50 protein-coding genes (1 of these 50 running past the window's edge) are annotated in these 57671 nt (G+C 37.7%); 32 read left to right on the forward strand and 18 right to left on the reverse strand.

The window, feature by feature from the left end; translation table 11 throughout:
* A partial coding sequence (locus tag AC27H3_RS10520; RefSeq protein ID WP_487106004.1) for a hypothetical protein occupies positions 1–244 on the reverse strand: 244 nt, incomplete at its 3' end.
* A 208-nt stretch (positions 245–452) separates the two neighbouring features.
* Between AC27H3_RS10520 and AC27H3_RS10525 the strand changes: the two genes are divergently transcribed.
* The 6 genes from AC27H3_RS10525 (at position 453) to AC27H3_RS10550 (ending at position 5502) form a co-directional block, all read left to right on the forward strand.
* A complete protein-coding gene (locus tag AC27H3_RS10525) occupies positions 453–728 on the forward strand; it encodes a hypothetical protein (RefSeq protein ID WP_487106006.1) in 276 nt (91 codons plus the stop codon).
* A 169-nt stretch (positions 729–897) separates the two neighbouring features.
* Complete coding sequence (locus tag AC27H3_RS10530; protein ID WP_487106008.1) at positions 898–2460, forward strand: transposase; 1563 nt, start codon at positions 898–900, stop codon at positions 2458–2460.
* Positions 2450–3175 carry an ATP-binding protein gene (locus AC27H3_RS10535; protein ID WP_487106010.1) on the forward strand — a complete coding sequence of 242 codons (726 nt, stop codon included), beginning with the start codon at positions 2450–2452 and terminating at the stop codon, positions 3173–3175. The genes AC27H3_RS10530 and AC27H3_RS10535 overlap by 11 nt, the downstream gene beginning before the upstream one ends.
* A 17-nt stretch (positions 3176–3192) precedes the next feature.
* Positions 3193–3714 (forward strand): hypothetical protein, encoded by a 522-nt coding sequence (locus AC27H3_RS10540; RefSeq protein WP_487106012.1) that lies wholly within the window; start codon positions 3193–3195, stop codon positions 3712–3714.
* Complete coding sequence (locus tag AC27H3_RS10545) at positions 3698–4540, forward strand: toprim domain-containing protein (protein WP_487106014.1); 843 nt, start codon at positions 3698–3700, stop codon at positions 4538–4540. The genes AC27H3_RS10540 and AC27H3_RS10545 overlap by 17 nt, the downstream gene beginning before the upstream one ends.
* Entirely contained in the window at positions 4519–5502 is a 984-nt protein-coding gene (locus tag AC27H3_RS10550; protein WP_487106016.1) for a tyrosine-type recombinase/integrase, read from the forward strand. Before AC27H3_RS10545 ends, AC27H3_RS10550 begins: the two co-directional genes overlap by 22 nt.
* 16 nt (positions 5503–5518) lie before the next feature.
* On the opposite strand, the gene AC27H3_RS10555 is transcribed toward AC27H3_RS10550, so the two are convergent.
* Entirely contained in the window at positions 5519–6436 is a 918-nt protein-coding gene (locus tag AC27H3_RS10555; protein ID WP_487106018.1) for a CAAX protease, read from the reverse strand.
* Positions 6437–6812: 376 nt separating this feature from the next.
* On the opposite strand from AC27H3_RS10555, the gene AC27H3_RS10560 reads away from it, so the two are divergent.
* From AC27H3_RS10560 to AC27H3_RS10640, 17 genes are all read left to right on the forward strand, one after another.
* Positions 6813–7574 (forward strand): hypothetical protein, encoded by a 762-nt coding sequence (locus AC27H3_RS10560; RefSeq protein WP_487106020.1) that lies wholly within the window; start codon positions 6813–6815, stop codon positions 7572–7574.
* Positions 7571–7915 (forward strand): hypothetical protein, encoded by a 345-nt coding sequence (locus AC27H3_RS10565; protein ID WP_487106022.1) that lies wholly within the window; start codon positions 7571–7573, stop codon positions 7913–7915. The genes AC27H3_RS10560 and AC27H3_RS10565 overlap by 4 nt, the downstream gene beginning before the upstream one ends.
* Positions 7916–8158: 243 nt before the next feature.
* Positions 8159–9403, forward strand: a complete 1245-nt coding sequence (locus tag AC27H3_RS10570; protein WP_487106024.1) for an RHS repeat-associated core domain-containing protein — start codon at positions 8159–8161, stop codon at positions 9401–9403.
* Positions 9404–9405: 2 nt separating this feature from the next.
* Positions 9406–9942, forward strand: coding sequence for a hypothetical protein (locus AC27H3_RS10575; protein WP_487106025.1), 537 nt, complete (start codon positions 9406–9408; stop codon positions 9940–9942).
* 405 nt (positions 9943–10347) lie between these two features.
* A complete protein-coding gene (locus AC27H3_RS10580) occupies positions 10348–11037 on the forward strand; it encodes a transposase (protein WP_487106027.1) in 690 nt (229 codons plus the stop codon).
* 1164 nt (positions 11038–12201) lie between these two features.
* Positions 12202–14154, forward strand: coding sequence for a class I SAM-dependent methyltransferase (locus tag AC27H3_RS10585; protein ID WP_487106029.1), 1953 nt, complete (start codon positions 12202–12204; stop codon positions 14152–14154).
* A gap of 306 nt (positions 14155–14460) precedes the next feature.
* Positions 14461–15387 (forward strand): nuclease-related domain-containing protein, encoded by a 927-nt coding sequence (locus tag AC27H3_RS10590; protein WP_487106031.1) that lies wholly within the window; start codon positions 14461–14463, stop codon positions 15385–15387.
* A 578-nt stretch (positions 15388–15965) separates the two neighbouring features.
* Positions 15966–19103 (forward strand): UvrD-helicase domain-containing protein, encoded by a 3138-nt coding sequence (locus tag AC27H3_RS10595; RefSeq protein ID WP_487106033.1) that lies wholly within the window; start codon positions 15966–15968, stop codon positions 19101–19103.
* Positions 19104–19477: 374 nt separating this feature from the next.
* Positions 19478–20236 (forward strand): PEP-CTERM sorting domain-containing protein, encoded by a 759-nt coding sequence (locus AC27H3_RS10600; protein WP_487106035.1) that lies wholly within the window; start codon positions 19478–19480, stop codon positions 20234–20236.
* Positions 20237–20562: 326 nt separating this feature from the next.
* Positions 20563–21300 carry a hypothetical protein gene (locus AC27H3_RS10605; protein ID WP_487106036.1) on the forward strand — a complete coding sequence of 246 codons (738 nt, stop codon included), beginning with the start codon at positions 20563–20565 and terminating at the stop codon, positions 21298–21300.
* Positions 21301–21455: 155 nt separating this feature from the next.
* Positions 21456–22460, forward strand: coding sequence for a prolyl aminopeptidase (gene pip / locus AC27H3_RS10610; protein ID WP_487106038.1), 1005 nt, complete (start codon positions 21456–21458; stop codon positions 22458–22460).
* Positions 22461–22723: 263 nt separating this feature from the next.
* A complete protein-coding gene (gene pqqA / locus AC27H3_RS10615; protein WP_081182153.1) occupies positions 22724–22795 on the forward strand; it encodes a pyrroloquinoline quinone precursor peptide PqqA in 72 nt (23 codons plus the stop codon).
* A gap of 111 nt (positions 22796–22906) precedes the next feature.
* Positions 22907–23824 (forward strand): pyrroloquinoline quinone biosynthesis protein PqqB, encoded by a 918-nt coding sequence (gene pqqB / locus AC27H3_RS10620; protein ID WP_487106040.1) that lies wholly within the window; start codon positions 22907–22909, stop codon positions 23822–23824.
* Between the two features lie 18 nt (positions 23825–23842).
* Positions 23843–24616, forward strand: coding sequence for a pyrroloquinoline-quinone synthase PqqC (pqqC, locus tag AC27H3_RS10625; protein WP_487106198.1), 774 nt, complete (start codon positions 23843–23845; stop codon positions 24614–24616).
* Positions 24613–24897, forward strand: coding sequence for a pyrroloquinoline quinone biosynthesis peptide chaperone PqqD (gene pqqD, locus AC27H3_RS10630; RefSeq protein ID WP_487106042.1), 285 nt, complete (start codon positions 24613–24615; stop codon positions 24895–24897). Before pqqC ends, pqqD begins: the two co-directional genes overlap by 4 nt.
* 91 nt (positions 24898–24988) lie before the next feature.
* The gene (gene pqqE, locus AC27H3_RS10635; protein WP_487106200.1) at positions 24989–26143 is read left to right on the forward strand and encodes a pyrroloquinoline quinone biosynthesis protein PqqE; all 1155 of its coding nucleotides are present in this window, start codon (positions 24989–24991) and stop codon (positions 26141–26143) included.
* A complete protein-coding gene (locus AC27H3_RS10640) occupies positions 26140–27810 on the forward strand; it encodes a peptidase M16 family protein (RefSeq protein ID WP_487106044.1) in 1671 nt (556 codons plus the stop codon). Before pqqE ends, AC27H3_RS10640 begins: the two co-directional genes overlap by 4 nt.
* A gap of 99 nt (positions 27811–27909) precedes the next feature.
* On the opposite strand, the gene AC27H3_RS10645 is transcribed toward AC27H3_RS10640, so the two are convergent.
* The 8 genes from AC27H3_RS10645 to pedF form a co-directional block, all read right to left on the reverse strand.
* Positions 27910–28800: a dienelactone hydrolase family protein gene (locus tag AC27H3_RS10645; protein WP_487106046.1), complete on the reverse strand. Its 891-nt coding sequence runs from the start codon at positions 28798–28800 to the stop codon at positions 27910–27912.
* A gap of 238 nt (positions 28801–29038) precedes the next feature.
* Positions 29039–31603, reverse strand: coding sequence for a hybrid sensor histidine kinase/response regulator (locus AC27H3_RS10650; RefSeq protein ID WP_487106048.1), 2565 nt, complete (start codon positions 31601–31603; stop codon positions 29039–29041).
* Positions 31596–32744, reverse strand: coding sequence for a nitric oxide-sensing protein NosP (gene nosP / locus AC27H3_RS10655; RefSeq protein ID WP_487106050.1), 1149 nt, complete (start codon positions 32742–32744; stop codon positions 31596–31598). The genes AC27H3_RS10650 and nosP overlap by 8 nt, the downstream gene beginning before the upstream one ends.
* Positions 32745–32783: 39 nt before the next feature.
* Positions 32784–34922, reverse strand: a complete 2139-nt coding sequence (locus tag AC27H3_RS10660; RefSeq protein ID WP_487106052.1) for a 4Fe-4S binding protein — start codon at positions 34920–34922, stop codon at positions 32784–32786.
* A 102-nt stretch (positions 34923–35024) separates the two neighbouring features.
* Complete coding sequence (gene exaC, locus AC27H3_RS10665; protein ID WP_085305702.1) at positions 35025–36545, reverse strand: acetaldehyde dehydrogenase ExaC; 1521 nt, start codon at positions 36543–36545, stop codon at positions 35025–35027.
* 334 nt (positions 36546–36879) lie between these two features.
* Complete coding sequence (locus tag AC27H3_RS10670; protein ID WP_408607678.1) at positions 36880–38598, reverse strand: PQQ-dependent methanol/ethanol family dehydrogenase; 1719 nt, start codon at positions 38596–38598, stop codon at positions 36880–36882.
* 257 nt (positions 38599–38855) lie between these two features.
* Positions 38856–39758 (reverse strand): substrate-binding periplasmic protein, encoded by a 903-nt coding sequence (locus tag AC27H3_RS10675; RefSeq protein ID WP_487106054.1) that lies wholly within the window; start codon positions 39756–39758, stop codon positions 38856–38858.
* Positions 39745–40185, reverse strand: coding sequence for a cytochrome c-550 PedF (gene pedF, locus AC27H3_RS10680; RefSeq protein WP_487106056.1), 441 nt, complete (start codon positions 40183–40185; stop codon positions 39745–39747). The genes AC27H3_RS10675 and pedF overlap by 14 nt, the downstream gene beginning before the upstream one ends.
* A gap of 281 nt (positions 40186–40466) precedes the next feature.
* On the opposite strand from pedF, the gene AC27H3_RS10685 reads away from it, so the two are divergent.
* Genes AC27H3_RS10685 through AC27H3_RS10700 form a run of 4 tightly spaced genes read left to right on the forward strand, consistent with a single transcriptional unit; the run spans position 40467 to position 44217 of the window.
* Positions 40467–41714 (forward strand): ABC transporter substrate-binding protein, encoded by a 1248-nt coding sequence (locus AC27H3_RS10685; protein ID WP_487106058.1) that lies wholly within the window; start codon positions 40467–40469, stop codon positions 41712–41714.
* A 15-nt stretch (positions 41715–41729) separates the two neighbouring features.
* On the forward strand, positions 41730–42710 hold the full coding sequence (locus tag AC27H3_RS10690; protein WP_487106060.1) for a YVTN family beta-propeller repeat protein: 981 nt from the start codon (positions 41730–41732) through the stop codon (positions 42708–42710).
* Entirely contained in the window at positions 42707–43435 is a 729-nt protein-coding gene (locus tag AC27H3_RS10695) for an ABC transporter ATP-binding protein (protein ID WP_487106202.1), read from the forward strand. Before AC27H3_RS10690 ends, AC27H3_RS10695 begins: the two co-directional genes overlap by 4 nt.
* On the forward strand, positions 43435–44217 hold the full coding sequence (locus AC27H3_RS10700; RefSeq protein ID WP_487106062.1) for an ABC transporter permease: 783 nt from the start codon (positions 43435–43437) through the stop codon (positions 44215–44217). The genes AC27H3_RS10695 and AC27H3_RS10700 overlap by 1 nt, the downstream gene beginning before the upstream one ends.
* Positions 44218–44607: 390 nt before the next feature.
* Here AC27H3_RS10700 and AC27H3_RS10705 read toward each other — a convergent pair whose 3' ends face one another.
* The 6 genes from AC27H3_RS10705 to AC27H3_RS10730 form a co-directional block, all read right to left on the reverse strand.
* Positions 44608–45039 (reverse strand): hypothetical protein, encoded by a 432-nt coding sequence (locus tag AC27H3_RS10705; RefSeq protein WP_487106064.1) that lies wholly within the window; start codon positions 45037–45039, stop codon positions 44608–44610.
* Positions 45040–45150: 111 nt separating this feature from the next.
* On the reverse strand, positions 45151–45588 hold the full coding sequence (locus AC27H3_RS10710) for a GNAT family N-acetyltransferase (RefSeq protein ID WP_487106066.1): 438 nt from the start codon (positions 45586–45588) through the stop codon (positions 45151–45153).
* Positions 45589–45698: 110 nt separating this feature from the next.
* Positions 45699–46004, reverse strand: a complete 306-nt coding sequence (locus tag AC27H3_RS10715; protein WP_487106068.1) for a hypothetical protein — start codon at positions 46002–46004, stop codon at positions 45699–45701.
* 67 nt (positions 46005–46071) lie between these two features.
* A complete protein-coding gene (locus tag AC27H3_RS10720) occupies positions 46072–46593 on the reverse strand; it encodes a hypothetical protein (RefSeq protein ID WP_487106070.1) in 522 nt (173 codons plus the stop codon).
* Positions 46594–46728: 135 nt separating this feature from the next.
* Positions 46729–47448 carry a hypothetical protein gene (locus tag AC27H3_RS10725; protein WP_487106072.1) on the reverse strand — a complete coding sequence of 240 codons (720 nt, stop codon included), beginning with the start codon at positions 47446–47448 and terminating at the stop codon, positions 46729–46731.
* A gap of 96 nt (positions 47449–47544) precedes the next feature.
* Complete coding sequence (locus AC27H3_RS10730; protein ID WP_487106074.1) at positions 47545–48015, reverse strand: GNAT family N-acetyltransferase; 471 nt, start codon at positions 48013–48015, stop codon at positions 47545–47547.
* 547 nt (positions 48016–48562) lie between these two features.
* On the opposite strand from AC27H3_RS10730, the gene AC27H3_RS10735 reads away from it, so the two are divergent.
* The 5 genes from AC27H3_RS10735 to AC27H3_RS10755 all read left to right on the forward strand — a co-directional run bounded on the left by AC27H3_RS10735 (position 48563) and on the right by AC27H3_RS10755 (position 55240).
* On the forward strand, positions 48563–48874 hold the full coding sequence (locus AC27H3_RS10735) for an EthD family reductase (protein WP_487106076.1): 312 nt from the start codon (positions 48563–48565) through the stop codon (positions 48872–48874).
* 235 nt (positions 48875–49109) lie between these two features.
* Entirely contained in the window at positions 49110–51449 is a 2340-nt protein-coding gene (locus tag AC27H3_RS10740) for a TonB-dependent receptor (RefSeq protein ID WP_487106078.1), read from the forward strand.
* A 170-nt stretch (positions 51450–51619) separates the two neighbouring features.
* Positions 51620–52942 (forward strand): DUF3422 family protein, encoded by a 1323-nt coding sequence (locus tag AC27H3_RS10745; protein ID WP_487106079.1) that lies wholly within the window; start codon positions 51620–51622, stop codon positions 52940–52942.
* Between the two features lie 262 nt (positions 52943–53204).
* Complete coding sequence (locus AC27H3_RS10750; protein WP_487106081.1) at positions 53205–54365, forward strand: porin; 1161 nt, start codon at positions 53205–53207, stop codon at positions 54363–54365.
* A gap of 215 nt (positions 54366–54580) precedes the next feature.
* Positions 54581–55240 carry a response regulator transcription factor gene (locus AC27H3_RS10755; protein ID WP_081178085.1) on the forward strand — a complete coding sequence of 220 codons (660 nt, stop codon included), beginning with the start codon at positions 54581–54583 and terminating at the stop codon, positions 55238–55240.
* 68 nt (positions 55241–55308) lie between these two features.
* Here AC27H3_RS10755 and AC27H3_RS10760 read toward each other — a convergent pair whose 3' ends face one another.
* Both AC27H3_RS10760 and AC27H3_RS10765 read right to left on the reverse strand, forming a co-directional pair.
* The gene (locus tag AC27H3_RS10760; protein WP_487106084.1) at positions 55309–57291 is read right to left on the reverse strand and encodes a methyl-accepting chemotaxis protein; all 1983 of its coding nucleotides are present in this window, start codon (positions 57289–57291) and stop codon (positions 55309–55311) included.
* Between the two features lie 332 nt (positions 57292–57623).
* Positions 57624–57671, reverse strand: the final stretch of a protein-coding gene (locus tag AC27H3_RS10765; protein WP_487106086.1) for an HDOD domain-containing protein. The gene runs 1068 nt beyond the window's last position; the window shows 48 of its 1116 coding nt (coding positions 1069–1116); its start codon lies off the right edge, out of view; the stop codon is at positions 57624–57626.

Here is a 57671-nt window from a genome sequence, read left to right on the forward strand (position 1 = left end):
TAAAGCCATTTGATTTGTTTAACACCTCCCCCTTCAATTTTCTTCGCCAAAAATTATATTCCACGCTTTTCAATACGGCATCACTTTCTTTGAATTGATGTTTTATATGTTTTTTCAATTGCTCGTATGTTTTGAGGTTGTGCTTGAACATAAAATCTCGCACAGCCGTTTGAGTTGCCAAAATCTTTATACTTTTTGGCAGTTTTTTGTAATGTAAAAATTCAATGTTTTCAGAAGTTTCCATTTGAAAATATTTTTATCATTTAGGTTGTTTCTAAAAATTCACCTTGAAAAATTTTAAAGCCAAAAATTATCAAGTCGCTATTAATCAATAAATTAGTATAGTTCGGTCATCAAAATACCCCTAATTTTGATGAAAACATACACCCTTTGCTAACTGCATTGTTTGAATCTAGCTTTTAAAGTCACACGAAGTTAAACGGGGAAGTTGGATGAGTGATGAAGAAGAAGCAACCTTGATGGCGCAAATTGATGCTGAATTAAGGGCAACCTATGGTTCGCACATATTAACATTGCATGATATTACCAAGGCATTGAACTATTCCAGCATCAGTGCCGTTAGGCAGGCAATCGCACGTAATAACATGCCAATCCCCTTGTTTAACCTACCAAACAGACGCGGAAAATTTGCGTTAACCGCAGAAATTGCAAGGTTTTTGGCTCGACAAGCAAGTGCAAAAGATGCACACGGTAAACAAGAAAAGTAATGGCGCAAACGTAAGAAAGCCCTGAGTGCTCTAACACTCAAGGCCCACTTTGAATATCGAATTTTCGGCTCGACTATTCAAGCTTAGTTTATGTTAACGAAAAATCAAAAAACTTCTTTGTTTTTTGATGATTTGTCTACGCGCCTTCAATACTGAATTGGAGGATACTATGCCAAACCCAATTACGGGTGAACAAATTGATCTTATTGCGGAACTAAAAGAACGTAATAATCTATCATCTCGTGAAAAAGGCCGAGTGATTGGCGTAACCCATCCTGTTATCCTCAATTATGAACGGCAGATGGAAGAGCTAGGTATTTCTACGGCATATTTGTCGATGTTTAATGACAAAGAAAAACAGCTTCTATTTCACCCTGAACACCCTAAGAGGGAATCTCATTTAGCTGCGATTGACGCGGATTTTTATTTAAAAAAAGTCAGAGCGAGTTATCGAAAAAAATCAAAATATACTCGTAAATCAGCCTTTAAAGAACATAAAAAGAAATATATTGAAAAAGCGGGGAAACCTTCCCGCTTTTATAAGGCGCTGCGAGATGCAGAAAAGGCTGGTAGTAAACAACTTAAGCTGTCACAAACTTATCACCCCGGAGAGGTCTTCTTTGTAGATTTTGCAGGGGTTAAGTTGGCCTATGGTGATAATGATGAATTTGAAGCTAATTTCATCGTTGGCTGTTTTGGACACTCTGGCTTTCAAAAGTATCGAGCGACAGCAACGCAAACAACAGGTGAGTGGCTAGGCTTTATTCAATACAGTCAATATTGGGCAGGTGGTAAAACTATTCGCCTTGTTCATGACAATACAACCTCATTAGTGACAAGTCCGTTACCTGACTTAAAACTAAATAAAACATATCAGGCTTTTAAGCGTCATTTTAATTTTATTGTAAATCCAATTCCAAAAAAGATGCCAAACTTCAATGCACTAGCAGAAGCTTCGGTCAAAATATTTACATCTGAAGTTTTTCCTAACTTAGAGAAAATGAAGTTTAAAACATTGGAAGAAATGAATGAGGTAATAGCTAAATACGAAGACGAGATAAACCGTAGAGTATTGACGGGTGATAACGAATCTCGAAAGGATAAATTTATAAGAGATGAATTGCCAGCTTTGGGCGAACTACCAGAAAAAGGCTTTGTAATGCCAGAGAAGGTGCGAAAAATTAAACCGCCTTCTACATGGAACTTTATTGTCGATGGTGTGCGTTATCCAATCCCTTATGACGAAAAAATTACTTATGTAACCTTGCTCATTCGTAAAAAAGAGATTGAAGTTATGTCTGGTAGCAAATCGTTATGTGTTCACACTCGTCTTAAGCGTGGTGATATTCATGAGATTAACCCGTCTCACTTGCCTAAGAAATATCAAAAATATTTTGTTGAAACGCAAGCTTACTTTGTTAATTGGGCTAAAGACATTGCGCCATCAGTTGTCACGCTAGTTAATGCACAGTTTAACGGAGTTTCTACGCCTGACTATCAAGGTCGTAAAGCTTGTAAAAAAATACAAGCGTTGCATGAGGAGAGTGAACTAACACTATTTATTGGCTGCTGTGACTATCTCATCTCCCATGATGAATTTGATATTGAAGCGCTAGCTGAAGCTATTTCAAGTGACTTAGCTAACCCAATAATTACAGCAGACTGCCTAGCGTTGCTAGATCAGTTTAATGCACCAAATAACCCAACCAACGGAGATAATTATGTCCATTAGTCAGGAAGTTTTAGATCGCTATAGAGCCAATCGTATGACTGCATTTGCGAAAGGAGTATCAACACTTGTAACGCTGGAAGATTATGAATCACTAAGTCTTGAAGGAGTACTGGTATACGCCATTGATTTTGTTGAACAGTACAAAGCTAATGAAAAAGCGGAAAAGATCCGTGAAGAAGCGAATATACCATACCCTTGTGCTGCGTTATCGGATGTTGATTTTGGTGAACAGCCTAAGATTGCTCAGTCAGAAGTTGAAGCCTTGGTTAAGAAATCTTGGACGCGTGTAGGCGACCATCAAGTGGTCACTGGAGTTAATGGTAGCGATAAATTAAAGTTTGCGAGTGCCATTGCTAATGAGTTTGTGGATAAAGCAACATCTACGTTGGCTATATCACTTAATAAGCTACTTATAGACTTACGCGTGTCGTTTAGTACCAAGCAATTCGATACTAAAACTAAAGAACTTAACAAAGTAGATATGTTATTGATTCATGACTGGTTACTTAAAGACAAGCCTATTGAAGATGTGTCACTGCTATCGTTATTTTTAAAAGCGCGTAAAAAGCCGTTGCTTATTGTGATTAATATGACTGCTGAGCATTGGCGTAAAGATACTCAACAATCAAAATTACCTGAAGTTATAAAAAAATCTTTGGTGGATAGGACTCATTACTGGCCTTTTAAAGAGCCTCCTGAGTCAATCATTCATTAATCTAAAAGGATAACGTTATGATAATTTCACAAACTGAGTCATTGCAGCCGCTAAACAGTGTACATGCACCTGCATTCATTGAGTCGATTCAATCAACACCATTAAAGTTCAATGATATGGTGATAACTTCAGTTGCAGAACAAGAGGCTGACCCTGTAGCGCTTCGCTGCGAGGCTCCTCTTGATGCGATTGAATTGGACAATCATGGCTATCACTACGGCTTTTTTGAGCGTGGTAACGATATTTGTTTAGAAACCTTCGCTACGCTAAATCAACTTAGCATTCATACGTTGGCTTACTTCTGCGATGTTAATGGACCACAGTTTGATTTGAGCAAAATGGCTGAGTTCGCTAAGCATCATAATATCAAGTTGTGCAAAGTGTTATTACCGTTTAACCCCTGTGACTTTGCATTATGGGATGAATGGCAGTGGCGTATTTTTGATATGCGTCTTTCTCTCGCCCTAAGTCATACCCATCTAAATTCAAAATCGATGAAGTTTCTAAATGGAGGGCTAAACAATGCAACCATCCACTGATATAGCATGGCAAGGCTTTAGTCCATCTAGCTTAGTCAGCGCAGAGACAGAGCAAGTTTGGTCTGAAAAGCTGTTAGAACATTATCAAAAGTCGCTGCTATCACAGCCGGAAGCACAAAAATATTTAACACTAGGCTTAGGGCTTAATGACTCTGGCGTTTTAGATGAGTTTCGATTGGGTTTTTCAGATAGAACATTGGCTGAAATATTACCATTGCGTGACACGCCAGAAGGTGACATGGTACGAGGTTTTTATCAGCGATTACAGCTAGTAAAAGGTAGTGGTCATGAAACCTATCGCGGTATGATATTTGTGCCTATATTTGATGGAAATGGTGAGTTAATAGCAAGCTTTGGTCAGCGTATTGCTCCTTATCCGTTAGCAGTTCGTGGTGATACCCATTATACGGTACAGCCTGATATCGAAGGACTGTTCTTTAATCATCAAGCGTTAGGTGCATCTAACCATGTTATTTTGTGCGAAACACCTTTTGATGTCATGAGTCTATATATCGCTCAGATTCAAAACGCGATAGCGTTGTTGGACTTTAAATATTTCAACGAGGCGCATGTGAACCAATTGCTGGAAAATGGTATTGAAGCAATCACCATTGCATTTTCACGCACACCTGTTGGTGATAGATACTTTGCGCATGTGCGCAGAGAATTACAGCAAGTAGGCATTAAAGTGAATAAGCTTGATATGTTTACAGGTGAAAGCGTCAATAGCATCTGGGCTAAATCACTTCGCTTTAATTTGTTGGTTAAAGAATTAAACGGCTCTCAACAAAATAACGATATGTCATGTCCACGCATTTACCATTAATCCAAGCAATGGAGCAATACTTAGAGTATTGCCAATTAGAGGAGCAAAGCCAGCGCACAATTGAAGGTAAACGCTGTAACCTTCAATTGTTTGTTCGGTGGTATTTAGTGCATGTTGGTTTTAATGTATCTGACTTAACGCGTGAAGGAATTTTGGCGTTTATTAAGTTCCTTCACGGTTATCGAAATCCGCAAACCAAGCGCCTAATATGCAAAAGAACAAGACGTAATAAAATTACCGCTGTTCGTATATTTTGTCTGTATCTATATGAGAATGAATATTTAAAAGATAATTTGTCTGATAAAGTCAAAACCCCAAAAGCTGACAAAACAATCACCCAAGTCATATTGCAATCAGATGAGGTAGCAGCGATAGCCAATCAAACGGCTTATCATGGTGATAAAGGCTTGCGAGATAATGCGATACTTGCAGCACTATTTGCGTGTGGGTTTAGGCGTGGTGATGTTGCCAAATTAAAGATAAATGGTATCAACAAAGAAGCGTTGTTGCTGTTTGTACCCAATGGCAAAGGTGGTCAGGACAGAATTGTTCCTATCGCTAAAGAAGCACTTGATGCAGTACTGTATTACAAAGACAAGATCCGCCCTAAGTTTGTTAACTTTATGTCGGGCGACTATCTGTTTCTGGATAACCGAGGTTTGCCTTTTAACGGTAGTCAAATCACAGCATTAGTGAATAAATACAAGCGTAGAGCGGGTGTATCAAAGCCCGGTGCTAGCAATCTATATCGTCATACCACAGCGACAACTTTACTCGATAATGGCGCTGACTTATTAACGACTCAAAAGATACTAGGTCATGCTAGTGTTGTAACTACACAAGGCTATACGCATATTGCTGTTAAGAAGATGAGTGAGGATTATCAGAAGTTCCACCCTGCGGTGCAAAATCCTAATTTGTACATATCGCGTAATCATCCTCTTAGGGATAATGAAAGCTAAAATTTACTATTTATTACTAAATGGGCTGAAGAAGAAATTGAGTCTTGCCGTATTTATAAAGAGTAATTTTCTTCGTTGAGTTGTCATCGTTGGCCTGCTTGGATAATTTTGAAAGTTTCGAAATAGACTTAACTTTATGCGTTTCAATATTATGCTGGAACCTACGAAGTTCACTGATTGAACACATTCTTTCAGCATTCGAAAGCAATCCATTTTTTAATATTAACTGCTCTTTTTCTGGCGATATCAAAGACACTAGTTGTTTAATTTTGCCTATTTTTTCGTGAAGGTGAGCAATTGCTTCTGCTTCATCTCTAACACCAAAGCGCTTCCAAACAGGCTCATGATGTGAAACTCTATTTCTAAACTCTCTAACCGTTTTTACCAAATCTTTAGTCGATGAAAGCATGTTTGAAGCTCTTGATGTGGGCCAAGTGCCACGAAAAACAGAACCTAGGTGTGCAGGCCAGATTAAATTTGGCCCCATGAATTCATGATCTAGAATGAATTCCCATGTTGAAAACTCTGTTTTTGCTATTACTTCGTGGTGTGTTGGCCTTGCATTACGAATGCTATAACGATCTCGCTTATCACGCCTAACCTGATTTGCGGCTTTAGAAAAGTTATTTTTAAGTGCTGAAACAGCAAAAGGCTCATTTCCGCCTTGTCCAAATGATCTATAATGTAAGCGGCTACGACTCCACCAAAATCGTCCTAAACTATTTGTTAATGCAGCATCAATTGAATTTCTGAGAGTAACTTCAGCGGCAGTTAGAAGAGGATAAAGTGAAGCGCAAACGTGCATATTCCATAGGTATGCGCCAACAAGCTCTAAGTCATCCGCATGTTTGAATATGGGGGCGTAACTATTTAATCTTTCATTTGTGATAAGCTCGTCAATCAGAGATGGACGGTAATTTATACTTCTTGGCATCCGATGCTTCTTTTCTTTTTAGTAGTTAGATATTGACGAGAGCGTCAAATAGGCATAAACTTTATCACAAGGTTGGCGTAAGGTTCCAATGAACTAATTAGTTTACGACCTTATGCAAAGACCTAAAGAATTCGCCCCAGCCTAGAGCTGGGGTTTTCATTTCTATAGTCAAAATACCACTCTTAAGTAGTAAATACCCCACAATAATTTTGCTCTATATCTATTGATTTAATTTCATAATAATGGGTACTATAGCCTATTACTGGTTCGCAACCAATTGTTCTTTAAAAGCTTATTCCTTCTGTTGAGGTATTAACCTTACAGTCTCCCCGTTCATATGAACGGGCGGGTCTATGATTACAACCTTGGTCGTTTCTTGAGTGTTGATCCCTTTATACAGTTTGTTGGCAATAGCCAAGGGATCAATCCTTACAGCTATATTATGAATAACCCCTTAGCAGGAACTGACCCAACGGGTTATGTTATTGAAACAGTCTGGGATGTAGCTAATGTTATCTATGATGCTGGAAAAGTAGGTTATGGCCTATTCAGTGGCAATGATAATATGGTATCTGAGGGTCTAACGGACATGGCGCTTGATGCCGCTGCTGTCATGATACCTTTTGTGCCAGCGGGAGCCAGTAAAATAGGAAGAGGTATTGGCGAAGGTGCAGAGAAGATAGCGGATGTCAGAAAGGCATCGAAGAAGACTGATACGCCTAATGTTCAAAAATCTGATAGTGCTTCAAAAACTGATGGTGGTTCTAAAGGAAATGGGGCTGAGAATGGCCAATCAGCTAGTGGCTCTAAACCAGAGTCTACGGCTGATATTGGTAATCAAAATAGTATCAATAAAGAAGGTGGAGATGGCTGGACTTCAAAAACAGAAATGGTTGATCCAAACAATTTAGTGCCGACTCAAAGCAAATCAGATATGTCAGGCTCTAAAGTGAAAAAATACGCTAAGGCAATGAAAAAAGATGGATTCAAACCTAAAAAAGGAGATGATCCTGTCTCTGCGGTCAAAAACTCGAAAACAGGTAAGTTAGAATTACAAGATGGTCATCACCGTACAGCAGCAGCCAAAAAAGCTAAAGTAGATAAAATACCTGTTGAAATTTGGGAAAAGAAAAAATGAAAATAAAGAAAAAGTATAAGTCTCTCTTCATAATTCCAATTTCAGCTACGAAAGAACTAACTGATATTGGCTGGGAATTTGATAGTAAAAAACACATGAATAATGATGTTGTACAAAAGCTCAATAATGAGTTTGAGATGGCTTTATCACATGACTCTGATTCGTACAGCGGAGAGGGCTTTAAGGTTGACGTTTTTTACATGTCAGAAGGTGAAATCGAGTCAATATTTATTAGAGATTATTCTGATGAGTTTTATATGTCCGAACTTTTACTTTCGCTATATAAAGGCTCAGATGAGGTAGAAATATTCATTCCTAGTATGAATGATGCTATCAAATAAATTAGCTAAGGGAATACTATGATCAAAAACCTCCTCCTCGCCTTTGTCTTGTTATCAAGCACACAGGCATGGGCAGATATAAAATGCCCAGGGGAATAAAGGGGTCAGAGCCGTTTTAACCTTTTCTCTCCTCTGACTCAGGGTCTTTAAGTCTGTCGAAGCTAAATTAAGCCATTGTATTTTAATGTCATTTAACGATTTATGATAACTTAAAACGGCTCTGACCCTTTTTACTCTGTTAACTTGTACTATGGCGCAGATAATGCTCGCTATAAACAAGTACGAACTAAAAGTGGCATAACCACCACCACCCATTATATTGACAAGCTATATGAAGTTGAAACAACGAATGGAGTTAAAAAGCACACTAGTTATATTAGCGATGTGGCCATTCTATCATCTGATGAAGGCTTAAAATTCACTTTTAAAGATCGATTAGGTAGTACAACAACCATCAGTGATCAGTATGGTAATAACTTGACGTATCGAAACTTTGACCCTTTCGGCAAACCAAGACAAAGCAATGGTAATTTGTCGAGCACAAGTAGTTACGGTGCAGTGTTAGGTCAATATAATGATAATACGACTAGGCGTGGGTTCACTGATCATGAGCATCTCGATGAAGTTGAGTTTATTCATATGAACGGGCGGGTGTATGATTATAACCTTGGGCGTTTCTTGAGTGTCGATCCGTTTATCATGTCTCCTGGTAATAGTCAGGCACTTAATCCATATAGCTATGGTATGAATAACCCCTTAAGTGGGACTGATCCAACAGGTTACATTTGGGAAACAGTGTGGGATGTTGGTAATGTAATCTATGATGCTGGTAAGGTAGTATATGGTGCGGTGACGGGCAATGATGCAATGGTATCAGAAGGATTAACTGATATGGCTCTTGACGCTGCCGCAGCGGCTATTCCGTTTGTGCCTGCGGGAGCAAGTAAGTTTACAAGAGCTGGAGTTGATAAGATTGCCGATGTACGTCAAGCATCCAAAAAGACTGATACATCTAATGTTCAAAAGCCTGATAATGTATCGAAAACTGATGGTGGCTCTAAAGGAAATGGTGCTGAGAGTAGTCAATCAGCTAGTGGTTCAAAACCAGAGTCTACGGCAGATATAGGTTCGCAAGAACAAATCAGTAGTACAAGAGAATTAAGAGGTGGAAACTTTAAAGAAGGAAAGGCTGAAGCACAAAATAGATCAAGTGGCACATGTGAATACTGTGGTGCTCAAAATGCCAATGAAGGAGATCATTTCATACCATTAAACGAGGGTAAGAAGAAAGTCAATGGTGGGGAAATGACCAAAGCTCAAGCGAAAGATACTTTAAATAAATCTGAAAACATTGTTAACTCGTGTACGAGCTGTAATAGAGGCTCAGGAGGAAAAGGAACCAAAATGCCAAGCAAAACAACAGGCGATGGCAAGTGGGTTCCACCTAACCCAAGTAGCCACGTAAAAGATAAATTAGATAAGATGTAAATATGACCAATCAAACATACGAACAAGAACATGCGCATATTATTAACAATGTTTTAGAGCTTGAGCTAGCTACGGACAAGGCGAAGTTATTAAATTTTGACAGTGGGACGGGAACTGAATATACAGCATATGTAAAGCTTAATGTTAGTGAGGAGATATACATAGTATTTAATCTCCCTACTAATTCAAATAAGCTATTTATGACTGTAACCGATGGAGATCCTGAATCTATTGCTTATTTGATTTCAGAACTTGAAAATGCTGATAAAAGTAAAGGATTTAAAGTGAGGGATACGGTGCGTTTTAATAATGATTATTTAATAAAAAACGACAAGGTAGGAGTTCTTTTGTTACCCGCAGCAGTATCAAATATTTTATCAGATTTAGGTAATTTCAATTCACTTAGTGACGAAGCCTACGAACTGCTTTTATGTGTTTTCATAAGTGCAGAAGATTATTCATTCCAGAAAAACTTCGGAAATGACGGTCTAATGGATAAATTTGCAAGAGAAAATAGAGATTTAATTGCAATTAGTTAGCTAAATGACTTTAAAGGCTAGTTAAATAAGCAAAATAAAGGACTTATAATACTTAAAAAACTACTCCTCGCCTGTGTTTTGTTATCAAGGCGTGGAGGCGGTTTTAAGCTGAAGATTAAGTTTGTTGCCAAAACATAAGCTGATCAATAAAGAGCTGTATTAGTTGTAATTAAGCCCCGGAATGAAGGAGTTTTATTGTCTATAATCAACTTTTAATCTGCACCCCAATGATATATTCATTTAATAAGTAAATAGGGGACAGACCACGGTTAATTAGCTTTCTGTTTGTTAATTGAGCTGGATAATGTGTTAAATGCAAAAGCATTTCCTGAGTATTAATAACTAAATACAACTGTTCATGTGCTATGGTTTATCTATTATTAATACAGCGCAAGGAAGCCTGTCATGCCAAGAAGAGCCAGAATTTCACTCCCTAACATCCCCCATCATATTATTCAGCGTGGTAATAACCGTGATGTGTGTTTTTTCTGCGAACAAGATTATCAATATTATCTAAATTGGCTTGAAGAATATGCTAATGAATATGGCTGCTTGGTACACTGCTATGTGTTAATGACCAACCATGTACACTTACTTATAACACCACCAAGCGCTACTGCATTGAGTCAACTAATGAAACGTTTAGGTCAACGCTATGTTCAATATATTAATCGAACTTATCGCCGTAGTGGCACATTATGGGAGGGGCGTTTTAAATCTTGCCTTGCTCAAGATGAGCATTATGTTATGAGCTGTTATAAATACATAGAACTAAACCCCGTAAGAGCAAATATGGTAGATATGCCTGAAAAATACCCGTGGAGCAGTTACAGATATAACGCCCATGGTGAGAAAAATTCAATGATCACACCTCACTATTTATATATTAGTTTGGCAAGTACCAGCAGTGAAAGAGCATTTGCTTATCGCCAATTATTCAAAAATGTACTCTCTATTCAAGTTATTAAAGATATACGCTTGAGCACAAACGGAAATTTTGTATTGGGATCAGAGCGATTTAAAAACCAAATTGAACGTGTAATAGGTCGACGTGTTTCGCCAGGGCATGCTGGTAGGCCAAAGAAAAGCATCTGACGTAAAAGCAATTCGTGTTTTACCCCCGTTTAATTCCTTTTTTGTAAGCGAATAAGCCATTAACATGAAAGTTAAGTTATTGAGATTGATTTGGGCCTAATTAGCCAATCAAACGCATGGTAAGTTATATATTTGCTATTTATTTTTTTGCTAAAATCTAAACAATAAAATTCTTTAAACTCTTTTAATTTATTTCAACAAAAAATAAACAAAAAATAAACCTAAGGTCAAGAAGTTAATTATGGAAAATAAAAAAGTAGCCCTATTTGAAAACTCTGACTATATGAATAAAGGAAAACAAAAGGGAATGATTTAGAAGTTAAGCTAATAACAAAAGCGGATGCTGATAAAATGTTAGTAATCGAGCCATGAAGCTAAAAATGATTATATTAACTTCCTATTAAACTCTGTAGCATATTTTCCAAAACAGCTGCTAAATTTATTGTTGTGCATCAAAAAGTGCATCAAAAAAATATGGCGCTATATTAAAGCCAATTAAAACAATGCTTTATTTGTCTTTGTAATTAATCGTGCCAAAGAATAGTCGCTTGGTCAGTAGAAGATTGAGCAGAAGAGTTTTGATTCATTTTATCCATGTAAAACAACTTGTTGAGTTTTATTAGTTAGGTAATCTTACGTTTTGGTATTTTATTATAGTTTTAGATATAAAGTTATTTGTAAGTACTTAACATTAGGTCGATTTATGGGTATGACTTTAGCACAGGGGACAGAGAATATCCTATAAATACAACAACGGCTAAATAACGGTTCAGGGGCTAATATTGAAATAAGGGATGCCTGCATCAACAGTTATTTAGTTTGAACATTATGTAAATAAACAAAATTGAGATAACTCGCCTTTAAATCAATAAGCGTTGGCGAAGTGTATGTGACGATTTCTTGTATTTAATAGCATAATTCAGGGTGTCGCAATGACGAATAAAATCCGTTGCCTAAAAAACTACTATTTATATTTTTTACAAATAATTACAGACATTAAAATTTATATAAAGCATTATATAATTAACCATAGCTGATTATTATTTATATATATTACATTCAGTTACCTCAGTTAAACCCTGCATTGTTAGCACTTTTTATAAACTAGCAAAAGCAGCATGGATGAAGTTACATGCGCTGCATGTATATAGGATGTTGTAATCGATGCCACAGTTTTATAACAACAATGCTGATGAACTAGCTAAACAGTATCTCTCAAAATCGTTTGATGAGGTTCACCAAAGTTGGTCACAGTTTTTACCTGTTGTTATAGCAAATCCTAATGCCCGTATTCTTGATTTAGGTGCTGGCTCAGGACGAGATGCTAAACATCTTGCTGAATTATCTGCTTCAACCCATGGTGATAAAAACAACATTCAAATATTTGCCGTGGAACCTGCAAAAACACTGGCAGAAATTGGTGCACTTCAAACTTCTGGCTTAAACGTAAAGTGGATAGAAGATTCACTACCGTCATTAAGTCACTTAACTAAACAAGAAATCAGCTTTGATCTAATACTTTTAAGCGCAGTTTGGATGCATGTTCCACCAAGTGATCGTTCTCGTGCTATTCGTAAACTTGCCAACTTGCTTAAGCCGGGCGGTAAGTTAGTTATTTCTCTGCGCCATGGGCAAACCGATGAAGAGAAAAAACAACGTAAAATGCACAATGTATGTGCCGATGAATTAAAACGTTTAGCTGCCGATGTTGGGCTGTTTACCAAGCTAGAAACCCCAAAAGAAGAAGACCAATTAGGCCGAAATCACGTTTCTTGGCAAACTGTTGTATTGCAGATGCCAGACGATGGAACTGGCGCATTTCCATTTATCCGACATGTGGCACTTAATGACGGAAAGTCAGCAACACATAAATTAGCCTTATTAAGGGTTTTACTGCGCATTGCTGATGGGCATCCCGGTGCAGTCCTGAGAAGAGAAACTTCTCCATTTGGCGATCGCGTTATTTTACCTGTTGGCTTAGTCGCGCTTTATTGGTGTCATCAATACAAAGATTTAATTGATAAACATAGTATATTCCAGAGACCAGGTGTTGATCCTAACATGGGTTTTATGAAAGATAATGGCTGGCATAAGTTAACGTACAGAGCCGCTTCAGATTACCGCATTGGCAACTTGTTTACCGGTGAAGACGCTATTTCACTACATAAAACTATTTCAGCAGCGGTGAGCAATATTAAAACTATGCCTTGTCGCTACATTACCTTCCCAAACCAAGCAGCCAATAATACTCAAACGGTATTTGAAGTTGCCAGTAAAACCGTAAAAGCAAAAGACAGTATCTTCCTTGACTTACAAACACTTGAGCAATGGGGCGAGTTCTCTCTTCCTGAATCTACTTGGCTAGCATTCAATCGTTATGCTTGCTGGATTGAACCTGTATTGGTCAGCGAATGGGTTAAAACCATGGCAAGTTATTCAGGTAATGCTAAGTATTCAGCCCCAGAACAACAGTATCACTTATACCAAGCCCTAAATTGGGAAGAGCCAAAACGCACTACAACCGAAGTGCGTAAACGTTTTGAAGAGCTTAAAACAAGTTTACCTAAGTCTGAGCAAATACGTTGTGTATGGTCAGAAAAATCATTAATGCAAAGTTACGATATTGACCACAGCATGCCATTCGCTCGTTGGCCTAATAACGACTTATGGAATTTACTGCCAACCGATAGCCAAGTAAATAATCAGAAAAGTGACCGCTTGCCGACAGAGCAGAAGTTAAAACAATCGAAAGAAAGAATTCAGCACTGGTGGCAAGTAGCTTGGTTAGACAACAACACCAACGCAGCTGTTTTAAACCAAAGTTTAACGGCATCAGCTCAAACTAATCAAGCAAATACAAATGAACAATACAGCAAAAATGAAATACGAGAAGCTTCAGTGGGTTACGCAATAAGTATAAATGGCCTCATGCCAACGCCAGAAATGCCAACACTAAATAATGACGCGCAGATACAACAAATGAAAAGATTTTTTGCCGAAGCAAATATCGCCTTACCGGGATTAAATTCAGCTAATACATCAATCGATGATCTGTTTGAAGCGCTGATGATGCAACGTGGGTGTTTGAAAGAAATGCAGCAGTTGAGAGAATGGTGATTTTGAAATTTAATAGACTCGTTTATTCGTAGAACATGAACAATGAATGGGGGAGGTAATTAAAGTTAACTTTAAGATCTTATTGGTACTTTAATGGCACCATTTTTACTTATCACCGAGCTTAAAGTCTAAATTGACGGGTATTTCGACCCAAGTAATTAACTAATGGTGATGTGGTCTTTAAAGTATTATGCCTTTGTATATTTGAGAGTAAAGTAGTAAGTTTACGGAGACTGAGGTCAGAGTTAGCTCTATACACTTTGAATCAGCGAAATAAGAATTGATTTTCACGGACGATATTATTGTATGATTTTAAAAGACAAAACCCTTCAAAATGCTATTTCTCCTACGGCTAAAGCAGGTCAAAAACAGGAGCAAGATGTTGCTTTTTTCCTTAGGCGAGCTTACAAGGATCATAAACAAGTTTTTGTTATTAATGATTTTAAATTTACCTTTAATGATGAAACCGCACAAATTGATCATTTGATTGTTTACCCTTATGGCTTTGTATTAATTGAATCTAAAAGCATCAAAGGTGAAGTTAAAGTCAATGGCTTAGGTGAGTGGACTCGTAGTTTAAATAATAATTGGTCAGGTATGACCTCACCTATCAAACAATTAGAGTTGCAGCAAAAACTACTTCGAGAAATGCTACATGAAAATCGAGATACTATCTTAGGTAAGTTATTTGGAATTAAACAACAATCATTTGGAATGCGTTGTTGGGATAATGTTTGTGCCGTTTCAAGTAACTCTGTTATTGACCGTGAGTCAATGCCTAATAATGTATCTAAACAACTTGTTAAAACCGAGTTTTTGGTTGATAAACTTAATGAAATAATGAAGTTGAAAGTTTACGCCATAACAAAACTCAATCCTTTCGATACGCGGCCTGATTTTAATGCTGAGGAATTAAAGTCTATAACGTCATTTCTTATGATTCAATTAGGTGATAATAAAATAGTTAAAAAGCTAGTAGTGAAGGAGCCTGTTAAGTTTGAAACTACTGCTAATAACATATTGAAATGTAAATCATGTGGTGCACAATCAGATTATTCTGCACAGTATGGACGATATGGTTATTTCATAAAATGTAATAAGTGTGAAACTAATACAGCAATGAAAATGCCTTGTGTAAGTTGCGATAGTAAAAATACTAAGGTATCAAAGAAGGGAGAGACGTACAGTTTAAATTGTTTAAGTTGTAATTTTAATCAGCGAATAATTGGTTAAGGAATTAACAGGACATACTCAGCCTAAACTCAGCTCTAAATAAAAATAACTCACAACTTTATCTCAGGTAAGTAATGGCCTCGCCAGAGAAACAAAAAATCAGTTTAGTAGATACCCCTAAATTGATATTTAAGATGAGTGCCATTTTAAATTTGGCAACAAGATAGTAGTCATAAAGTAGGGTAGTGCCTTGTAGGTAACAGACTGTTTTCAACTACTTATTTCTACTCGCCCACTGAAAAACCAGAGCAATAGGGAAAGGTGAAATTAGTACTAAGCCTAGACCAATCAAACTACTGAACGCTACCATTCCTGTTACAGTTTGCTCAATGTCTGTTATGAATAGGCTTATTACACCAGCAAGAAACAGCATTAGTCCAATGATGTGTATTATTTTAAAAACTCTAATTATTGGGTGTTGTGCTTGCGTCATAGGTATTAGCCTTTGCTGATGTTTTTTCAATTATACTTTTTCCGTTAAACTTTCTCTATTAATCAAAGGGCATTTTCGCCATCACTAATGCTAGAATACTTGCCTCAGGAAAAGTCTCCTTTTCGTATTCGGGTTTGTTGTATTAATGAATGGTATATCTGCAAGTTTTTTTGGTCGTTTTATTGTTAAAAATAGAAAAATTAACCTTAGTGAAACGGGCTTGTCGTTTGAGTTTAAAAACAGCTTAATTGAAATTAAATGGCAAGATCTTATTGTGCCAGCGCAATTTAATATCAGCTTTTTAGGCCAAATTGTTACGTTAAAAACCGCTAAGCAAACCTATGTGCTTAGTATGCTTGCTTATAGCGCTAGGCTGATGAAAAAATCAGAGTGCGAAGCGCTTTGGGTGGCGGCTAACCGTTATCGCCTTGATACGCTGTTAGCCTCGATAGAAAAACTAACGGCTAATCAGTATATTCGCCAGTCGAGCATTGAACGTTTTCAGTTACTTATTCAACAAGAATTTCTGCGTTGGTTTCCTTGGATTAAACAAAGTAAAGCACTGCCAATAGTAACTGAAAAGCTGCAATGGTTGTCGCATTATGCGCGTTGGCAAGCTCAAGATATTGATGATTGTAGAGAGCGCTATATCACCCAGCAACTGCATGTTCATCAAGCCTTTTTTGATGGTGTTGAGTCTAACCCGTTAACCTTGCCTCAGCGCCGTGCTTGTATTATCGACAATGATAATAATTTGCTGTTAGCAGGCGCAGGAACGGGCAAAACCAGTGTTATGGTGGGTCGAACTGGGTATTTGCTTAATAGTAAGCAAGCACAGCACCGCGACATTTTGTTATTAGCGTATGGCCGCAAAGCCGCAGATGAAATGAACGGGCGGATAATAAACAAACTCGCTAATGGCAATAAGCCTACTGATAAAATAAGTGCGACTACTTTTCATAGTTTAGGCTTGTATATTATTGCGCAAGTAGAAGGCGCAAAGCCGAGTTTATCGCTATTTGCTGAAGATGAAAAAGCGAAAACTAAGTGGGTGCAAAGCTGTTTTGAAACGCTGATTAATGAGCATGCGCAGTATCGTAGGCTTATTATTGAGTATTTTAGTCGATACTATTACGTTGAGCGCAATGATTTTGATTTTAAAAGCTTGGGCGAGTATTACCAGTATTTAACCGACAACGACATTCGTAGCTTAAAGGGCGATAAAGTTAAAAGTTTTGGCGAGCTTTATATTGCTAATTGGTTGTTTAATCATGGTATTGAATATCAGTACGAGGCTAACTATGCATACGATGTTAGCACGGTTCAGTGCAGGCAATATCGACCTGACTTTTTTCTGCCTGAGCTTAACATGTACATTGAATATTATGGCATAGACGAGAACGGCGATACGGCTACTTTTATTGATAAAGAAAAGTATCATGCGGCCATTGCATGGAAGCGAGATGCCCATCAACACTACCAAACACGTTGTCTTGAGTTAAGTTATGCTCAGCATAAACAAGGTCGCTTAATTAGTGCGTTAGAGGCTTGTTTTAATGCAGAAAATATCGACGTTGAACAGTTACCTGATGAAGCGATACTCGACAGTTTACGAGAAAGTGGCCGTATAACGCTGCTGGCTAATTTATTTTCGCAGTTGGTTGGTCTTTATAAAGCGGCTTGTTTAGATGCATCGTTAGAGAAAAACGTTATTGCTAACTCCGCCGATCCAAAACAAACGGCGAAGGCATTGGTGTTACTTAAGCCGATTTTAAGTCGCTATCAAACACACTTGACAAGTTATGGTGAGATTGACTTTGAAGATATGATCAACAAGGCGCTTAGCTATGTGCAGGCGGGTAAATTTGAATCACCGTGGCGTTATATTATGGTGGATGAATTTCAAGATATTTCAGAGCCTAGGGCGCGCTTAGTAAAAGCGTTGCGCGATAATAATAAGGCTTGTTCTGTGTTTGCTGTTGGTGACGACTGGCAAGCTATTTATCGCTTTAGTGGCGCTGACGTAACTTTAACCACAGGTTTTGCCGATTATTTTGGTGCCACTGGTGCAGCTACTAATATAACTAATATAACTAGTACAACTAATACCGCTAATATAAATAGGGCTAGCGCTGCTAGTGCCACTACTGCTAGTTCAACCACACAGTCGACATTAGATACTACCTTTCGTTTTAATAACCGAATTGGCAAAGTGGCTACTGACTTTATCAGTAAAAACCCTAGTCAAATTAATAAAACTATTCGTTCTTTACAACAAGTGCCAGCGCCTGCGGTGTCATTACTTAAACGTGAGTTTGGCGCGGTTAAGTCGACTACAGCTTTTACTGCACAAGCCGCTAGTGTTAATGCCTATGATGCTAGGGCCAATGGTGCTAAGGCCACAGCTGCAGAAAACAGCAATACTATTGATGAAATAGCCAATGGCGCAGTTGATGATGTGTTAGCGGCTATTTCTGCGAAAGTGCCTGCTAATCAACTAAGCGATGATAAAAAGGTAACACCGATCAGCGCCTATTTTTTAGCGCGCTTTTGGTTTCAGCTGCCGAGCAAAGCAACCCTTGAACGCTTAAAAGTTCAGTATCCGCTGCTAACGCTTGAGTCGCAGTCGTTTCATGCTTCAAAAGGTAAAGAGGCTGATTACGTAATTATTTTAGGGTTAAAGAAGGGCGCACATGGTTTTCCGTCGCAGAAAGCAACACCGGCATTACTCGATGCCTTGCTTGCTAAAGCAGAAAAATATGCCTACGCAGAAGAGCGTCGTTTGTTTTATGTCGCGTTAACCAGGGCTAAACATCGTGTTTATATTATTGCAGATATGAGCGAGGCAAGCTGTTTTGTTAAAGAGCTTGTCGATGAACATGCACACGACATTGAATTAGATGAATTTGGCAGTGCTGCCAGTCAAAACTTTATTGATGAAATAAACTGTTTGGTTTGTGAAACTGGCATACTAAAAAAACGCACGGGCAAGTATGGCGCGTTTTATTCTTGCTCGCATTTTCCACGTTGCGAGCATAAAGAAAAACCGTGTTTAAGCTGTGAAAGCCCGATGACACGACAACGTTTTACCGGCTTTAAACTGTGTTTAAATAACACCTGCAATACCATCATACCCACCTGTGAAAAGTGCAACGCAGAAATGGTATTACGTTCAAGTAAAAACGGTCAGTTTTGGGGCTGTAAAAACTTTAAAGGCAATGAGCCGATGAGTTGTAAACATGGTGTTGATGAAGCAAAAATAAACTGGCCAGCTTTGGTTTGAATAGATTTGAATGGATTTGAATGGGGTTAAATAGGTTTGAATATTTCTGCTTCACCATCCTCAATGTGAAGATAATAAAGGTACAATTTAATGCGATTAATTTACTCAATAAGTAAAACCTTAGATAGGTGGCTAGCAGCAGAGTTACCGAATTTTGAAGGTACTCGAAAAGGGTAAGGTAAGTCTATTTTTTGACAATTTAATTTTACTTAACTTTGGCGTTACACAAGCATAAGTTACTAATATTTTCGTAGATTATATTTTGAAAGTCGTTATAATTTTTTTGTTTGATAAATAAATTTAATTGGATTTACAACAAAATAAATGTACCTAGTTGGGTGCATAATGCTTGTTTACATACATAGGGAAGAACAATGATACAAAAAATAGCAATGATTGCTTTAGTATTTACAACAACATTTGCCTTTAATGCAAATGCAGGCTTGATCAATCAATACGGAGTAGTTGCTTATAGTAATGGCGTATATCAAGGAGGAATGGGAAGTACATCTGCAGAGATTTATAATAACTCAACTAGCCTTTATGGCGAATTACAAACAACGAGTTACTTACCAACGTTAAAAGGGAAAACAACAAGCGGTTATAACAGAATATTAGCTGTGCAAGCGTTTCAATATACCGGTACTTCACCTTATGATTTAGATTTATCTATTGACCTTCATGGTAGTTCAAGTGGTGGTAATTCTACTTACTTAAGAGCCGACGTGGGTATTATTGATGTGGGTTATAGTATTAGCGGTATAGAAGAATATTATTTTGGTTATGACTTTGCTACCGTTTATTTTGAGCCATCTGAAGGCTATGGTGTTGATCAAACAAGCCTTTTTATTAGCAATGAACAAGACGTAAATAAATTAGACACGTTAAGTATTTCACTGAATACCAATCAGTATTTTTATTTGGTTTCTCAGTTAACCGTAAGCGCACAAGATGGCGGCTACGCAGACGCTTGGAATACACTAAATATGAGCTTCTCTGATTCGAGTAACTTGCTTTCAGCTGTTCCAGCGGCCAATGCTGGACCAACAAGTGTGCCGGAGCCAACAACATTTGCTTTGTTTGCTTTAACGTTATTTGGCCTTGCGGTAAGAAAAGTGCAAACTAAAAAGTAAAATAATAGAGTAAAAGTAATTTGAGATAAATCTCGCTTATTTGTTAAGACTTACGCTTACAAACTTATTAATTAAAAAACCGACTTTATGTCGGTTTTTTTATCTCGATAAAAAATCTATTTAAGGTATTGAATGGTGGTATACATGCATGGCTTAATGGCGCTCTTAATATCAATTCACAATTGAGATATTAATTAGCGCGTAAATTTTGTCAGCTACTTTGCTCTCGATGCAAAATTTAATGTAGATTTATTCTAGCGTCAAATTATATCTCTGGCCTAAATTTTGCTCAGTGCTATATATGTCAAAAACTTGAAAAATATAACATGATTAATAGCTTAAATACCTATAGCGCGCTGCTTAATAGTTCATCGTCTGTAACGTCTAATACCTCAGAAGTAGACAATATTATTGCTGAGCATAAAGCAAGCAGTACAGAAAACGAAGCCGTGTTAACGGGTAGTAGCAGTAACTTATATTTATCAAATAGGGCACAAAAAATAAATGCTATTAGCAATGAATTTTTTAGTAAAGATGCACTCAATTTTAATGATGTTGATGCATTGAAAGAACGGGTTTATCAGCTTGGTTTAATTTCAAAAAATGAATACACGGCATTAACCGATTCATCATCACAAGCTGAAAGTGAATCTTCAAAAAGCTCCGATAAAACTATAAGTATTGTTGATTTTATCAGTAGTTTACTTGAGCGTTTAGAGAATGATGATAACGAAAGTAATGCCGATGGTACTAATGATTTTACGTCAGCACCTGAAGAAGATAGTGCGGCATTAACAGCTTTAATTAAAGCGCTTGAGTCGGCAAAATATATTATTTCAGACGTTGAGGAAGCAAAGCGCGGGTCAGACTTTAAAGCCAATCTGCAAGACACCTTATTATTACTTAAAGAAACCATTGAAGCGCCAAGTTTCGAAAAAATACCATTAGACGATAAAGTATCGCTCAGTAAAGTTTATCAAACCCTAGAAATAGTTGACCAGCTTTCACCTGAACGGTTAAATAACGAAAAGCTCAATAAATATATGGATTTATCTTTTAGCTAATATTTATATTTACTATTTTTTTAACGAACACCTCCAACTGATGGTTACATAACATTAATCACATATTAAATATTGAACCTATCTACTTGCCAATTTAGTATGGTTTGATGTTATTTTCGGTTACCCGAATTTTATTGAATTGCAGGTTTATGTATATGTTATCACTTTATCCAGCCATTGAGCCTTTTGGGCATTTTTATCTTCCTGTCGCTAATAACTTAGCTAGTCAAACATTAACTAACGACACAATATCGAATAACTGTTCATCACAAACACATCAATTATATGTTGAGCAATGTGGCAATCCTGATGGTATTCCCGTGATTTTTTTGCACGGAGGACCAGGATCTGGTTGTCGGCCATCACATCGATGCTTTTTCGATCCTGCTTTGTACCATATTATTTTGTTTGATCAACGTGGCTGTGGTCGCTCTCGTCCTAAAGGGCTGTTAAAACATAATACTACCGGCCATCTTGTAGAAGATATTGAGTTAATACGTCAACATTTAGGTATTGAAAAATGGTTGGTTTTTGGTGGTTCTTGGGGCACTACGTTAGCGCTAACTTATGCACAGCGATTTGCTGATAAAGTTGCGGGCTTGATATTACGCGGAATATTTCTGGCTCGCCAACAAGATATTGATTGGTTTTATAGCGAAAATGGTGCGGCTAAAACTTACCCTGAGGCTTGGCGTTACTTAGTTGAACACTTGCCTATTTCACAGCAAGCGCAGCCAATATCGGCAATATATCAACAGCTTTCTAGTACTGATAATGCATGTTCAAACGCTATGCTTAAGCGAATACAATTTTGGGAAGCTAGTTTAGTTTATTGGCAAAAACGGCTTACGCTTGACGATATATCAATAACAGAAGATGAAAAAACATCGGCCATTATTCAGTTGTTTTATTCAATGAATCAATGCTTTATTGAGCAAGCCCCAATACTTGAACATATTGATAGTATTCGGCATATTCCAACAAAAATAATTCATGGTCGCCATGATATGGTTTGCTCTGTTGAGCAAGCTTGGTTATTAAAGCAATGTTGGCCTGAAGCTGAACTTTCAATTATTGAAATGGCTGGGCATGTTGCTAGCGAGCCTAAAATAATTTCGGCGCTAGTAAAAGCTACGAATGATTTTGCAAAGCTTAGCTGATGGATAAGGTTAAGGGTTAAAGGGATAAGCGTTAACGGATACTCTAATAGTAACAATTTTTAGTATTATTAAACGTTTGAGGTAGGCGACTTAATCAAAACATTAGTATCTTTTAACTGCTTTTATATCGGCGCAATATCATTATCCTTACATGCACCTATACTTTTCCATCTAAAGTATGATTTTTTATTAAATAGAAATTAAATACAGTAACTAGGTAAGCAATATTACGTTAAGTTTTACTAACCAAAGAGGAATAAATTATGTGGATTAAGCCTAATTTTGAAGAAATGCGTTTAGGATTTGAAGTTACTCTTTACATCAACAATCGCTAATAATTACACCATTAATAATTACTTCAGTTAGCTTTAATTTTTAAAAAACTGGGGTAATTAATTTTCACTGTTTAATTTCTCCTTTCCCACTTGTTTTAACTCGAGGCACATATGAAAATTTTAGTGCTAGGCTCAGCTGCAGGTGGCGGATTTCCACAATGGAATTGTCATTGCGCTAACTGTAAAGGTTTACGCGACGGAACAATTAAAGCCACTGCGCGCACACAATCGTCAATCGCTGTTAGCCCTAATGGCAAAGATTGGGTGTTAATCAATGCCTCTCCAGATATTCGTCAACAAATTAATCAATCGCCACAACTTTGGCCAGAGCAAGGCAGCCGAGGTACAAATATTCGTGCAGCAATTTTAACTGATAGCCAAATAGATCACACCACTGGCCTGTTAACGTTACGAGAAGGATTGCCGCTTGACGTGTATTGCAGTGATGTAGTTTATGAAGACCTATCAACCGTATTTCCCTTGTTTAACATGTTAGAACACTGGCACGGCGGCTTGAATTTTAATCTTATAGATACCGATAAACGCGCACCATTTAGTGTGAAAGGTGTTGCTGATATCGCTTTTGAACCGGTTATTATAGAGTCGAATGCGCCGCCATATTCTCGCTATCGCGATAAAGTGGTTGATGGTAATAACATTGGCTTAAAAATTATTGATAAAACCAGCGGTAAATATTTATTTTATCTCCCCGGTATTGTTGAAAGTAATGCTCAAGTTGAGCAAATTTTATCAGAAGCAAGTTGTGTACTCATCGACGGCACATTATGGCTAGACGATGAAATGATCGCGCAAGGTGTTGGTAAAAAGTTGGGTTCAGAAATGGGCCACATGCCGGTTAATGGAGAGTTTGGTACGGTTGCGTTATTAAATAAATTTCCGATTGAGCGAAAAATTCTTATTCATATAAACAACACAAACCCCATTTTAAATGAAGAGTCTCCTCAGCATCAGTATGTTTTAGACAATGGTGTCGAAATTGCCACCGACGGCATGGAAATAACGATTTAATCTCATTTTATAGGATCCATTTTTATGCAGGCTTGGACCAAAGAACAGTTTGAAAAAAAATTAAAAGATAAAGGTCAGCTTTATCATATTCATCATCCCTTTCATATTGCTATGCATAAAGGTGAATGTAGTAAGCAAGAAATACGAGGTTGGGTTGCTAATCGCTTTTATTATCAAGCGAATATATCGATAAAAGACGCCGCTATTATGGCCAATTGCTGTGATATAGAAACTCGGCGTTTATGGATTCAGCGCATACTTGATCATGACGGTAGCGTGGGTGATAACACGTTAGGTGGCATTGAAGCTTGGTTGCGTTTAGGTGAGGCAGTGGGGTTAAATCGACAAGATTTACTTGATGAAAAATTTGTACTGCCAGGCGTGCGTTTTGCGGTTGACGCTTATGTAAACTTTGCCCGCAGAGCAAACTGGCAAGAAGCGGCTTGTTCATCGTTAACTGAAATGTTTGCCCCTGAAATACACCAAAGCCGCCTTGATTCATGGCCCACAAATTACCCGTGGATAAAACCTGAAGGGTTAAGCTATTTTCAAATGCGTTTATCGCAGGCGCGCCGCGATGTTAATCATGGTTTACAAATAACTTTAGACCATTTTACTAGCCGCACCCAACAAGAAGATGCCTTGAATATTTTACAATTTAAGTTAGATATTCTCTGGAGCATGTTAGATGCTATTGCATTAGCATACCAACAAGGCAAAGCGCCTTATCAAGCCATATTAGGTGATGAAGCCATTGCCAATCCTATTTGCCACAAGGGGATATTTAAGTGAGTACACCAGCAGTAGCATCTAATAAAGTACCGGTACTTAATACCATGTTTCGTTTTCAGTGGGAAAAAGCACAAAACTGTTTTGTGTTGTTGTTTCCTGAAGGCATGGTAAAACTTAACGGTGGTGCTGGCGAAATTATGCAACTTGTTGATGGAAAAAAAAACCTGCAAGAAATTACTGATACTCTGAATGAAAAATTCCCTGATGCCGGTGATTTATCTGCGGATGTGAATGAGTTTATCAGCACTGCAATTGAAAAAAAGTGGCTATATTATGATTGATCAAACCGCTACCTCTGATTCAGTAGGCGAAGCTCCTAGTGTAAATATAAGCGAAAATATAAGCAAAAATCTGGATGAAAATTCAAGTGAAATGCTAACTGAAAGCATTTCAACAGTCGGCCCACCACTATGGTTGCTTGCCGAGTTAACTTACGACTGCCCATTACATTGTCCTTATTGTTCGAACCCAACACAGTTAACTGAAACCAAAGATGAGCTAACCACCGAACAATGGTGCCAAGTATTTACCGAAGCCCGAGACATGGGTGCGGTGCAACTGGGCTTTTCAGGTGGCGAGCCGCTATTGCGTAAAGATTTAGAAGTACTGGTAAAGCATTCTAGAGATTTAGGTTTTTATACTAACTTAATTACCTCGGGCATTGGCTTAACTGAAAAACGCATCGCTAAGTTAAAAGTAGCTGGGTTAGATCATATTCAAATAAGTTTTCAGGGAGCTGATCCCGAAGTAAACGATGCTATTGCCGGAAAAGGCAACGCTTACAAACAAAAATTTAAAATGGCTAAATCGGTTAAAGCACAAGGTTATCCTATGGTGCTTAACTTTGTTATTTCTAAACAAAACATCAGTCAAATTGCAGAAGTTATGCGTTTAAGTTGTGAGTTAGAGGCTGATTATGTTGAGTTAGCCACTGCGCAATATTACGGTTGGGCGTATCAAAACCGGGATCATTTGCTGCCCACTCAAGCTGAATTGGTTGAAGCTGAGCGCATAGTTAATGAGTTTAGAGAGCAACAGCAAGGCAAAGGGCCACATTTTATTTTTGTAACTCCTGACTATTATGAAACAAGACCTAAGGCTTGTATGAATGGCTGGGGCACCACATTTTTAACCGTTACGCCTGATGGCTCAGCCTTGCCTTGTCATAGCGCAAAAATGTTACCGTTGACTTTTCCAAATGTTAAAGACAAGTCGATTGCCGACATTTGGCAACAAGATTTTTCATTTGAATACTTTCGTGGTGACGATTGGATGCCACAACCTTGTAAGGGGTGTGATGAAAAAGAGAAAGACTTTGGCGGTTGTCGTTGTCAGGCCTTTATGATGACAGGCGACATGCATAAAACTGATCCCGTGTGTAGTAAGTCTGAAGATCATCACCTGATTCAAAAAGCTATCGAGAGTGCAATAAAACCTTCCAAAGCTATTGTTGATCGCATTAACCAAAGTACGGCGATGAAACATGCTAAAAATGCTGAGTTAAATATTGTTACCGTAAAAGTATGAGCGTAGCTGCACCCTTGATTGATAACATGTATCGCCATGAAAATGGTTTAAAACATATCAACATTGTTAATAATGAAGGCTACAGCGCTTTGTTTGTGGTTAACACCCCAATATTTGATAATAGTGGGGTAGCGCATGGTGTTGAACATGGCATTTTTCGTCGCAGTTTAGCTTTTGAAAACCCTGAAACTTTATTTCAACTAACGGCGCTTACTGATGCAAAAATTAATGCATCAACGTTTGCTGATACCACTTATTTCCATTGCCAAAGCCCGTGTGAATATACCTTCAACTTAGCCATAGAGTATTTATTAAATGGCTTGTTTTCGCCGGTGTTCGATGAAGAGTACTTAAACGGTGAAGTTTATGATGGCAAAGATAAAGGCGTTATTTATCGTGAACTTATTGGTATAGAGCACACCAAGAGCAACAGCGAAATAAAAGAAACAAGCGAAACATGCGAGATAGAGCATGAGTTTAATTATGGCGGTGTTAGCAGTACTATTGGCGACTTAACACTTAAAGAAATTAGGGCTTTTCATCAACGTTTTTATCAAGCGAGCAATATTACCTTAGTTACCGCTAATGCCGATGTTGAAAATATATCAGCGTTAATTTCGCGCTTATCTGTGCCAGTTAGCCAAGCACAAACTAGCCAAGCACAAAATAACCAAAGCCATTCGTTAAAAGATAAAGCTAACGCCGAGATAAAAAAAACGAGTAACAATCGTGGCAATAATAACAAAGCCGAACATTACCAAGCAAAATATTCCCCAGCAATTAACACGCTTATAAATGCTTATTCTTTAACGTTGAAAACGCCAAATGACTTACGTTTTGAACAATATAAAAGTGTTGAAAATGAAACGTTGACCGTTGATATTAAAGGGCAGGTGAAAGCCGAATCCAAACTCAATCTCAAACTAAAGCCCAAGTCTAAAATAATTCAAATAGAAAAAGCAGCTCAAACAGCTAAAGCAGGTGTAATTGCACCGCTCGTATCTTTGGCTGATAAAATTAGTGATGCGGTTAATGCTGAGCAAACATTTGATACTAGTGCTGAGATTAGTGTTGGCAGTAGTGCTGATACTAGCCCACTTAAAAGAAGTAAAGCCGAGTCAGCAAGTCAGCCATTACCTAAATTATTCACTTCGCTTTGCCTAGAAGCAAAACAACAGTTTGTATTAAATCACTCAGCTAAAAAAAACTTAACTAGCAAAGAATTAAGTCAAAAACAAAAGCCAAAAGAACACACCAAAGCGGTAAGTGTTTACGATCAGAATAACGCCTTATGGTTGATAAAAATTAGCAAAAAAGAACAAGCTATTGCCAATATCACCAGTTATGTATTGAGTGCTTATCCCGCATTTATAGCACGTAGATGTGAAGGCTTTTGTTATGCCACACAAGCATTAACCATTGAAGACTCAGCTTATCTTGCTATTTATAGCGCTTTTGACGTAGCACCAGTCGAGCAAATAAATACAATTTCACCATGCTTGTTGACCTTAAGTGAAGATATGGCTTTTATTAGTCAGAGCTTAATATTGGCTAAAATAAAGTACTGTCGGGTTCATCAAGTAAATAGCAGTAATGTTGCCGATTTAAGCCCAGAAGATATTGTTGGCTATTTACAAAGAATAGCTGTGGTTATGAGCTTAATTTAAGCGAAGCTTTTTTAGATAGTAGATAGTAGATATTAGATATTAAAGAGTTGAGGTTAGATAGTTGACCAATGCTGATCAACTCACTATGAAAGCATGTTTTTACACGAGTTTTTCTGCAAAAAATGCTAATGTGCGATCCCATGCAAGGTCTGCATTTTCTTTATCATAGCGCCCTGTAGAATCGTTATGAAAACCATGATGAGCATTTTTATACATGTGCATTTTATAAGGCACACCAGCCTGTTTTAAGTCGCTTTCATATTCAGGCCAAGATTTATTCACTCGCTCATCAAGCTCACCCAGTTGCACAAGTAACGATGCTTTAATATTTTTTCTTAACTCTTTCGATGCGGGTGTGCCGTAAAAGGGGACGCCTGCGATAATAAGATCAGAGTCGATTGCCGCTAAATAATTAACCATGTAACCACCAAAACAAAAACCTACAGCGCCGAGCTTGCCGTTACTTCTTGGGTGTTGCTTAATAAAGTTTGCCGCCGCTACAAAGTCATGCTGAATTTTAGCGCGATCCATGGTTCTTTGCATTGCTCTGCCTTCATCGTCATTACCAGGGTAGCCACCTAAAGGAAATAAAGCATCGGGCGCAAAGGCAAGGTAGCCAGCTTTAGCCAAACGGCGAGCTACATCTTTAACATAAGGGTTTAAGCCTCTGTTTTCATGGATAACAAGCACAACAGGCAGGGGGCCTTTTTTATTGGTTGGTGTAACTAAATAGCCTGCACCTTTACCGTAACCGTGTGGTGAGTCAAAAGATTCATAGGTTGCTTTTATATCTTCATCATTAAAAGATACTTGCTCGGCTAAGGCATAATTAGGTAAAAGGGCCGATGTGAGTACGGTCATTGAATAACCCACAGCCACTAAAGTACCAAGCTTTGCCATAAATGTTCTACGATCCATGCCGCCATGTGCATAAGAGTCGTACCAGTCAAATGCTTCTTGAGGAATATCACTGTTTTGTTTTTTTGACATTTTAATCTCACTTATGAATGTTGATTTTGACAAAATATGAACGCTTTACCTAGGGATAAAGTAGGATAATTTCTCGGGTAGCACAACTTAAAAGTTATTATTGATCGTTAGAGTTTAAGCAGGCTAGCTGTTTCCATGTATCTGGTTTAGTCACAAACTATTTTCAAACAGGCTACTTATATCAAGTTGCTTAAAAAAGACTAGTTAGAACGGATAAGTTACCTGCTTTAGTCAGCTATTATTTCAACAAGTACAGCATTGAGGTTTTCAATTTCATCGGTTTTACTGGCTTGTTAAGTAATAAAATATCGTTAGCTTTAACCTCGTTCTTTAACTCTTTACTGTAATTGGCGGTGATCATAATTACCGGCAGTTCATTAACGCGTAAGCTATTTATCTCGGTTGAAACGTCTAAACCATTAACGCCGTCGTCAAGATGGTAATCCACGATGAGTATGTCTGCATGGTCATCTGCCACATTCACTTGTTCTTGCAAATGTTTCAAGCTAGTTGCGGTGGTTACAATAAAATCCCAGCCGCCTAATAACTCAGCCATACCGGCACAAACGGTCGCATCGTTATCAATAATCCATATTTTACGCTTAGCTAAAGCCGTATTATCAAGGATGTAATTTTGAGGGTTTATGGTTTGAGGTAAGTCACTTAATTTACCTAAGGGCACTTTTACCGAAAAAACTGAGCCTTTACCTAAGGTAGAATTAACCATAATAGGTTGCTTTAATACGGTTGAAATTTTATCGACAATGGCAAGCCCTAAGCCTAGGCCGTTACGAAACGCTGATTGAGACGATTTAAGACGTTTAAACTCCTTAAATATCTCTTGAAGCTGGTCTTGGGCAATACCCATACCATTGTCCCATACTTCAATAGAAACATAATCACCTTGTCGTCTACAGCCAAGTAAGACCTTGCCATTATTGGCGTATCTAAAGGCATTAGAGAGAAAGTTGCGCAGAATGCGTGCTAGCAATACACTGTCAGAATTTACCACTAAATCGCTACTAACATAGTGTAATTTTACTTTAAATTGTTCACTGGTTTGTTGATATTCACTGGCTAGGTTATTAAGTAATTCTGATAATTTAAATGAGCTTTTGTCTGCTTTTACTACACCCGCATCTAGTTTTGAAATATCTACTAGGGTGCAAATTAAGTTCTCTAAATCGTCTAACGAATTAGAAACAGAACCCAGCAGTTTTTTGGTATTCGTTTCTAACGTTTTTTCCATGAGTGAGCTGGTAAACAACTGCGCGGCATTTAAGGGTTGCAGTAGATCATGGCTAACAGCAGCTAAAAATTTTGTTTTGGTGCTGTTGGCAAACTCAGCTTCACTTTTGGCTTTATGTAAATTCGCTTGTGCCTGGCTGCGCTCAGCTACTTCAACAATTAACTTATCGTTTAACCCTTGCAGTTGAACCGTTCTTTCTTGCACTCTAATTTCAAGTTCATCATGAGCTTTTTGTAGTGCAAGGGCATCTTTTCTACGTGCGGTAATGTCGCGAATAAGCACGAAAAACCCAAGAACATGGCCTTTATTGTCGCGATTAGGCACGTAAGATTTTAAAAGATAGCAAGGTTCACCTTTTTTGTTTTTTTCTTCCATGGCAAAGCTGACACTTTCACCTTTTAAAGCGCGATCAACATAAGATTTTAATTCAGTGAAATTAGTATGCACACGGCTTTGTTCTAGCTCCAAACCATTAAGTCCGCCTTGTGGCAAACCATACCAGTCAACATATACTTGGTTAGTAAACTGATATTTTAGATCTTCGCCTATGTAGGCGATCATCGCGGGAACATTATCAGTAATTAATCGCAGCCAACTTTCACTTTTTCTTAACGATTCTGCATAGCGATGACGTTCGGTAATATCGCTGTAGGTTTTGATGATTTTACCATTATTTAAACGATGATCACGTATTTCTAGAACCGTTCCATTCATTAGCGTTTGGGTATAATAATAGTTATCTGTACTAGATTTTGGTGCGAGATCAAGCTCGGTTAAGTTTTGCACATTATTGGTGTTGGGCATTGCCCGTAAAAGGTTTGGCGATAATTGACTAATTTGTGCAAACCGCATATTCCATACTTCAATTTTATTTTGGCTGCTGATTAAAACCACACCTTGTGAAAGGTTATCAATTAAGTTTTGCAGTAACAAAGATTTTTGCGCCATGCCACGCTCGTATCGGGCGCTTTCTGCATTTTTAATGGCAGTAATATCGGTATAAAGCATTACCCAGCCACCTTCGCTGGTGCGATGTTCGTTGAGTTGGAACCAACGATCGTCTGATAGCTGATATACGGGGCTGGCAAAATTATCCCCCGGTGATGCTCGACGAATAATGCCACGTGTTTTAGCTAACTCTTTTAAGTCATTAAGGTTTGCACCTTCAACAATAGGTAAGCCAGAATCACTCCAAAAGCTGGCAAAGTTACTGTTTTGAAGAATAATTCTGCCATCGTTATCGAGTAAAACAAAGGCTTCTGTAATGCTTTCAATCGCATCTATAAAGCGTTGTTTAAATAAGTTGGCAGTATCATTTGCTTGTTTTAATGCTCGGTTACTCGACTCTAGTTTTGCGAGTGTTTCATTCAGTGTTTGCGTTTTTTCTCGTACTTGTTCAGCTAAGTGCACAGAATGTTCAAAAGCGGTGTAGGGGGCATATTGATTTTCGCCACTGTCTTCAACACGTTGCATTAAAGCATTGTTAATTTTAATAAGTTTAGCATTTTGATGTTTTAGCAAAGCCAACTCATCTTTTAAAGCTTGCTCACTCATTGTCGCCTCCAGCGATGAAAACGCCGGTAAAAGTTTGGTTTAAGTGAATACCATTAGTATGTTCGCCGTAGGTATTAAAACCAACAATGTTGTATTGGGCATTTAAACGTCTTACTCGCGATTCTAAGCCTTTTTGTTCAATTTCAAGCCGCCTTAAAAAGCAATCACAGGTTAGGACTAATTCAGGGGCACCATAGCGTTGTGAAATTTCACCAAGTTTGTCTGTTACAGGGGAAAATATATCGCCCATTTCTACGGCTGTTAGCACAATACCAACATCCACTGCGCAGTAAAATGTTAAGCTTAAATCTGCTTCATTCACTTTTTGAATAGAACGAATATAGTAGTCACCGCCGACTTTAACCGCTAATGGATTAAGCGAAAATACTTCTGGGCTTAAATCTTTCAGGTCAATATTGAGTAATTTTGCATACTCTAATGCTGCAGACTCGGCGTTTAATTCGTACACCGTTCTGTTGGCTGCGTCAGCATCGGTAACCACGAGTTTTTCTATTGGTCGCTTGATGTGGTGACAGGTAAAAACTTCAAATGGCAAAATGGTGTTAACCATAATAACAATTGCAGCGTTTCGATAAAATTTTCCGTGATAATAAACATGAGTCTTAGTTAAATTTATGTCGTCGCCCGCCGAACCACCAAAATGCGGAATAGCTCTAGCAGCAGAGTTTAAGGTAACTAAAAACTGTTCTTCGCTTGAAGAAAGGCCATCGAGTAAGGTGAGTAAGAAACTGTTATTTTTTATCTCTGTTAACTCTTTCGATTGGCAGCTTTCAACTAACTCATTAATGGTTGACTGAGCATTGATGGTGTCGAATTTTTCCATCGACTCAATTAATGTAGCGCAAATAGCAAAGTATTGGCTGGAAAATCCGATAGCAACTATGGAGTGCTGTTCGTAACCTTGGTTTGTGACTTCGCCAGCGGTAGTACATCCGACAATATCAACATCGGTAAAGGTGCTTTCCATACTTTGTGCTAGGGTGTCTAGCGCATAAGTAGAGGAGCAATAGAAAAGCACAAAGCTGATGTTCGCTTTATTTAATTGTTGATATAGTTCAAGGCTTGCAATGGCAGGGTCTATTGCTTTACTAACTGCCGTAACTGTTTTTATTTCATGCATACATTCGGCTCATCATTATGTAGATAACCATCATATAGTTTACTGGTTACAGTTCAACACCTTTATCGGTGAAGGCTTTGTTTTATTTGCATATTTATTAACTACGCAGAGCTTAGGGCTTTCAATAACCACAACACATTCTAAGCATTGAATACATTCACTGTAGTCAATTGCACCTGTGGGTTTAATGGCGTCTATACCACATTTTTTATTACGACAAAGCTGACATGGTGAGCCACATTCATCACGACGTCTTAACCATTTAAATATGGGGTATCGACCAATAATTGCTAATCCTGCGCCTAACGGACACAAATAACGACAATAAAATTTATGAATTTTCAAGCTCAAAAGTAGCAGTAAAACAGCATACAAAACAAACGGCCAATAGCGCACAAAATTAAGTGTTATGCTGGTTTTAAAAGGCTCTATTTCAGCCAGTTGCTCTGCTAGTGTTAGTGAGTAAAAAGAACAAGCGACTAACAATACCAGCAATACATATTTTACTTTTTGACCCGCTTTATGGTGTTGAGGCTTAATTTTAATTTGTTTTATTTTCAGTTTAGTCGCTATCAAAGTCATTATTTCTTGTAGCGCACCAAAAGGGCATAACCAACCACAGAACAAACCTCGGCCCCACAAGAACAGGCTAATAAAGACAAAAATCCATAAAATAAATATTATCGGATCAAGCAGAAATACTTCAATGTTAAAGCCTTGTTTGATTGACAATAACAAGGTGTAAATGTTGACAACAGACAACTGCCCTTGGGAATAAAAGCCGATAAAGCCGATAACAAATATCAAGGAGATAAAGCGTACTTGGTGAGTTAACTTTTCATTTTTCGCCAACGTTTCTTGCTTAATAAAAATTAGTGTTAAGGCGATAAGATATATGCAAAGTATGATTATTTCATTACTTCGTTGTAGCCAAAGCTTTAGCCATAATGGTTGCGCTTTTTCAGGTTGAACTAAAGGCGTTTTATCAAGAAACAAAGTTTCAGGTAATGTACTCGCAAAGTTAAAGTTGTGTTGTTTTTTAGATAAAAATGATTGGTTATAGTTAACAGCTAACGACAGGGTTAACTCTTTGTTTAGCTCAAAACCAGATTGAGACTTAATACGGAACACTTTAATTTCATTATAGTCGGGTATTTCAAGTGCAAACCTAGGATTGAAATAGCTATAAAAGTCGACATCGCGCATATCAACCGGCAGTGCGGTTTGCGTTGCGCTTAAACGACTAGGAACGGTTTGTGGAATAAACGCTTCACTAACAAAAGCATAGTTACCGCGATTTAATACCATTAAGGCATGTTCACCGGGGATTAAACTTTCGAGTAAGCGTTGGTATTCTGTTTGACCTAATAAGTTTTTACCCACAATAGGGATGTTAGCAAATCCGAAATATAAATCGATAAAGTCGTTGCTATCTTCACTTAGTTTTTCAATTGTATTTGTCAGTGTACTTGATTCGTTTTGGGTTAAGGCGAGTGCTTGGTCACGTGTTAATTGCCAGTGCTGTATATATTTTTTCTCAAGCAGTTGTTCAAAGCTTAATTTTTCAAAAAAGTCGGGATCAACCACGAAATTTGAAGGCGCAACGAAGCCAGATAACTTTTCGCGTGCCACTTTGAGTGCAGAAGCAATTATGGTGTCGTTAACGACTAATACTGAAATGGTAGCGCGGGTAATGCCATCGAAATAGGTGGCATCTTTTGACGATTTATCGCGGGCATTAATAATAAAGCGTTCTTTAATTGAATGGTTTTGATACTGGTTAATAAAATTAAATAATGGCTGTTCGCCTAGTCCGTGCAGGAATATTGGTTCATGATGATTTAATATTTTTAAGCCGGTAATTACGCCTTGAGTGTCAATACCAATAAGAATATTGACAGTTTGCCCTGAAAAACCAATGAAGTTGGTAAAATCGTCTGACTCAAAGACATAACCGAGTAAATCGCCTAACTGATAAACCGGCGTTACGGCAATTTTTTTATCAACAGGGCCTAAACGTGTTGCACTAGGAAATATTTCGGCAATATCGGCAGAAATAGAGGTGGTATTTTGAGGCTCAACAGGAGAAAAAGAAAAAGAATAAAAAGAAGGTGCAAGCATAAAAACAAGCATGAAAATCACTCTTGTCATTAGGAAGTTGAGTATTTTTAAATGCATGCTAACACCCCTAAAAATCGTTACAAACTGATCAGTATTTGCGGAATAAAAAAGTGCCAGTCTCGTTAAAGAAAGGCACCCTAATACACATCGAGGGCTAGGTTAAAAGAAACCTAAAGGACTCGTGCTATAGCTTACTAATAAGTTTTTAGTTTGCTGATAATGATCAAGCATCATTTTATGGTTTTCACGACCGATACCTGATTTTTTATAACCACCAAATGCTGCGTGAGCTGGGTATAAATGGTAACAGTTAGTCCATACTCGACCCGCTTCAATACCACGTCCAACTCGGTGTGCAAGGTTGGCGTCACGTGTCCATAAACCCGCGCCTAAACCGTAAACTGAATCGTTAGCTATGGCTAATGCTTCGGCTTCATCTTTAAAGGTAGTTACTGCAACAACCGGTCCAAAAATTTCTTCTTGGAAGATGCGCATTTTGTTATTACCTTTTAAAATAGTAGGTTGGATGTAGTAACCCGTATCAAGTGAATCGCCTAAGCTTTCTTTATTGCCGCCAGTTAAAAGCTCAGCACCTTCATCTTTACCAATAGTTAGGTAGCTCATGATTTTCTCAAATTGCTCTTGAGATGCTTGAGCACCCACCATAGTTTCAGTATCGAGTGGGTTGCCGCGAATAATTTTGTTCGCTTTTTCGATGACTTTTTCCATAAATTCGTCGAAAATATCTTCTTGGATTAAGGCTCGAGACGGACAAGTACAAACCTCACCTTGGTTAAAGAAGCCTAAAACAAAACCTTCAGCACACTTTTCTAAGTAGTCATCTTCAAATTGTGTTATGTCTTTAAAGAAAATATTCGGTGATTTACCACCAAGTTCTACCGTTGATGGAATAAGATTTTCAGCGGCACATTTAAGAATGTGTCCACCAATTGCGGTAGAGCCTGTGAAGGCGATTTTACCAATGCGTGTGCTTGTAGCTAGTGCTTCACCGGCTTCTTTACCAAAACCATTGACTATGTTTAAAACGCCTGGCGGAAGTAAGTCAGCAATAATGTCCATTAAAACTAAAATACTGACCGGTGTTTGCTCAGCAGGTTTTAAAATTACACAGTTACCAGCAGCAAGTGCAGGCGCAAGCTTCCATGCCGCCATTAATATTGGGAAATTCCAAGGAATTATTTGACCAACAACACCAATTGGCTCATGAAAATGATAAGCAACAGTCTCGTTATCTATTTGTGAAAGAGAACCTTCTTGTGAACGAATACAGCCGGCAAAGTAGCGAAAGTGATCAGCACATAATGGAATATCAGCCGCAAGCGTTTCGCGCACTGGCTTACCGTTATCCCATGTTTCAGCAACGGCAATTTTCTCAAGGTTTTCTTCAATACGGTCAGCAATTTTCAGGAGCACTCTCGAGCGGTCTTGAACTGATGTTTTTCCCCAAGCTTCTTTAGCGCCATGAGCTGCATCAAGTGCTAATTCAATATCTTCGCTGCTTGAACGAGGAATTTCACAAATAACTTCACCAGTAACAGGGGTAGTGTTGGTAAAATAATTTCCCTTAACAGGAGCTACCCACTGACCATTGATAAAGTTTTCATATTTAGGTTTAAAAGAAACAACAGAACCTTCACTGCCTGGGTTTGAATAGATCATATATCACCTCGTGTCGAGACCAGCCAGAGTAATACTCTTTCCATGGCCCTATTTATGTTTGCTCTAGTTATTACTAAAACGTTTTTTTCGTGTATCTATAGTAATGCGGTGCAAGCAAATGGAACTATTACCCATAGGCTTTAAAAACATCATACTTTGGGACGAGTTGCTTGGTTTTTATGGGGCTATCACTAATTTTTAAGGTAAAAAAAAGCTTTTGAAAAATATCAAAAGCTTTTTAAATGCAGGGAGAGTAGGGCTGGTGTTACATTACTATGGGAGTCGTTTTGTATTCAGCCCTTCTGTTATTGCTTGCGGTAATTGCTTGCGATAATTACTTAGGTAATTTAAAGGTCCAAACACTGCCACCTTGGTTAAAGTGTTTAATACGCTCTGCAACGTCACCGCCCCATAAAGGAACTGCGCCACCCCAACCAGAAAGTACTGACAAGTATTGTTCGCCATCCATTTCCCAAGTAATAGGTGAGCCTACAATGCCTGAGCCTGTATTAAATTTATATTTTACTTCACCTGTTTTAGCGTCAAGGCCTAATAAATAACCTTCTGGTGTACCGGTAAATACTAAGTTACCTGCAGTTACTAAAACACCACCCCATAAAGGTGCGTAGTTATTGTAGCGCCAAATAACTTTACCCGTTTTAGGGTCGATTGCTTTTAGCACACCAATGTAGTCTTCATTAATGGCTTTTATGGTAAAACCAGCACCTAAGTATGCTGCACCTTTTTTATAGGCAGTAGGCTCATTCCAAATATCCATTTGCCATTCGTTTGCAGGCACATAAAATAATTCTGTATCTTGGCTGTAAGCCATTGGCATCCAGTTCTTGGCACCTAAGAAGGCTGGCGCTGAAACAACAGTACTACCTTTATTACCATCTTTTGATTTACTAGGATCACCAGGTCTGTTGCTATCAACATAGATTGGACGACCCTCATCAGTTAGTCCTGAAGCCCAGGTAATTTTATCTGCAAATGGGAAACCACGTATAAAGTCACCATTTTCACGATTAAGTACGTAGAAGAATCCGTTTCTGTCGGCTGTTGCAGCGGCTTTTATGGTTTTACCTTTTTCTTTATAATCGAAAGAGATAAGTTCGTTTACGCCATCAAAATCCCAACCATCATGCGGCGTTGTTTGAAAGTGCCATACAATTTTACCGGTATCTGGGTCGATAGCTAAACGAGAAGATGAGAAAAGGTTATCGCCTGGGCGTAAGTGAGAGTTCCAAGGTGCTGGGTTACCTGTGCCAAAGAAAAGCAAATCAACGTCAGCATCATAAGTACCACCTAACCAAGGCGCAGCACCACCTGATTTCCAAAGCTCTGCTGGCCAAGTTTGTCCTGGTTTACCGCCAGAAATGCCATTGTCCATTTTTTTGCCGTTTTTCCAAATGTAGCCCATGTGGCCTTCAACAGTTGGACGTTCCCAAACTAATTTACCATTTTTAGCATCGTAAGCTCTTACTTTACCTACAACACCAAATTCGCCACCGGCAACACCTGTAATGACCTTACCTTTAACTATAATAGGTGCGGCGGTAATTGAATAACCGGCTTTGTAGTCTTCTACTTTCTTTTTCCAAACGACTTTACCTGTGTCTTTATGCAATGCGACAAGTTTCGCATCAAGCGTACCAAAAATAACTAGATCATCGAATAATGCCACGCCACGGTTAATAACATCACAACATGGCATAATGCCATCTGGTAGTCTTGCATCGTATTGCCAAAGTTCGTCACCCGTATTTACATCAATTGCATACACACGTGAGTATGAACCAGTGATATACATAACGCCGTCTTTCACCATAGGTTGAGATTCTTGACCACGTTGTTTTTCGCCGCCTAATGAAAAAGACCAAACCGGATGCATTTGCTTAACTGTTTCGGTATTTATTTTATCAAGTGGACTGTAACGCTGACCTTTTAGGCCAAGTCCGTAGGTTACTACGTCATTAGTTGTCATTTGGTCATTGGCAATGTCTTTATCGGTTACACCTGCGTTTGCTAGGCCTGTAAACGTTAAAGACATAGCAATAGATAATGACAATATTTTATTTTTACCTGCTGTTATCATTGTTATTTCCTCTTGGGTTATAAATATACGTAACGATATTTTGTCTTTTTATCTTCCTGTAGGCTTGGTTAGATCCGGCGTGTTTTCTTGTTCGAATCCATACATTTTTACAGTCTACAGCCATGTTATATTTTGGTGTTTTTAACGGCTATCACTCAGCGGTCGAATTTTTTTCATCATTTAGTATGAATAAGGGGATGAGTAAACCGTTGCTATTGAGGTTGCTCCATAGCAACTGAGTACAATGCAGGCAGTTGATATATTGCGTAATGATCTTCGAATATTTTTTTAATTTCTCCCGATGCAATCATAGCTTCAACAATATCAGCAACCGCATAACCTAGTTGGCGATAGTCACTTTTAACCGCCATGCCAATATCCCATTGTTGTTTACCAATATTAGGAAAGGCATTTGACGCTAATTGATAATTTAGCGAAGCAAGTTGCTGCTGGTAATAACTTATCTGGCTTCTTAGCCCCATTACTGCATCAATTTTTTGCTCATGCATAGCAGTAAAAGCCGATTCCACAGTGTTAAATTGTTTGGCTCTTTTACTCATTCGACCGTTAAAAACTGACATTAAGTAAAACTGAGGAATTGAATCTACTTCTACACCAATGTCGTGATATTGAAATACTGCCATGGTGCTAACATCTTCAATTTTCTGATTATTGAAGGCTATTTTCCAAGATTCAGTATGGTAGGGCGCGAACATATGTACTTGTTCATGCACCAACTCTCCAATATCATCACGCAGAAGAGAATATGCTTTGTCGTATGGTACGCGTAGCATTAAGTCGGCGACTGTGCGTTTTAGAAAGTGGCCTTTCCAGAGGTTATTGCGTAAATCGCCTTCTACGTTTTCATCGGCAGTTACCCACCTAAAACGAAGTTTTACCCCTAATTTTCTGGCAATATGTTTAGCTATAACAACGTCAATACCTTTAGCTTCGCCATTTTCCTGATACGAAAAAGGGGTATAGTCTCGGTATACTGCCACTACAATTTCATTACTTTCAATAATGTCATCATAGGATCGAGCAAAAGCTGTTGAGCAAAAAATGCTACAACAACTTAACCAAAAAATTAACGTTTTAAAGTTACTTTTTTTCACTGACAGACTCTAACCAAGTACGAATTGACCAAAGTGCTTCTTGGTTTAAATGCTCTGTCATTTTCGGCATATAAACTGCGCCGTTGCGCACAGCACCGTTTTGCACTCGATAAACGTACCATTCATCGCCGTCAAAATCGCTGGCAAGTTCCCGTAAATCGGGAGCAATACCACCTGAAATTCCTTCTAAACCATGGCAGCGCGCACAATTTTGGTTATACGCTGAAGCGCCAACACGTAAAATCTCTTTGCGGGTATCACCTTCAGATTCGCGATACGGGTTGGTATCACTCCACTCTTCACCTAACGTAGGTAATGTTGAGGTATCAATTGATTGTGGTGTAACTGGGCCATGAGCCGCAATACCGAATGAGCAAATTGCTATCAATGCAATTAAATAGCAGCGGCCTTTATTAAGTTTTATCATTGTGAGTACCTCATTTTCTACGTAAGTTATTCGTGGAGTTTAATTTTGATAGCCTCATCATAAGGATGTGAGCTATGTTCAAGAATTATACTTTAGCGCGTTAGGCCTCCTCCTTTAGTATGAGTTTATCGTGTTTATAGCGTGTGTTTTTGTTTATAGCATTAATTATCAATGGTTTGCGGTGGTTATTGGTAGGTGTTGATGATTTTAAATTTAAGCAATTATTCTATATGCTTAAGGTTGATAGCTCGATTCGACTTTATAGTCTTGGGACTTTGCTAATGTTTGAGTTCACCATGTTTTTAATTGTTATTTTTACCGTGTTCATATTTACCCAGTCACTGTCTGCGATAGTAAATATAAGTGCTAAGAAGCAATTTTTTGCTATTGGTTTGTCGCTAATTTGCTTAACAACTCTAGCGCAACCCCAGCCTATTACGTTACAAATTAGCTATGTTAAGTTTGATCAACAACAAGCTAGCAATGTGCTGAATATTTTCAAAATACCAGAAGATAGTGGCTATACGGGGGCTGAACTTGCGATAAATGACTCGAATACTACTGGTAAGTTTTTAAAGCAGCATTTTACGTTAAGTCATTTTAGTTCTGAAAAAAGTGATGAATTTTTGCGATATTTAGATGCGAAATATCTACAAGGGCAACAAATTTTTATTCTTGACGCCCCCCTAACTGAGTTAGTTAAAGTTGATAAGTGGGCGAAAAACAAATCACTGCTACTTTTTAATGTGAGCGAGTCGTCAGATGAATTACGCTCTACTCAGTGTTTAGCTAAGGTGTTTCATACCAGTGTTAGTAACGCGATGAAGTCTGATGCGCTTGCTCAGTGGCTATTATATCGTCGTATGAATAAGGTGTTATTAATACAGGGCAGCAAAGTAGAAGATATTGAGTTGGCGCATTCATTTAAGCGCTCAGCGAAACGTTTTGGCATTAAACTTATTGGCGAAAAACAATGGGATTTTAATACCGACCTTAGGCGTAGCACTCAGCAAGAAATCCCATTATTTACTCAAACGGTGCAAGATTATGATGCGGTTTATGTTGCAGATAAAAGCAAAGAATTTGCTGAGTTTATCCCTTTTAATACCTATTTACCTCGCCCAGTTATTGGCTCAGCTGGCTTAGAAGCGTTGGCTTGGCATGGTGCAATTGAACAGTGGGGCGCGGCGCAGTTACAAAATCGCTTTACTGATTTAGCTAATCGAGCAATGAATGAAACCGACTTTTCGGCATATTTAGCGGTGCGCAGTATTGCCCAGTCAGTACATAAACTGCATTCTAAAGACAGTGAAAAGCTTAAAGAATATATTAGCTCAGATAAGTTTGAACTCGCGGCATACAAAGGCCGCAAGCTAAGCTTTAGGTCTTGGAACCGACAATTAAGAATGCCACTAGCGTTGGTGCACCCTCATGCTTTGGTGTCGCAATCACCTCAGCCTGGTATGTTACACCCCGTCACTGAACTTGATACGCTTGGCTTTGATGCTCAAGAATCTCACTGTAAATAAGGCTCACCATTACTTATGAAAACTATAAACCTTGTTAGCGTACTTTGCTTCGCCGCTGCTTTGCATATCAATACGAGTTATGCCACTGAATTCGCTTATGTTACGAATGAGAAAGACGATAATATTTCGGTGATCGATTTAAGCCAAAATAAAGTCATAAAAACCATACCTGTTGGCGAGCGACCGCGGGGGATTATTTTTAATAAGCAACATTCACTGGCCTACATTTGTGCCAGTGAATCAGACCGAATTCAAATTTTAGATCTTAATACCGAGCAAATTGTTGGTGAGTTACCCTCTGGCGAAGACCCTGAAACTATTGCTTTACACCCAAATGGTAGAATTATTTATACCTCCAATGAAGACGATGCACTGCTTACCGTGATTGATATAGAAACCGCAACGGTTGTTGCTCAAATCGATGTTGGTGTTGAGCCTGAAGGGTTAGCGGTGAGTCCTGATGGAAAAATTGTGGTAGTTACCTCAGAAACCACCAATATGGTGCATTGGATACACACTGAAAATAATACCAACTTTGCCAACACGTTAGTGGGTGCTAGACCTCGCTCGGCTAAATTTACTGACGACGGAAAGTTTTTATGGGTTAGCTCTGAAATTGGTGGGGCCGTGGTGGTGCTTGATGTAAACACACAAGAAATTGTTAAAGAGTTTACCTTTGCTATTCGGGGTATACACCGTGATCGAGTTCAACCGGTGGGGGTAGAGTTATCAAGCGATGGTCGCTTTGCTTTTGTGGCGCTTGGCCCGGCAAATCATGTAGCGGTTATTGACCGTAAAACCATGGAAGTTGATAAATATTTGTTAGTTGGTCGCCGTGTTTGGCAATTGGCGTTTAACGATGATCAAAGCCAATTATTAACTACTAATGGCATCAGTGGTGATGTTTCGGTGATTGATGTTAAAGCAATGAAGGTGACTAAATCTATTAAAGTAGGGCGTTACCCGTGGGGCGTAGTAATACGAAACGTGCCATGAGCATAGTGACTAATCAGCTGAGTTTTCATTACGGTAAAAAAACGGCAATTGATAATTTAAGCTTGAATATTAACCGTGGTTTTAACGTGTTGCTTGGGCCAAATGGCGCAGGAAAAAGTACCTTGTTTTCAATGTTAACAGGTCTTTCTCAAGCAACTTCAGGTAGCGTTAATATTAATGGTTTTGACCTTAAAGAAAATCGTCCTAAAATCATGCGTTCAATGGGCGTGGTTTTTCAGCAAAGTACACTAGATTTAGATTTATCTGTAAAACAAAACTTAGTTTATTATGCTGCGCTGCATGGTATTTCAGCATCGCAAGCACTGAATAATATCAGCGATATATTAGCGCAATTGCAATTAACGCAACGGCTTAATGACAAAGTGCGTTCGCTAAATGGCGGGCATAGACGTCGAGTTGAAATTGCCCGTGCATTAATTCATCAACCCAAAGTATTACTGCTTGATGAAGCTACCGTAGGTTTAGATATTGATAGTAGGAAAATGATCACTGAATATGTGGGCAAACTCTGCAAAGATTTAAATATTTGCGTGTTATGGGCAACACATTTAATTGACGAAATAGCAGAGAATGATCAACTTATATTGATCAACGAAGGAAAAATTACCGCACAGGGCGTAAGTAGTGAACTATGTAAGGCAAATAACGTTGACGATATATATCAGCTGTATCGTCGATTAACCACCAGTACGGAGCTTATCTAATGAGCAGCCAATATCTGTATTGTTTTAATGGCATTGTTAAGCGTGAAGTTTTACGTTTTTTTCAACAACGTTCGCGGTTACTTAGCGCACTGGTTAGGCCTTTATTATGGTTAGTAGTATTTGCAGCAGGGTTTAGGGCGGCTTTAGGGGTGTCGATAATGGAACCTTACGGCACGTATATTACTTATCAGCAATATATTACTCCTGGCCTTTGCTGCATGATCATTTTATTTAACGGCATGCAAAGTTCGCTTTCAATGGTTTATGACCGCGAAATGGGTAGTATGAAAGTGCTATTAATGAGCCCATTACCGCGGCCTTATTTATTGTGCTGCAAATTAATTGCCAGTGCTTTGTTATCACTTTTACAAGTCGTTATTTTTTTACTTTTTGCCCAGTTAGTCGAAGTAGATATTCCACTATTGGGTTATTTAAGTGCAATACCCGCTATTTTCTTAATTGCGTTCTTTTTAGGCGCGCTAGGGTTGATGTTATCTAACTTGATTAAACAATTAGAAAACTTTGCAGGTGTGATGAACTTTGTTATTTTCCCGATGTTTTTTCTGTCCAGTGCATTGTATCCACTGTGGAAGATGAAAGAAGCGAGCATCTGGTTATATTGGATTTGCGAGTTTAATCCATTCACTGCGTGTGTTGAGTTGTTAAGATTCGCACTTTATGGGCAGTTAAATTTTTCTGCATTGTTAACGGTGTTAATTGCCACAAGTATCGCATCATTTTTTGCACTGATGAGTTTTAAGCCACAGCTTGGGCGTAAGTAAGAGTTAACTCATATTATTATTTTAAGCTTAAGCAGGTGAGAAGAGTTTCTCGGTTACATGAATAACCGCTTTGATGTAATATTTTAATGACTGCAGTAATGATTAACTCAAGAGTCTAGAGTGTAATCAATTAAGAATGGTATCTATATTTACTGCTAGTAAACTGAAAACATTAGTACTTTGAGAGTTTTAGGCTCAAAGCAAGAGCTACTATGCGTCCTCCAAAATAAAGAAGGTCAAATAAAGTAGGGTCAGATACACATTAAATTTTAGTTGCCTGATATCCTCTTAAACGAGCAGCATGGTCAAGCTCTGATCTTAACATTTCCCCTTTTACACCACCAAAAACAATTAATGTGTATCTGACCCCACTTTATATTTAGCGACTTGTTAAGATACGCTGTAATTCCAAGCCCCATTTGACGCAACCACTATTTTATCCGCTAGCTTTTTAGGAATTTTAATATTGATGTTTTTGATACTCAAAATTACGTAATCAAAAATAATTCCGTCAATTTGTTTACCCGTTATCTCAGCTAGTGGAATTTTCATTGGTTTGTGGCCAATACGAAATAGAAACATAACTCCTAAATAAAGCTCAGTGTTATTTACACCAACAGTAATACAATTACGGTAGTTAACTAATCCCATTTTAATGGCGTTAAAGTAATATTTTTTTCCATTAAATTTTCTCGTACATGGATATTGTTTCGCTAAATAATGCCACCCACCAAATTTTGACAAAATAAAACTGACACAACACCACATTACAATAAAGAATATAGGGAAGAGCTGAGGGTATTCTTTGATAATTACATCCATGTTAATTGAGATTCCTCATGTCTTATTAGAGACAAAAATTAATTTGTTGAAATTTGCGAATCAGGAGTAAAACCAACTGTTTTTTGTCCTGCTTTAATGACGCGTTATATTTTACAGTTCAATAACCGCAAGCATATCTTCATCGTCTTCATCCATACCGACTTCAGAAAAACCAAAGCTAGAGTAAAACTCTTTAGCGACAGGATTCTTTGGGTTATAACAAATTTCGATTTCTTGTAAATCCGTTACTTTTTTTATTTCCGCCAAAGCTAGGTTAAGCGCAATACGTCCTATTGATTTTTGTTGATGTTTTTTATCAACCATAAATCGCCAAATAGAAACTTTAATCTCAGATTCTTTTACCCACATAAAAAAACCTACAGGCGCTTCTTTCAAATAAATAACTCTGGTTTCATAGCCGTCATTGTACTTTGATTCAACTATTGACCACATATTACAAGCTACAAAGTATTCTTGCTCTTTTGTGACATCGAGTTCACAAACTGCTTCATAATTTTCTTTTGTTACTGGGCGAAGTGATATTTTCACAGTGTTTCCTTAAAATATAACACCTGATTAAGAGGTGATGAAATGTTTGGCTTAAAGAAGTGAGGCATGAGTAAAAACCAACTGATTTTTTGTCCAGCTTTAATTCATCGTTATACGCTACAGCCAAATTCATCCAATGTACCCCAGAAAATAATAGCTACAAATAATAACCAAGTTATAAGTACTAATTTACGTCTTAGAGAATAATTAGATACGTCAGAGACTTCAGGGATATGTAATAATTTCATTGGTAAATGCAAAAAGAAATTAATATTGATTAGTACTAGTGGAGTAATACTTAATGAAAGAATTAAAGGTCTAGCACGATCAAACTGACACTCGAATGAAAGCCCAAACCAAAAGGCTAATACAAAATATAAGATAACTAAAATCCATTTTAAAACACTATTGCTCATTGATATCCTTGTATATAACGTCAAAATAAGAGACTAAAAATGGCGTAAAGTGAGCAGCCCACTGTGTTTAGCCCTTGTTGATTTTTTCATTAGCTTCATTCACCTTGAAACTAGAATATATAAAAAATTTATTGTTACTCACAAGATCTTTTACAACACAAGTCACTTTATATACGCCAATAGGGTCATCGGCTTTAGCTATAACTCCTACGCGATCAATAGCTAAACCTAATTGACCTTTAGGTAATGCGGGTTTGTTTTTCCATAATTCAGTATTTTTATATTCTGCATAGACTGATCCATCTGGCTTTAGGATTTGGTAATCTACTTCAGCTATACAATTCCCATTTGCATTAGCAGAACAACCACTAAATATGACTAAAGCTTCTATTGGTTGGCCTTTTTCTACACTCTCTGATTCTGAAATATGATAACCAGGGGTTGGAGCTTCCCAGTTCTCTAACATCTTTTGTGAATCAGTAGTCATGAATATCATGGCACCGAATTCACCAGAAGATCCTTGAAAACTGTTTGAGATATCAGGTTTATTATTCGTATGCCATTCTTCAGATTTTACAGGATAAGACAATAAACACATTATTATTAATAGAAACTTGATGATGTATCCTCCATGAAGCTAATAGCCCGCTAAGAGGCTAAAATAGTTAGTTAAAATAAGTGACGAAGGATCAAAAACCAACTTCTGTCCTGCTTTAATGACTTTTTAGAAGTTATTTTCAAATAAAGCATCCAATTTAATATATTTATTTATTTTAACTAGAAAGTACTCATTGTAGCCTTGAGGCTCGTTCTCCTTGGCATCTAGCGCTTTTGGCCATTTTTCTTTTACTTTTTCAAAGTCTAGAATCCCTTTTTCTTTGAGAGAGACTAAGGCTTGATAATTTTCATGGTCATTCTCCACACCCCATTCGTATGGTTCTTTGAAAGAGGTTAATAGTTCGTTAAAATTTTCAAAGTGGCTAAATTTAACAATATCTGTTGGGAGAAAAATACGATCTTCGCCATCCAAGCTAAATATTTTGATACTACCGGTTGTCCATATACCCCTAAATTTATTTTTTGACAAAAGTAAAATAGAAGCTTTAAATCCAATATCTGTAGATAATGATTTACAGCTATCAACACTGTGTTGGCTAAACTCAATTAAATCAGGTCCAGCACCCTGAATATATTTTTTAACTCTAAAAGATATATCCTGAACCATACAGTAAGAGTGACCAAATGAACTTTCATAAGTTTTACTTGGAGCTCTTATTACCTCCTTCTCCAAATTTCCGTAAACAATAATATTTTCCCAAAACACATCATCGTTAATATGTTTGAAATAAATAGGTTTGCCCACAAGCGGAGGCCCTTTAAGAACTGTTGCGGTACAAATTGAAGATAATGTCACTAAAAGTGATAATAATATTAATCTATGCATGATTTCTAACGCCCCCACTTAGAGACAAATGATAGTTGATTAAAATAAGCGAAGAAGGAGAATAAACAACTTTTTTTGTCCTGCCTTAATGACTTTTTAAAAAGCATTTAAGCTCTTTCTCATTGCTACACAATCCATAATAAAACCGCGAGGATTATTATATTTAATAACTTCGTTGCCTACATAACCTAACGAGCGATAAAAAGGTGCAGCATTTAATGTGGAGTCTAAATAAATGGTGTTTATTCTATTTTTGATTGCTAAGTTCTCTAAATACACCATCATTTTTTTTCCAACACCTTTTCCCATAAATTCAGGTTTGGTGAAGATAGCGTAAATTTTATTGTCGCTATAGCTAAATGCTCCTAGGCCAATAATATTTTTATTTAAAGTGGTAACATAAAAGTTGCGCTCTAACTCAGCAGCAAAGCCCTCAGGCAATGAGCCATTAAGCCATAAATCAATAGTTTCAGGTGAATAATGATTGGTACATTCAGCTTTTATTGATTCTTTACGGATCTCCCAAGCGACAGCTATATCATTTACATTAGCTTTGCGTATTTCCATTGAACCTCCATGTGCTTTCTAACAGTGTATTAATGCGTATTTCGATTTAAGACACAATAAAATCGAACATAAATAAAGCATAATACTCTTTTTTATTACTATTATTAATACGTTATCAGCAATCATTTGTCTTTTCAAACTTCACCCTGTTTGTAGGAACTGAGGATTTAGGTAAGTGGTCCTCAGATGACACATTATATATAATTGAAATGAGAAACATCGCGTATAAGACATCGCTCTTAAAGCAGTGGATTAAAACAGGTTCAAAAGTATCTTATAAATCATACTAACGAGGCATGTTGTTCAATAGTTCATGCACATACTCTGTTAATGTCGTAAGGGTTAGAAGGTTGATACGGCAATTAAAAAACATATTCTAATCAAACAAAATAAAATACCACTTAATGACTAAAGGACGAATTAACACGCCACTTTTTAGCTTGTTATTGTGTCGATAATATTTAAAAACTGATTAAAAAAGTGATTGAATAACTGATTTTAAACTTAATTCATATTGAATTGAAACTAAACATTGAGGATCCAAATAATGATAAAAGTTAGTGTAATGTATCCAAATTCGGCGCGTGCAAAGTTCGATATCGACTATTACTGTAATACTCATATTCCTATGGTAGTAGAGTTGTTGGGCGATGCTTTAAAAGTTGGTGCTGTAGATTCTGGATTGGCTGGTGGTGCACCTGGTGACACACCCGCATTTATTGCTATGGGTCATATGACTTTTAATTCGGTAGAGGATTTTCAAGCGGCTTTTGGTCCTAATGCCGAAGTGATAATGGCTGATCTTGCTAATTTTACCAATGTAGAGCCGACCATTCAGATAAGTGAAATCAGAATATAGTGGTATGAAGTTGAATAAAAAGCATAAGTTGACGTTTTAAATTGCGATTTACGAATAAACACAGGGGAGTAAATTAGTCATACTTTAGCAGGATGTAACTTGAATGATATTGTCGTAACCAATTGATTTTATATTGTTTATTTTGGTTTTTTGATTCTTCTCCCTATGGGGGGATATTGATTAATTTAGTCATCAGGTTACATTAACAGCTCTTCATTTTGTTTTGAGAGTTGTTATGAAACGGACGTTAACTTTTTTATTTATATGTGCTTCACTCCCTGCTTTAGGGGACGGTATGAATGGTGTTGAAAATATTAGTATATATGGTCAAACACCACTTTCCACCAATGACCTAGCACAAGAAAGTTCCTTTGGCAGTGTGCAAACCATAAACGCGGAGTCGCTAGCACAATCTCAAGCTATTTCGTTAGCAGATCACATGAAAAACAAGCTAACAAGCTTGCATATTAATGACATACAAAACAATCCTTTTCAGCCTGATGTGCAATACCGTGGCTTCACCGCTTCACCATTATTAGGCTTACCTCAGGGAATCTCTGTTTATCTAAATGGCGTACGATTCAATGAACCCTTTGGCGACACGGTCAACTGGGATTTAATCCCGCTTGCCGCGCTTGATAAGGTCGCGTTATTTGCTGGTTCAAACCCTGCCTTTGGACAAAATACTTTAGGTGGGGCGCTAGCACTAACGACTAAAAATGGCTTTAGTTATACCAAGCATGAGCTTGAAGCGCGCTTTGGTAGTTTTGGGCAACAACAATTTACCGTGCAATCAGGTGGCAATAATGGCAACTGGGGCTATTACATCATTGCTAATCAATACCAAGAAGATGGCTGGCGAGACTATTCTGAAAGTGAATTAAAGCAATTTTTAGCAACACTGAGTTATGTTGATGAAGACCGTACTATTGATTTTACTTACTCTGCGAATAATAACCAATTACTTGGAAATGGCGCTGTGCCTGAAGTACTAGCCGAATTAGCAGGAAGAAGTGCCATTTACACTCAACCTGATAAAACTCATACCAGATTTCAACAATTCAGTCTTAAATCTGACAGTGTCATTAACGAGCAAATGTCGTGGCAAGGCAATGTTTATTATCGTAAAAATAAAATTAACAGTATAAATGGTGACGATAGCGATTATGAAGAGTGTGAGTCTGGTGCGCTTTATAGTTTGTGTGAAGAAGATGAAAACGATGCGTTAGAGCGTGTTCATTTTGTTGGCTTTGATGAAGACACTTGGTTAAGTGAGCTAAGCGATATTGATGCTGATGACGTTGATGGTACTTATAATACTGGTTTTACTGATAACGAAAGTTACGGTGCCGCTTTGCAATGGGTACGAGCCAGTCATTTTGATGCAACCGATGTGCATGCCACATTAGATAACGAATTTATTTTTGGGCTTGGCATTGATAAAGCAGATATTAGCTTTAGAAGTGATACCGAATTCGCCGTGCTGCATAACGATACTATTACTGATGATCGTTCAGTAACGGGCATTGGCTTATACGATATGGAGTCTCGTGTTCAGTTAGAGGTGAGTAATAAGCAGCATTATTTTTACTTCTTAAATACTTTAGCCATTGGAGACGATTTAACCGTTAACCTTGCTGGTCGATATAATCGTACTCACATAAGTATGCAAGACCAGATTGAAACCGGGCCAGGTTCACTTAATGGCGAACACTATTTTAACCGTTTTAACCCTGCAATTTCAGTTAACTACCGCTTAACGCCTGACTATACCTTTAAGCTAAGTTATAGCGAATCATCACGCGCTCCTAGCCCCGCTGAGCTAAGTTGTGCAGATGAAGAAGATCCTTGTAAATTACCCAATGCGTTTGTTGCCGATCCGCCGCTTGAACAAGTGGTAGCGAAAACCGTTGAAGCAGCTTTACAGTTTGAAAATGATAACTTTTCTGCTTTAGCAACCGTGTTTTCAACCATGAGTTATGAAGACATTATATTTCAACAAGCGGGTAATAAATCAAACCAAGGCTATTTTATCAACCTTGATAAAACGCAACGACAAGGTGTTGAATTGGCTGCCTCTACCCAAGTAAACTCGATTGATTTAGGCGCAAGTTATAACTATTTAAAAGCCACTTTTGAATCGCCTTTTGTCTCTTTTAGCCCCGTAAATCCTTTAGGTGCAAACAGACAAGTTGAAGTGGGTGACAATATTCCTGGCCAACCACAGCATCAAGTAAAGTTTCATGCAAATTGGCAGTTCAATGATGCGCTAAATATTGGTGCTGAAATGTTGTATGCGTCTTCGTCATATTACCGTGGCGATGAAGCGAATGAGAATAAAAAAATTCCATCGTACGCGGTAACTAATATTTATTTTAATTATCAGATAACTCAACAACTGCGCTTGTCAGCGAAAGTTGATAACCTTTTTGATCGTAAGTTTGAAACTTTTGGCACTTACGGTGAGGCAGATGAAGTGTTAGAGGAAATTTATCCTGATACGGAGTTTGATGAATACTTTGTTGGTCCATCTAGACCGCGATCAGCGAGTATTAGTATTAACTATCAATTTTAGTTATTAACTTTAGCCATTAACTTCAGCTTGTAGTTATGGATGCATAATCTCAACAGTACGGTGCTAATTTGACCGTACTGTTTGATGATTTATGCGAAGCTAATGGTTATGCAGCAACGATATTTTGAATTGCTGTTTTAGCGAATTGTTTACATTTTTGGAGAAACTCAGTGCACTCAAACTTATCGACAACAAACGCTAACGCTGTAAATTATGAGCGAGCCAATATTGTTGTTTCGCCATTGCGACAGCAAATATCGCAAGAGCTTCACAATAGACCATCTCCCCAGGTTGATGTGCCCACCTCAATCACACATTTAGCTGTTCGTTTAACAGAGCAAGAACGTGATTTAGAATATCAGCAAATATATACCTTATGTCAGCGTTACAACGTTAATCCTCCCATACGTGAGGCAAGTTGTTATTATCAAGATTTTGGTGGCTTTGAACTTCGTTGGGAGCGCCATTTGGAGTTTTCAAGTTATAGTTTTATTCGCAAAGGGCTAGGTAAATCACTTTTTGATGGTTATGCCACTGAGTTCTTACCGCAAGAATGGTTTGATAATATTGTCGGGGAGCTTGCAAGCGCAGTAAATTTAGTTATTCACGAAGCAGAAATATCTGAACAAGCACTTTATCATGCCTTTGAGGGTCATCAAGTACTGGGTAGTAATGTGGCAGATGATCGCGCCAATGTTTATACCTCATTTAAATTACACAGTGATGGCTTTAGCCGAATTCTCATTCAAAGTAAGTTACTTAATAGTTATCAAGCTGGGCGTTTAATACAGCGCATGTTAGAAATTGAAACCTATCAAATGATGGCGTTGCTGAGTTTACCTATTGCCCGAACGTTATCGCCTAAAGTGGCAAAAATGGAAAACGATTTAGTCGCGATTAATCAGCAAATGGCTGATAGCCAAAAAGTTAATGACGGCGAAATGCTCGACAAACTTTCAGAGTTAGCGGGTAAAACCGAACAACTTATTGCTGATATTAGTTACCGTTTTAGTGCGACCAATGCGTATTATGAATTAGTGTGTTCTCGGCTAAAGCAATTAAAAGAAAGTGATATTGCAGGAACTGAACGAATTAATGAATTTGTTACTCGCAGGCTTAGTCCTGGTATTCGAACGTGTCAGGCATTGTCTGTGCGCTTAGAAGATCTAACCCGACGTATTGCTCGTGCAAGTAGTTTATTAAGAACCCGAGTTGACCTAGCTATAGAACAACAAAATCAACAACTGCTGTCAGCGATTAATCAGCGTGGTGTAGTGCAATTACGTTTGCAGCAAATGGTCGAGGGAGTTTCTGTCGCTGCTATGGCTTATTATTTAATGGGCTTACTCGATTATGTTTTGAATGCGATAAAGTCTTCAGGTTTCTCGGTTAATAAGGTAATGGTCAAAGGATTTGCAGTGCCTATTATTTTGATTTCTACTTGGTTGTTGGTTCTGATTGCTATTCGTTACATTAATAAAGGGAAAGATTAAAAAGTTAAATAAAATAATGTCGTTTAATCAATTTCACAGATATACCTTCAACTTTTATGTGATATCGTCAAGATTTTAAGTGAGCGCTAGAACAGTGTGCTAAAGACATGATATTCATTTTATCCTCCTTATATCATCCTAAAGCATTACACCTTTATCGTACGACTAAAGGGCAGTTTATTTGGTTAAGTTGACTCATTTTATTTACGGCTGAATTTTTTATTATAAATACACATTTATAATAAAAAACCGGAAGCATAAAATGACTAAACTATTTAAAGTAAGCGTGATCTCTGCAACATTAGTTATGGCCGCATTTAACAGTAATGCCGCTGTTGAAATTTACGAAAATGACGGTATGACTTTTAGTGCCGATGGCCTAGTAAATATATTCTATGTAAACAGCTCAATTGAAACTACCGACGCTAGCGGCAATGCCAGCGACAGAGATCAATCTCGTGTTCGTATGGGTTTTTTGCCGAACAATATTGGCTTTAACTTCTCTAATCAATTGTCAGATTTAAAAATAGGTATGCGATCTTCATTTTGGGTTTCTGTAAACGACACAGACCAAAGCCGAGACGCAACACCCGATGATTTAGGTACTGGCTCGTTAATTGATGTTAGACAGTTCTACGGCACAGTAAGTGGTGATTGGGGTGAAGTTTTACTCGGTAAAGATTTTGGCCTTTTCAATAGAGCTAATATTTTAGGTGATGAACTACTGCTCGGTTATGGTCAAACGTCAGATTTTTTTGGCTTGGTTGATGGTGGTAATGTTTCGTTTGGTAATATAAGTACCGGTTACACTTATCCATTTCCAAAAGCACAAATTACTTATCGTTCGCCAGAAATGAATGGCTTCAATTTGGCGGTAGGTATTATGGACCCAAATAAAACCGGTGCTGATTCATCAGAAGATTTACCACGTTTTGAAGCTGAACTGATGTACACAACAAGCATTGATGCAACAACAATAAAAGCTTGGGTGAGTGGGGTTACTCAGTCGAGTGAAGCGAATGGTGTTGAGCAAGACCAGTCAGGTATTGGTTACGGTGCTAATGTTAAATTGGGTGGTTTATCAATTACAGCATCAGGCTACAGTTCAGAAGGCTTAGGGCATGTTGCAGGCTTAGACAGTATTGTAGGTGACGATGCTATTGAATCTGACGGCTACTTGGTGCAAGCATCTTACACGATGGAAGATAATCGTTTTGTAGTTACTTACGGTGAAACTGAAGTGAAAAATACCGGCAGCACTTTAGATGCAACACATACCAATACAGGTGTCGCTTATTTTAGAACATTGCGCCCAGGCCTAACGCTTGTATTTGAATATAATAACACTGAAGCAGATGTTACTGACTCGCTGGTAGGTGAAGACAACAATACCTTTGCTATTGGTTCAGTGATTACATTTTAATCGTAATACAGAATGTTTTAAGTACATTTAAAAAAAATACATAAGAAATATAAATACTTGGAAAACGCAATATTCGAGCTATACATAGAACAATTATTGCGTTTTTCAACTGTAGGCACACCAAAAGATGAGTTTTCTACAACTTTAGGAGGGTTAAATTATTAACGGTAACCTGTTATGGTTAGGCCGCTTATTCATTTTACGGTAGTGCTTTTATGTATAAAATTTTGGTTGCAGATGATCATCCGCTTTTCAGAGATGCAATCGTTAATATTATAGGCATAAAGTTTCCTGGTTCAACGACCTATGAAACGGAAGACGTTGACTCAACATTAGCATTTGTGAAAGAAAACGATGATATAGATTTAATACTTTTAGACTTGAACATGCCTGGTATGTCGAGTCTTAATGGTTTGTTAGATATTCGTAACGAATGCCCAACAACACCTGTTGTTATTGTCTCGGCAGAACAAGAAAAACAAAAAATATTACAAACAATTTCTTATGGTGCCGTTGGCTTTATCTCTAAATCGTCGTCAAAAGATGTTATTGGTGAAGCAATTGAAAGTGTTTTTCAAGGTAACGTATATTTACCGTCTGATATTATGCGTTCGCAAGTTAACGACACGAGCACTAAAAAAGAATTTCAAGTTGCCCCCGAAAACATCTCCTTATTAACTCGCCGTGAACTAATTGTGTTAAAACACTTAACTAAAGGTGAAGCTAATAAACAAATTGGTTTTAACTTACATATTTCTGAAACTACGGTTAAATCACACGTATCTTCAATATTGAAAAAGTTGGGGGCGTCTAATCGGGTTAAAGTGGTACTAGGCTGTAGCGATGTGGATTTTAATCAATACTTAAAACGTTAAGTTGAAATATTGGGAGAGCGCTTGAGCGATCTCCCCCTCTACCTATTTGTTTATTCTTAATTAACCTTTTATCCCACGCGAAAACGATTTGCAAGGTCTTGCATTGTGGTTGCCAAGCAAGCTTGCTCTTTTGCTGTAGTGGCTATTTGGGCTGCTCCAGTTGCGGTTTCTGTTGATTTTTGTTCAATATCGACAATGTTTTTTGCAATATTTTGAGTCACTAACGATTGTTCTTCAATGACAGTGGCTACTTGCTCGGTCATAGAGAAAATAGCACCAATGGAAGTGGTTAGAACTTGTAGGCTATGTTCAACATTTTTTGAGCTATCAACCGCTACTATGGCTTTTTGTTGGCTTTTTTCAATTACTTGATGGGCTGCAATGGCATCTGCCTGTAAAGAGCCAATGAAAGATTCAATTTCTGAAGTAGAGTCTTGTGTTCTCTGTGCTAATGTTCTTACCTCGTCGGCAACAACCGCAAAGCCACGGCCTTGCTCGCCCGCGCGAGCTGCTTCAATCGCGGCATTAAGCGCTAATAGATTTGTTTGCTCTGCAACAGATTTAATAACGTCAACAACTTTAGTTATGTTGCCACTACTTGTGTGCAAGCTATTGATTTTTTCCGCTAAGCTTTCAATTTCTTGAGACAGTGCATCAATTGAGTCATAAGATGCTTTTACTACTTCAAGGCCACTCTTTGCTTGTATATCTGCTTCTTTTGCTGAATTTGCTGTTTCTTGAGTATTTGAGGCAACTTCTTTTACCGTGGCTGATAATTGCTCAACTGCGGTCGCTATAGCGCCTATTCCTACTTGCTGCTCCTCTAATGTGTTGGCGTTATATTCACAAGTTAAAGAGGTTTCTTCTGCTGCGGCAGATAAGGTATGGCTAGTGTTCGAAATCTCATTAATGGTATTTGTAAATTGTTCAAGAGTAAGGTTTAAAGCAAGTGAAATTTGGCCTAATTCGCTTTTACCTTGAAGTTTAGTGCGTACAGAAAGGTCATTTTTATCTCTTACTCTGCCTAAAACAGAAGTAAGTTCATTGACTCTTGAGGTTAAATCCTTAATTGATATTAGGGTTACTATTGTCACTAAAATCAGCACAAACACGCTGGTAAATATATTTATAAGTAAGGTTGTATTTGCTTTGTTATGACTGGTTTCTGCTAATAAAAGCAAATTGTTTGCGACTTTATCTTCAACCTTTTTAAGCAGGCCTATTCTTATGGTTGCTTGTTCAAACCAATAAAGGGCATCAACAGAAAAATTAGCATTAACGCTTTGGGCTATATTTCGCATTCTGATAATTTCTTTTATGGCAGGGTTAGCTGTTTGCTCTTGATAATAATGTGAATTTTCGGTGTTTGTAGTCGCTAAAAAATTATCGATATAGGTATTTTGCTCTGTCACTAAAGTAATAAATTTTACAAAAACACCAGCTTTAAATTCATCTAAGATGAAAGTGCTGCTCATTACTGCTCGCTCAATTCCAGCGCGCTCTTTGCCTTGTAAAAAATTATAGTAGGCAATAGTTTGCTCAGTTAAATGGGCGTCAGAGCTGAGATCTGCAATTATAGTTGATACAGAAAGTAGTTTACTATTTAGGTTAGTGTAATAACCTATTGCTGATGCACTATCAATATTTAAATTTGTTACTCTAGTACGTATTGAGTCAAGCTTGCTTAACTCTACCGCTATAGATTTATTCAATTCAACGATTGATTTATCTTCAAAACTGTTTTGTTCTAAAAACAACGTACGACTTGCATTCTTTTCGTCACTTATTTTTCGTTGTTTACTCAGGGTATTATTGAATTTTTTGCCTGCAGAGCTTAAAAAACCAGCGGTAGCTCCTCGCTCTTTCTGTAACTCGTGCACTAACTCGCTGTAGGTAATTGAAAGCCGAGTTAACTGAGTAAGTGCTCCCATCTCGTTATTAATCGAGTAATTTTGTTTTATAGTTAAAGTGCTTAACCAGATAAAGCCAAAAAGAGGGAGCGCTAGTATTATAAATATTTTGTTTTTGAATGAGATATCAGAAAATGTCACAACTTATCCTTTGAGTAAGAGTTTTTCAGACTTAACAGTCAGTCGACGTTAGTTATACAAAATAGTAAGGACAAAATAGGGGGCAAATTAAGTGAATAAATTTGAGCTTGTCCCTTTGATGTTTATTTTTGTATAAAGTGTCTACATCCCTAAATCTAAGCGTATTTTCAGTATAGAAAAAATATTAAATCTAGCCATTAATTATTAAATTATAGCTGATGTTACAGTGAGATAGCACAGCAGTAAAAAGCTTAAGGTTACAAAAAAATAAATAGCACTGCTAGGTTAATTGGTTATGCTATTTATTAAATAAAACTTAGTTTGTTGCTGTTTTACGATTCTATTTTATTTTTACTTATCACTAAATCCAAATAATTAGT

The sequence above is a fragment of the Colwellia sp. NW0002-52-1 genome (assembly GCF_057550865.1).

Bases quoted from the DNA above. Each gene is read 5' to 3' on its own strand.
- AC27H3_RS10525 (WP_487106006.1), top strand. From the start codon at position 453: ATGAGTGATGAAGAAGAAGCAACCTTGATGGCGCAAATTGATGCTGAA.
- AC27H3_RS10530 (WP_487106008.1), top strand. From the start codon at position 898: ATGCCAAACCCAATTACGGGTGAACAAATTGATCTTATTGCGGAACTA.
- AC27H3_RS10535 (WP_487106010.1), top strand. From the start codon at position 2,450: ATGTCCATTAGTCAGGAAGTTTTAGATCGCTATAGAGCCAATCGTATG.
- AC27H3_RS10540 (WP_487106012.1), top strand. From the start codon at position 3,193: ATGATAATTTCACAAACTGAGTCATTGCAGCCGCTAAACAGTGTACAT.
- AC27H3_RS10545 (WP_487106014.1), top strand. From the start codon at position 3,698: ATGCAACCATCCACTGATATAGCATGGCAAGGCTTTAGTCCATCTAGC.
- AC27H3_RS10550 (WP_487106016.1), top strand. From the start codon at position 4,519: ATGTCCACGCATTTACCATTAATCCAAGCAATGGAGCAATACTTAGAG.
- AC27H3_RS10555 (WP_487106018.1), bottom strand. From the start codon at position 6,436: ATGCCAAGAAGTATAAATTACCGTCCATCTCTGATTGACGAGCTTATC.
- AC27H3_RS10565 (WP_487106022.1), top strand. From the start codon at position 7,571: ATGAAAATAAAGAAAAAGTATAAGTCTCTCTTCATAATTCCAATTTCA.
- AC27H3_RS10575 (WP_487106025.1), top strand. From the start codon at position 9,406: ATGACCAATCAAACATACGAACAAGAACATGCGCATATTATTAACAAT.
- AC27H3_RS10580 (WP_487106027.1), top strand. From the start codon at position 10,348: ATGCCAAGAAGAGCCAGAATTTCACTCCCTAACATCCCCCATCATATT.
- AC27H3_RS10585 (WP_487106029.1), top strand. From the start codon at position 12,202: ATGCCACAGTTTTATAACAACAATGCTGATGAACTAGCTAAACAGTAT.
- AC27H3_RS10590 (WP_487106031.1), top strand. From the start codon at position 14,461: ATGATTTTAAAAGACAAAACCCTTCAAAATGCTATTTCTCCTACGGCT.
- AC27H3_RS10595 (WP_487106033.1), top strand. From the start codon at position 15,966: ATGAATGGTATATCTGCAAGTTTTTTTGGTCGTTTTATTGTTAAAAAT.
- AC27H3_RS10600 (WP_487106035.1), top strand. From the start codon at position 19,478: ATGATACAAAAAATAGCAATGATTGCTTTAGTATTTACAACAACATTT.
- AC27H3_RS10605 (WP_487106036.1), top strand. From the start codon at position 20,563: ATGATTAATAGCTTAAATACCTATAGCGCGCTGCTTAATAGTTCATCG.
- pip (WP_487106038.1), top strand. From the start codon at position 21,456: ATGTTATCACTTTATCCAGCCATTGAGCCTTTTGGGCATTTTTATCTT.
- pqqB (WP_487106040.1), top strand. From the start codon at position 22,907: ATGAAAATTTTAGTGCTAGGCTCAGCTGCAGGTGGCGGATTTCCACAA.
- pqqE (WP_487106200.1), top strand. From the start codon at position 24,989: ATGCTAACTGAAAGCATTTCAACAGTCGGCCCACCACTATGGTTGCTT.
- AC27H3_RS10640 (WP_487106044.1), top strand. From the start codon at position 26,140: ATGAGCGTAGCTGCACCCTTGATTGATAACATGTATCGCCATGAAAAT.
- AC27H3_RS10645 (WP_487106046.1), bottom strand. From the start codon at position 28,800: ATGTCAAAAAAACAAAACAGTGATATTCCTCAAGAAGCATTTGACTGG.
- AC27H3_RS10650 (WP_487106048.1), bottom strand. From the start codon at position 31,603: ATGAGTGAGCAAGCTTTAAAAGATGAGTTGGCTTTGCTAAAACATCAA.
- nosP (WP_487106050.1), bottom strand. From the start codon at position 32,744: ATGCATGAAATAAAAACAGTTACGGCAGTTAGTAAAGCAATAGACCCT.
- AC27H3_RS10660 (WP_487106052.1), bottom strand. From the start codon at position 34,922: ATGCATTTAAAAATACTCAACTTCCTAATGACAAGAGTGATTTTCATG.
- exaC (WP_085305702.1), bottom strand. From the start codon at position 36,545: ATGATCTATTCAAACCCAGGCAGTGAAGGTTCTGTTGTTTCTTTTAAA.
- AC27H3_RS10670 (WP_408607678.1), bottom strand. From the start codon at position 38,598: ATGTCTTTAACGTTTACAGGCCTAGCAAACGCAGGTGTAACCGATAAA.
- pedF (WP_487106056.1), bottom strand. From the start codon at position 40,185: ATGATAAAACTTAATAAAGGCCGCTGCTATTTAATTGCATTGATAGCA.
- AC27H3_RS10685 (WP_487106058.1), top strand. From the start codon at position 40,467: ATGTTTGAGTTCACCATGTTTTTAATTGTTATTTTTACCGTGTTCATA.
- AC27H3_RS10690 (WP_487106060.1), top strand. From the start codon at position 41,730: ATGAAAACTATAAACCTTGTTAGCGTACTTTGCTTCGCCGCTGCTTTG.
- AC27H3_RS10695 (WP_487106202.1), top strand. From the start codon at position 42,707: ATGAGCATAGTGACTAATCAGCTGAGTTTTCATTACGGTAAAAAAACG.
- AC27H3_RS10700 (WP_487106062.1), top strand. From the start codon at position 43,435: ATGAGCAGCCAATATCTGTATTGTTTTAATGGCATTGTTAAGCGTGAA.
- AC27H3_RS10705 (WP_487106064.1), bottom strand. From the start codon at position 45,039: ATGGATGTAATTATCAAAGAATACCCTCAGCTCTTCCCTATATTCTTT.
- AC27H3_RS10715 (WP_487106068.1), bottom strand. From the start codon at position 46,004: ATGAGCAATAGTGTTTTAAAATGGATTTTAGTTATCTTATATTTTGTA.
- AC27H3_RS10725 (WP_487106072.1), bottom strand. From the start codon at position 47,448: ATGCATAGATTAATATTATTATCACTTTTAGTGACATTATCTTCAATT.
- AC27H3_RS10730 (WP_487106074.1), bottom strand. From the start codon at position 48,015: ATGGAAATACGCAAAGCTAATGTAAATGATATAGCTGTCGCTTGGGAG.
- AC27H3_RS10735 (WP_487106076.1), top strand. From the start codon at position 48,563: ATGATAAAAGTTAGTGTAATGTATCCAAATTCGGCGCGTGCAAAGTTC.
- AC27H3_RS10740 (WP_487106078.1), top strand. From the start codon at position 49,110: ATGAAACGGACGTTAACTTTTTTATTTATATGTGCTTCACTCCCTGCT.
- AC27H3_RS10750 (WP_487106081.1), top strand. From the start codon at position 53,205: ATGACTAAACTATTTAAAGTAAGCGTGATCTCTGCAACATTAGTTATG.
- AC27H3_RS10755 (WP_081178085.1), top strand. From the start codon at position 54,581: ATGTATAAAATTTTGGTTGCAGATGATCATCCGCTTTTCAGAGATGCA.